General features: G+C 69.6%; 62 protein-coding genes and 1 tRNA gene (1 of these 63 cut by a window edge). 22 read left to right on the forward strand and 41 right to left on the reverse strand.

What is annotated here, in order from left to right; genetic code table 11:
• Positions 1–36: 36 nt before the first annotated feature.
• The 4 genes from rplK to IEY87_RS25315 all read right to left on the reverse strand — a co-directional run bounded on the left by rplK (position 37) and on the right by IEY87_RS25315 (position 1,835).
• Positions 37–468: a 50S ribosomal protein L11 gene (gene rplK / locus IEY87_RS25300; RefSeq protein ID WP_189141257.1), complete on the reverse strand. Its 432-nt coding sequence runs from the start codon at positions 466–468 to the stop codon at positions 37–39.
• Positions 469–585: 117 nt separating this feature from the next.
• Complete coding sequence (gene nusG, locus IEY87_RS25305; RefSeq protein ID WP_189141258.1) at positions 586–1,374, reverse strand: transcription termination/antitermination protein NusG; 789 nt, start codon at positions 1,372–1,374, stop codon at positions 586–588.
• 65 nt (positions 1,375–1,439) lie between these two features.
• On the reverse strand, positions 1,440–1,685 hold the full coding sequence (gene secE, locus IEY87_RS25310; RefSeq protein ID WP_189141259.1) for a preprotein translocase subunit SecE: 246 nt from the start codon (positions 1,683–1,685) through the stop codon (positions 1,440–1,442).
• 77 nt (positions 1,686–1,762) lie between these two features.
• A tRNA-Trp gene (locus tag IEY87_RS25315) sits at positions 1,763–1,835 on the reverse strand.
• 157 nt (positions 1,836–1,992) lie between these two features.
• On the opposite strand from IEY87_RS25315, the gene IEY87_RS25320 reads away from it, so the two are divergent.
• The gene (locus IEY87_RS25320) at positions 1,993–3,201 is read left to right on the forward strand and encodes a pyridoxal phosphate-dependent aminotransferase (protein ID WP_189141260.1); all 1,209 of its coding nucleotides are present in this window, start codon (positions 1,993–1,995) and stop codon (positions 3,199–3,201) included.
• Positions 3,202–3,420: 219 nt separating this feature from the next.
• Here IEY87_RS25320 and IEY87_RS25325 read toward each other — a convergent pair whose 3' ends face one another.
• Positions 3,421–3,900 carry a hypothetical protein gene (locus tag IEY87_RS25325; protein WP_189141261.1) on the reverse strand — a complete coding sequence of 160 codons (480 nt, stop codon included), beginning with the start codon at positions 3,898–3,900 and terminating at the stop codon, positions 3,421–3,423.
• A gap of 121 nt (positions 3,901–4,021) precedes the next feature.
• Between IEY87_RS25325 and IEY87_RS25330 the strand changes: the two genes are divergently transcribed.
• Positions 4,022–5,041 carry an adenosine deaminase gene (locus IEY87_RS25330; protein ID WP_189141262.1) on the forward strand — a complete coding sequence of 340 codons (1,020 nt, stop codon included), beginning with the start codon at positions 4,022–4,024 and terminating at the stop codon, positions 5,039–5,041.
• On the opposite strand, the gene IEY87_RS25335 is transcribed toward IEY87_RS25330, so the two are convergent.
• Both IEY87_RS25335 and IEY87_RS25340 read right to left on the reverse strand, forming a co-directional pair.
• On the reverse strand, positions 5,030–5,827 hold the full coding sequence (locus IEY87_RS25335) for a hypothetical protein (protein ID WP_189141263.1): 798 nt from the start codon (positions 5,825–5,827) through the stop codon (positions 5,030–5,032). The genes IEY87_RS25330 and IEY87_RS25335 overlap by 12 nt on opposite strands.
• Positions 5,814–6,353, reverse strand: a complete 540-nt coding sequence (locus IEY87_RS25340) for an RNA polymerase sigma factor (protein ID WP_189141264.1) — start codon at positions 6,351–6,353, stop codon at positions 5,814–5,816. Before IEY87_RS25340 ends, IEY87_RS25335 begins: the two co-directional genes overlap by 14 nt.
• A gap of 124 nt (positions 6,354–6,477) precedes the next feature.
• Between IEY87_RS25340 and IEY87_RS25345 the strand changes: the two genes are divergently transcribed.
• Entirely contained in the window at positions 6,478–7,215 is a 738-nt protein-coding gene (locus tag IEY87_RS25345) for a class I SAM-dependent methyltransferase (RefSeq protein WP_189141265.1), read from the forward strand.
• On the opposite strand, the gene IEY87_RS25350 is transcribed toward IEY87_RS25345, so the two are convergent.
• From IEY87_RS25350 to IEY87_RS25365, 4 genes are all read right to left on the reverse strand, one after another.
• Positions 7,208–8,092, reverse strand: coding sequence for a carbohydrate ABC transporter permease (locus IEY87_RS25350; RefSeq protein WP_189141266.1), 885 nt, complete (start codon positions 8,090–8,092; stop codon positions 7,208–7,210). The genes IEY87_RS25345 and IEY87_RS25350 overlap by 8 nt on opposite strands.
• Positions 8,092–8,976, reverse strand: coding sequence for a carbohydrate ABC transporter permease (locus IEY87_RS25355; protein WP_189141267.1), 885 nt, complete (start codon positions 8,974–8,976; stop codon positions 8,092–8,094). Before IEY87_RS25355 ends, IEY87_RS25350 begins: the two co-directional genes overlap by 1 nt.
• A 68-nt stretch (positions 8,977–9,044) precedes the next feature.
• Positions 9,045–10,307: an extracellular solute-binding protein gene (locus tag IEY87_RS25360; protein ID WP_189141448.1), complete on the reverse strand. Its 1,263-nt coding sequence runs from the start codon at positions 10,305–10,307 to the stop codon at positions 9,045–9,047.
• 185 nt (positions 10,308–10,492) lie between these two features.
• Entirely contained in the window at positions 10,493–12,355 is a 1,863-nt protein-coding gene (locus IEY87_RS25365; protein WP_189141268.1) for an acyl-CoA dehydrogenase family protein, read from the reverse strand.
• 272 nt (positions 12,356–12,627) lie between these two features.
• Here IEY87_RS25365 and IEY87_RS25370 point away from each other — a divergent pair, with 272 nt between their 5' ends.
• The 6 genes from IEY87_RS25370 to IEY87_RS25395 all read left to right on the forward strand — a co-directional run bounded on the left by IEY87_RS25370 (position 12,628) and on the right by IEY87_RS25395 (position 15,225).
• Positions 12,628–12,774, forward strand: coding sequence for a hypothetical protein (locus IEY87_RS25370; protein ID WP_189141269.1), 147 nt, complete (start codon positions 12,628–12,630; stop codon positions 12,772–12,774).
• 183 nt (positions 12,775–12,957) lie between these two features.
• Entirely contained in the window at positions 12,958–13,362 is a 405-nt protein-coding gene (locus IEY87_RS25375; RefSeq protein WP_189141270.1) for a YbaB/EbfC family nucleoid-associated protein, read from the forward strand.
• The gene (locus IEY87_RS25380) at positions 13,362–13,757 is read left to right on the forward strand and encodes a YbaB/EbfC family nucleoid-associated protein (RefSeq protein ID WP_189141271.1); all 396 of its coding nucleotides are present in this window, start codon (positions 13,362–13,364) and stop codon (positions 13,755–13,757) included. Before IEY87_RS25375 ends, IEY87_RS25380 begins: the two co-directional genes overlap by 1 nt.
• Before the next feature lie 59 nt (positions 13,758–13,816).
• A complete protein-coding gene (locus tag IEY87_RS25385; RefSeq protein WP_189141272.1) occupies positions 13,817–14,122 on the forward strand; it encodes a hypothetical protein in 306 nt (101 codons plus the stop codon).
• On the forward strand, positions 14,113–14,967 hold the full coding sequence (locus IEY87_RS25390; RefSeq protein ID WP_189141273.1) for a hypothetical protein: 855 nt from the start codon (positions 14,113–14,115) through the stop codon (positions 14,965–14,967). Before IEY87_RS25385 ends, IEY87_RS25390 begins: the two co-directional genes overlap by 10 nt.
• Positions 14,968–15,225, forward strand: coding sequence for a hypothetical protein (locus tag IEY87_RS25395; protein ID WP_189141274.1), 258 nt, complete (start codon positions 14,968–14,970; stop codon positions 15,223–15,225).
• A gap of 40 nt (positions 15,226–15,265) precedes the next feature.
• Here the strand turns inward: IEY87_RS25395 and IEY87_RS25400 are convergent, their stop codons facing one another.
• The 4 genes from IEY87_RS25400 to IEY87_RS25415 all read right to left on the reverse strand — a co-directional run bounded on the left by IEY87_RS25400 (position 15,266) and on the right by IEY87_RS25415 (position 18,773).
• Entirely contained in the window at positions 15,266–16,411 is a 1,146-nt protein-coding gene (locus tag IEY87_RS25400; RefSeq protein WP_189141275.1) for an acetyl-CoA C-acetyltransferase, read from the reverse strand.
• A 67-nt stretch (positions 16,412–16,478) separates the two neighbouring features.
• Positions 16,479–17,150 (reverse strand): hypothetical protein, encoded by a 672-nt coding sequence (locus tag IEY87_RS25405; protein ID WP_189141276.1) that lies wholly within the window; start codon positions 17,148–17,150, stop codon positions 16,479–16,481.
• Between the two features lie 13 nt (positions 17,151–17,163).
• Entirely contained in the window at positions 17,164–17,925 is a 762-nt protein-coding gene (locus tag IEY87_RS25410; protein WP_189141277.1) for a class F sortase, read from the reverse strand.
• A 5-nt stretch (positions 17,926–17,930) separates the two neighbouring features.
• The gene (locus IEY87_RS25415) at positions 17,931–18,773 is read right to left on the reverse strand and encodes a hypothetical protein (protein ID WP_229699384.1); all 843 of its coding nucleotides are present in this window, start codon (positions 18,771–18,773) and stop codon (positions 17,931–17,933) included.
• Here IEY87_RS25415 and IEY87_RS45965 point away from each other — a divergent pair.
• Positions 18,763–19,089 carry a hypothetical protein gene (locus tag IEY87_RS45965; protein WP_229699385.1) on the forward strand — a complete coding sequence of 109 codons (327 nt, stop codon included), beginning with the start codon at positions 18,763–18,765 and terminating at the stop codon, positions 19,087–19,089. The two genes, IEY87_RS25415 and IEY87_RS45965, sit on opposite strands and share 11 nt — an antisense overlap.
• A 311-nt stretch (positions 19,090–19,400) precedes the next feature.
• On the opposite strand, the gene IEY87_RS25420 is transcribed toward IEY87_RS45965, so the two are convergent.
• A complete protein-coding gene (locus tag IEY87_RS25420; protein WP_189141279.1) occupies positions 19,401–20,186 on the reverse strand; it encodes a class F sortase in 786 nt (261 codons plus the stop codon).
• Entirely contained in the window at positions 20,183–21,538 is a 1,356-nt protein-coding gene (locus IEY87_RS25425) for a hypothetical protein (RefSeq protein WP_189141280.1), read from the reverse strand. The genes IEY87_RS25420 and IEY87_RS25425 overlap by 4 nt, the downstream gene beginning before the upstream one ends.
• Before the next feature lie 169 nt (positions 21,539–21,707).
• Here IEY87_RS25425 and IEY87_RS25430 point away from each other — a divergent pair, with 169 nt between their 5' ends.
• The 3 genes from IEY87_RS25430 to IEY87_RS25440 are packed head-to-tail and all read left to right on the forward strand — an operon-like array spanning position 21,708 to position 23,453.
• Complete coding sequence (locus IEY87_RS25430) at positions 21,708–22,853, forward strand: acyl-CoA dehydrogenase family protein (RefSeq protein WP_189141281.1); 1,146 nt, start codon at positions 21,708–21,710, stop codon at positions 22,851–22,853.
• Positions 22,854–22,895: 42 nt separating this feature from the next.
• Positions 22,896–23,057 (forward strand): hypothetical protein, encoded by a 162-nt coding sequence (locus IEY87_RS25435; protein WP_189141282.1) that lies wholly within the window; start codon positions 22,896–22,898, stop codon positions 23,055–23,057.
• A gap of 24 nt (positions 23,058–23,081) precedes the next feature.
• On the forward strand, positions 23,082–23,453 hold the full coding sequence (locus IEY87_RS25440; protein ID WP_189141283.1) for a MarR family winged helix-turn-helix transcriptional regulator: 372 nt from the start codon (positions 23,082–23,084) through the stop codon (positions 23,451–23,453).
• 78 nt (positions 23,454–23,531) lie between these two features.
• Here the strand turns inward: IEY87_RS25440 and IEY87_RS25445 are convergent, their stop codons facing one another.
• From IEY87_RS25445 to IEY87_RS45970, 6 genes are all read right to left on the reverse strand, one after another.
• On the reverse strand, positions 23,532–24,308 hold the full coding sequence (locus IEY87_RS25445) for an alpha/beta fold hydrolase (protein WP_189141284.1): 777 nt from the start codon (positions 24,306–24,308) through the stop codon (positions 23,532–23,534).
• Positions 24,309–24,325: 17 nt separating this feature from the next.
• On the reverse strand, positions 24,326–26,545 hold the full coding sequence (locus IEY87_RS25450; RefSeq protein ID WP_189141285.1) for an ATP-binding SpoIIE family protein phosphatase: 2,220 nt from the start codon (positions 26,543–26,545) through the stop codon (positions 24,326–24,328).
• 123 nt (positions 26,546–26,668) lie between these two features.
• A complete protein-coding gene (locus tag IEY87_RS25455) occupies positions 26,669–27,373 on the reverse strand; it encodes an iron-dependent transcriptional repressor DtxR (protein ID WP_189141286.1) in 705 nt (234 codons plus the stop codon).
• A gap of 164 nt (positions 27,374–27,537) precedes the next feature.
• Positions 27,538–28,773, reverse strand: coding sequence for an MFS transporter (locus tag IEY87_RS25460; RefSeq protein WP_189141287.1), 1,236 nt, complete (start codon positions 28,771–28,773; stop codon positions 27,538–27,540).
• 10 nt (positions 28,774–28,783) lie between these two features.
• The gene (gene pdxH / locus IEY87_RS25465; RefSeq protein WP_189141288.1) at positions 28,784–29,437 is read right to left on the reverse strand and encodes a pyridoxamine 5'-phosphate oxidase; all 654 of its coding nucleotides are present in this window, start codon (positions 29,435–29,437) and stop codon (positions 28,784–28,786) included.
• 35 nt (positions 29,438–29,472) lie between these two features.
• The gene (locus IEY87_RS45970) at positions 29,473–29,784 is read right to left on the reverse strand and encodes a hypothetical protein (protein WP_225277688.1); all 312 of its coding nucleotides are present in this window, start codon (positions 29,782–29,784) and stop codon (positions 29,473–29,475) included.
• On the opposite strand from IEY87_RS45970, the gene IEY87_RS25470 reads away from it, so the two are divergent.
• Positions 29,665–30,720, forward strand: coding sequence for a citrate synthase 2 (locus tag IEY87_RS25470; RefSeq protein WP_225277681.1), 1,056 nt, complete (start codon positions 29,665–29,667; stop codon positions 30,718–30,720). The two genes, IEY87_RS45970 and IEY87_RS25470, sit on opposite strands and share 120 nt — an antisense overlap.
• Positions 30,721–30,787: 67 nt before the next feature.
• Here the strand turns inward: IEY87_RS25470 and IEY87_RS25475 are convergent, their stop codons facing one another.
• Entirely contained in the window at positions 30,788–33,430 is a 2,643-nt protein-coding gene (locus IEY87_RS25475; protein ID WP_189141289.1) for a type 1 periplasmic-binding domain-containing protein, read from the reverse strand.
• A 122-nt stretch (positions 33,431–33,552) separates the two neighbouring features.
• Between IEY87_RS25475 and serC the strand changes: the two genes are divergently transcribed.
• Positions 33,553–34,662, forward strand: a complete 1,110-nt coding sequence (gene serC / locus IEY87_RS25480; RefSeq protein WP_189141290.1) for a phosphoserine transaminase — start codon at positions 33,553–33,555, stop codon at positions 34,660–34,662.
• 53 nt (positions 34,663–34,715) lie between these two features.
• On the opposite strand, the gene IEY87_RS25485 is transcribed toward serC, so the two are convergent.
• The 4 genes from IEY87_RS25485 to IEY87_RS25500 all read right to left on the reverse strand — a co-directional run bounded on the left by IEY87_RS25485 (position 34,716) and on the right by IEY87_RS25500 (position 37,440).
• On the reverse strand, positions 34,716–35,339 hold the full coding sequence (locus IEY87_RS25485) for a rhomboid family intramembrane serine protease (protein ID WP_189141291.1): 624 nt from the start codon (positions 35,337–35,339) through the stop codon (positions 34,716–34,718).
• A 118-nt stretch (positions 35,340–35,457) separates the two neighbouring features.
• Entirely contained in the window at positions 35,458–36,222 is a 765-nt protein-coding gene (locus tag IEY87_RS25490; RefSeq protein WP_189141292.1) for a crotonase/enoyl-CoA hydratase family protein, read from the reverse strand.
• A 56-nt stretch (positions 36,223–36,278) separates the two neighbouring features.
• A complete protein-coding gene (locus IEY87_RS25495) occupies positions 36,279–37,052 on the reverse strand; it encodes an SDR family NAD(P)-dependent oxidoreductase (RefSeq protein ID WP_189141293.1) in 774 nt (257 codons plus the stop codon).
• A 49-nt stretch (positions 37,053–37,101) separates the two neighbouring features.
• A complete protein-coding gene (locus tag IEY87_RS25500; RefSeq protein WP_189141294.1) occupies positions 37,102–37,440 on the reverse strand; it encodes an STAS domain-containing protein in 339 nt (112 codons plus the stop codon).
• 73 nt (positions 37,441–37,513) lie between these two features.
• On the opposite strand from IEY87_RS25500, the gene IEY87_RS25505 reads away from it, so the two are divergent.
• A complete protein-coding gene (locus IEY87_RS25505; protein WP_189141295.1) occupies positions 37,514–38,536 on the forward strand; it encodes a potassium channel family protein in 1,023 nt (340 codons plus the stop codon).
• Here the strand turns inward: IEY87_RS25505 and IEY87_RS25510 are convergent.
• The 4 genes from IEY87_RS25510 to IEY87_RS25525 form a co-directional block, all read right to left on the reverse strand.
• A complete protein-coding gene (locus IEY87_RS25510; RefSeq protein WP_189141296.1) occupies positions 38,508–39,266 on the reverse strand; it encodes an energy-coupling factor ABC transporter ATP-binding protein in 759 nt (252 codons plus the stop codon). The genes IEY87_RS25505 and IEY87_RS25510 overlap by 29 nt on opposite strands.
• Entirely contained in the window at positions 39,263–40,018 is a 756-nt protein-coding gene (gene cbiQ / locus IEY87_RS25515) for a cobalt ECF transporter T component CbiQ (RefSeq protein ID WP_189141297.1), read from the reverse strand. Before cbiQ ends, IEY87_RS25510 begins: the two co-directional genes overlap by 4 nt.
• Positions 40,019–40,042: 24 nt before the next feature.
• Entirely contained in the window at positions 40,043–41,053 is a 1,011-nt protein-coding gene (locus IEY87_RS25520) for an energy-coupling factor ABC transporter permease (protein ID WP_189141298.1), read from the reverse strand.
• Positions 41,054–41,125: 72 nt separating this feature from the next.
• On the reverse strand, positions 41,126–42,937 hold the full coding sequence (locus IEY87_RS25525) for a glycosyltransferase family 2 protein (RefSeq protein WP_225277682.1): 1,812 nt from the start codon (positions 42,935–42,937) through the stop codon (positions 41,126–41,128).
• A 368-nt stretch (positions 42,938–43,305) separates the two neighbouring features.
• On the opposite strand from IEY87_RS25525, the gene IEY87_RS25530 reads away from it, so the two are divergent.
• Complete coding sequence (locus IEY87_RS25530) at positions 43,306–43,614, forward strand: P-loop NTPase family protein (protein WP_189141300.1); 309 nt, start codon at positions 43,306–43,308, stop codon at positions 43,612–43,614.
• A 227-nt stretch (positions 43,615–43,841) separates the two neighbouring features.
• Here IEY87_RS25530 and IEY87_RS25535 read toward each other — a convergent pair whose 3' ends face one another.
• Both IEY87_RS25535 and IEY87_RS25540 read right to left on the reverse strand, forming a co-directional pair.
• Complete coding sequence (locus IEY87_RS25535) at positions 43,842–43,979, reverse strand: hypothetical protein (protein WP_189141301.1); 138 nt, start codon at positions 43,977–43,979, stop codon at positions 43,842–43,844.
• A gap of 145 nt (positions 43,980–44,124) precedes the next feature.
• Entirely contained in the window at positions 44,125–44,694 is a 570-nt protein-coding gene (locus IEY87_RS25540) for a CGNR zinc finger domain-containing protein (protein WP_189141302.1), read from the reverse strand.
• Between the two features lie 71 nt (positions 44,695–44,765).
• Between IEY87_RS25540 and IEY87_RS25545 the strand changes: the two genes are divergently transcribed.
• The 3 genes from IEY87_RS25545 to msrA all read left to right on the forward strand — a co-directional run bounded on the left by IEY87_RS25545 (position 44,766) and on the right by msrA (position 47,503).
• Positions 44,766–45,518, forward strand: coding sequence for a class I SAM-dependent methyltransferase (locus IEY87_RS25545; RefSeq protein ID WP_189141303.1), 753 nt, complete (start codon positions 44,766–44,768; stop codon positions 45,516–45,518).
• 20 nt (positions 45,519–45,538) lie between these two features.
• The gene (locus tag IEY87_RS25550) at positions 45,539–46,909 is read left to right on the forward strand and encodes a pyridoxal phosphate-dependent decarboxylase family protein (protein WP_189141304.1); all 1,371 of its coding nucleotides are present in this window, start codon (positions 45,539–45,541) and stop codon (positions 46,907–46,909) included.
• Between the two features lie 81 nt (positions 46,910–46,990).
• Entirely contained in the window at positions 46,991–47,503 is a 513-nt protein-coding gene (gene msrA, locus IEY87_RS25555) for a peptide-methionine (S)-S-oxide reductase MsrA (protein WP_189141305.1), read from the forward strand.
• Between the two features lie 39 nt (positions 47,504–47,542).
• Here msrA and IEY87_RS25560 read toward each other — a convergent pair whose 3' ends face one another.
• The 3 genes from IEY87_RS25560 to IEY87_RS45975 form a co-directional block, all read right to left on the reverse strand.
• Entirely contained in the window at positions 47,543–48,019 is a 477-nt protein-coding gene (locus IEY87_RS25560; protein ID WP_189141306.1) for a hypothetical protein, read from the reverse strand.
• A 145-nt stretch (positions 48,020–48,164) separates the two neighbouring features.
• A complete protein-coding gene (locus IEY87_RS25565; RefSeq protein WP_189141307.1) occupies positions 48,165–48,599 on the reverse strand; it encodes a hypothetical protein in 435 nt (144 codons plus the stop codon).
• A gap of 90 nt (positions 48,600–48,689) precedes the next feature.
• On the reverse strand, positions 48,690–50,165 hold the full coding sequence (locus tag IEY87_RS45975; RefSeq protein ID WP_225277657.1) for a serine/threonine-protein kinase: 1,476 nt from the start codon (positions 50,163–50,165) through the stop codon (positions 48,690–48,692).
• Between the two features lie 296 nt (positions 50,166–50,461).
• Between IEY87_RS45975 and IEY87_RS25575 the strand changes: the two genes are divergently transcribed.
• Positions 50,462–50,857, forward strand: coding sequence for a peptidase inhibitor family I36 protein (locus tag IEY87_RS25575; protein ID WP_189141308.1), 396 nt, complete (start codon positions 50,462–50,464; stop codon positions 50,855–50,857).
• Between the two features lie 161 nt (positions 50,858–51,018).
• On the opposite strand, the gene IEY87_RS25580 is transcribed toward IEY87_RS25575, so the two are convergent.
• From IEY87_RS25580 to IEY87_RS25595, 4 genes are all read right to left on the reverse strand, one after another.
• Positions 51,019–51,156: a hypothetical protein gene (locus tag IEY87_RS25580; protein WP_189141309.1), complete on the reverse strand. Its 138-nt coding sequence runs from the start codon at positions 51,154–51,156 to the stop codon at positions 51,019–51,021.
• A gap of 14 nt (positions 51,157–51,170) precedes the next feature.
• Positions 51,171–51,542: a hypothetical protein gene (locus IEY87_RS25585; RefSeq protein WP_189141310.1), complete on the reverse strand. Its 372-nt coding sequence runs from the start codon at positions 51,540–51,542 to the stop codon at positions 51,171–51,173.
• Positions 51,543–51,952: 410 nt separating this feature from the next.
• Entirely contained in the window at positions 51,953–52,432 is a 480-nt protein-coding gene (locus IEY87_RS25590) for a hypothetical protein (RefSeq protein ID WP_189141311.1), read from the reverse strand.
• A 268-nt stretch (positions 52,433–52,700) separates the two neighbouring features.
• Positions 52,701–53,534 (reverse strand): SDR family NAD(P)-dependent oxidoreductase, encoded by an 834-nt coding sequence (locus tag IEY87_RS25595; protein ID WP_189141312.1) that lies wholly within the window; start codon positions 53,532–53,534, stop codon positions 52,701–52,703.
• A gap of 227 nt (positions 53,535–53,761) precedes the next feature.
• On the opposite strand from IEY87_RS25595, the gene IEY87_RS25600 reads away from it, so the two are divergent.
• Positions 53,762–54,614 carry the 5' portion of a LysR family transcriptional regulator gene (locus IEY87_RS25600; protein WP_189141313.1) on the forward strand. The gene runs 86 nt beyond the window's last position, so the window shows 853 of its 939 coding nt (coding positions 1–853); its start codon is at positions 53,762–53,764; the stop codon falls past the right edge of the window.

Raw genomic sequence — 54,614 nt, forward strand, 5'->3', positions numbered from 1 at the left:
GCCGGAACCGGCCCTCCCACGGTGTCGGGAAAGGTCTTACTCGGCGACGGTGATGCCCATGGACCGGGCGGTGCCGGCGATGATCTTCTCGGCGGCCTCGACCGTGTTGGCGTTGAGGTCCGGCATCTTCGTCTCGGCGATGCTGCGCAGCTGCTCGCGGCTGAGCTTGCCGACCTTGTCCTTGTGCGGGACCGCGCTGCCCTTGTCGAGGCCCAGAGCCTTCTTGATCAGCTCGGGCGCCGGGGGCGTCTTCGTGATGAAGGTGAAGCTGCGGTCTTCGAAAATGGTGATCTCGACGGGGATGATGTTGCCCCGCTGAGCCTCCGTCGCAGCGTTGTACTGCTTGACGAAGTCCATGATGTTGACGCCGTGCGGACCGAGTGCGGTACCGACCGGCGGGGCGGGCGTGGCCTGGCCAGCGGGAAGCTGGACCTTGACCAGAGCCGCGATCTTCTTCTTCGGAGGCATGAGTCCTTCTCCGGGTCCTGATCGTGATGCTGTCCTGACGCGGATGCGCCCGGACATGTCGGAAGGCCGCCCTTCGCGAAAGGCGGCCGGCCGAACGTCTAAGTGTAAGTGATCGTCTTAGATCTTCGAGACCTGGTTGAACGACAGCTCGACCGGGGTCTCCCGTCCGAAGATCGAAACGAGCACCTTGAGCTTCTGCGACTCGGGGCTGATCTCGCTGACCGAGGCCGGCAGGGTGGCGAACGGGCCGTCCATGACGGTGACGGACTCGCCGATCTCGAACTCGACGGTGGGTCCGCTGCTGGTCTTGGCGGCGGCCTTCTTGCTCTCCTCGCTCGGCTCCGGGGCCAGCAGCTTGCCGACCTCGTCGATGCTGAGCGGGCTCGGCTTGTTGGACAGGCCCACGAAGCCGGTCACGCCGGGGGTGTTGCGGACGGCGGCCCAGGACTCGTCGGTCAGCTCCATGCGCACCAGGACATATCCGGGCAGCACGCGCTCCTTGACGGGGACCTTCTTGCCGCTCTTGAACTCCTGGACGGTGTGCGTGGGCACCTCGACCTGGTAGATGAAGTCCTCCATGTTGAGCGAGACGTTCCGGCTCTCGATGTTGGACTTCACCCGGTTCTCGTAACCGGCGTAGGAGTGGATGACGTACCACTCTCCGGGGAGGCCGCGCAGTCCGCGCTTGAACTCCTCGACCGGATCGACTTCCGGCAGGACGTCACCGTCTTCGTCGACGGTGGGAGCGACGTCGGTGGACTCGTCGCCGTCGACCGGAGTCTCGTCGTCGGTCTCGACAACGGCCTCCTCGTCGTGGTCGGCGACGTCCTCGACGGTCTCCTCAGCGGCCTGGAAGGCCTCTTCCGGCTCGCGGGACTCGTCCGCCGGCACTGAAGACTCGGACACGGTGACTCTTCCTCTTTCGTCGTTGAGAATGGCGGCTCCGTCAGGATGCGCCGGCGGCGTCGGGATCAGGCCCCGCCGAAGACGCGCAGGACGACCCAGCCGAAGCCGGCATCCAGCCCATAAACGATCCCGACCATGATCACAACGAATACCAGAACGACCGTGGTGTAGGTGACGAGTTCATTGCGTGTCGGCCAGATGACCTTACGCAGCTCACTGACGATCTGCCGATAGAAGAGGGCGGGAGAAGTGCGCTTCTTCTTCTCACCACTAGGCTTGCCTGCGGTCTCGCCGCGCGTGTCGATCGCCACAGTCCTCACCTGATCTGTCGTATCCAACGCAGTTTTGCGGCGCGCTTACACGCCTAATATTGCGCGGACCGCACTCGCAGGGCACGAGGGACTCGAACCCCCAACCGCCGGTTTTGGAGACCGGTGCGCTACCAATTGCGCCAGTGCCCTATGTCGTCAACCACACTACCCTGATTGACTCACTGCCTGGACCGAACCGCTCACCGACATGCGGCGGCACGACCATGGAAAAGTGTAGGGGTGATTGGCCGCCACGTCGAACCGATACCCGATCGCCCAGGTCACACGCACATGAAAGCATGGAGACATGTCCACCCGTCCCCGTGTCTCCACACGGATCTCCGCGATCTCCGAGTCCGCGACCCTCGCCGTGGACGCCAAGGCGAAGGCGATGAAGGCGGCCGGCCGGCCGGTCATCGGCTTCGGCGCCGGCGAGCCCGACTTCCCGACGCCCGGCTACATCGTCGAGGCGGCCGTCGAAGCGGCGCGCGACCCGCGTTTCCACAAGTACACCCCGGCGGGCGGCCTGCCCGAGCTCAAGAAGGCCATCGCCGCCAAGACACTGCGCGATTCCGGTTATGAGGTCGACGCCTCGCGCGTGCTGGTCACCAACGGCGGCAAGCAGGCCGTCTACGAGACGTTCGCCACGCTGCTCGACCCGGGCGACGAGGTGCTCGTGGTGGCCCCCTACTGGACCACCTACCCCGAGGCGATCAAGCTGGCGGGGGGCGTCCAGGTGGACGTCGTCACCGACGAGAGCACCGGCTACCTGGCGAGCGTCGAGCAGCTGGAGGCCGCGCGCACCGAGCGCACCAAGGTGCTGCTGTTCGTCTCGCCGTCCAACCCGACCGGCGCCGTCTACTCGCGTGAGCAGACCGAGGCGATCGGCCGCTGGGCGGCCGAGCACGAGCTCTGGGTCGTCACCGACGAGATCTACGAGCACCTGACGTACGGCGGCGCGGAGTTCACCAGCATCGCCACCGCCGTCCCCGAGCTCGGCGACCGGGTCGTCATCCTCAACGGCGTGGCCAAGACCTTCGCGATGACGGGCTGGCGGGTCGGCTGGCTGATCGGCCCGGCCGACGTGGTCAAGGCCGCCGCCAACCTGCAGTCCCACGCCACCTCCAACGTCGCGAACGTGTCGCAGATGGCCGCGCTGGCCGCCGTCTCGGGCGACCTGTCGGCGGTGGCCGAGATGCGGGAGGCGTTCGACCGGCGCCGCCAGACGATGGTGCGGATGCTCAACGACATCCCGGGCGTGTTCTGCCCGGAGCCGAAGGGCGCCTTCTACGCCTACCCGGCCGTCAAGGAGCTGATCGGCAAGGAGCTGCGCGGCCGGCGTCCGCAGTCCTCCGCCGAGCTGGCCGAGCTGATCCTGGAGGAGGCGGAGGTGGCGGTCGTTCCCGGGGAGGCGTTCGGCACGCCGGGTTACTTCCGTCTGTCCTACGCCCTGGGCGACGACGACCTGGTCGAAGGCGTCAGCCGCCTGGCCAAGCTGCTGGCCGAGGCGCACTAGTCCGGCACGTCGAGGCGGGCAGCCTGCCCCTGGTCAGACGGCTGCCCGCTCTTCGGCCGAGGCGCCGTACGTGAGATCAGGGGCGCACGCTGGATGAGGGGCCTGTCCGTTGGATGAGGGGCCTGTCCGTTGGATGAGGGGCCTGTCCGTTGGATGAGGGGCTTATCCGGCAGGCGAGGGGCGCCCGTCAGTCGGCTCCGTTAAGCGAGCGGGCGGCCGTTATTCGACGCTTGCGGCGACCTTGGCGATCTGCCCGGCTATGCCCGGGGTTGCGGCGATGTAGACGGCGGTGCCGGGGCGTTCGAGCCACATGAAGTGCCGTACCCCGCCGCGCGTCTGCCAGTGCAGGGCGGGTTTGCCCTGGTGCATGACGAGCCCGGCCCTGGTGACGAGGGAGGCGAACCGCTCGGGTGAGCGCACCCCGCACACCACCCCGACGTACAGCCGCTCGTCGCCCATGTCCCAGATCTGCCCTTTGACCTTGAGGCGTTCGGTGAGCGATCGCACCTGCCGGAACGTCGCCGACTTGGCCGCCCCGTCCGGCATCTCCCTGATCCGGACCGGCACGGTGCCGCAGGCGAAGGACGGGCCCGGCTGGGTGATGGGGGCGTTGCTCGGCCGTACGACGGGGGTCTTCGGCGTGGTGGAGTCGCACGCGGTCAGGCTGAGCACCAGGATCACTGCTGCCAGGCGCCGCATCACTAACACCACTTTCGGGTGGACGTCGGGATCAGGGCCCTCAGTCTCCTACAGCAGGCGAGGGCGAGGCGGCAAGAGCGTACAGGCAGAGGCCGGGCGCGTTGAGTGGCAAAATATGGCGATGGCACGGTCCCTGCACACGCTTCCCAAGGCTCACCTGCACCTGCACTTCACCGGGTCGATGCGGCACGCCACGCTGATCGAGCTCGCCAGGGAGCAGGGCCTGCACCTGCCCGACGCGCTGGAGGAGGACTGGCCGCCCAAGTTGCGGGCGACCGACGAGCGCGGCTGGTTCCGCTTCCAGCGCCTGTACGACATCGCCAGGTCGGTGCTGGGGCGGCCGGAGCATGTCTACCGGCTGCTGCGCGAGACGGCGCGGGACGAGGCGGCGGCGGGCTCGCGGTGGCTGGAGATTCAGGTGGATCCATCCGGTTACGCACACCGGTTCGGCGGGCTGACGGCCACCCTGGAGCTGGTGCTGGACGCGGCGCGGCGGGCCGCGGAGGAGGCGGGGATCGGCATCGCGGTGGTCGTGGCGGCCAACAGGACCAGGCATCCGCTCGACGCGAACACGCTGGCCCGGCTGGCCGCCCAGTACATCGACCAGGGGGTGGTGGGGTTCGGGCTGTCCAACGACGAGCGGCGGGCCCAGGCCCGCGACTTCGAGCGGGCCTTCCGGATCGCCAAACGGGCCGGCCTGCTGGCCGTGCCGCACGGGGGCGAGCTGCTGGGGCCGCGCAGCGTGGCGCAGTGCGTGGACGACCTGGGCGCCGACCGGGTCGGGCACGGGGTGCGCGCGGCGGAGGACCAGCGGCTGATGCAGCGGCTGGCCGACCGGCAGATCTGCTGCGAGGTCTGCCCCACCTCCAACGTGGGGCTCGGGGTGGTGGAGCGGGCTGCCGACGTGCCGCTGCGCAGGCTGTTCGACGCGGGGGTGCCGATCGCGCTCGGGTCGGACGACCCGCTGCTGTTCGGGGCCCGGCTGTTGCGGCAGTACGAGCTGGCGCGGGAGGCGTACGGGTTCAGCGACGCGGAGGTGGCCGAGCTGGCCAGGCAGTCGATCAGGTCGTCGGCCGCGCCCGATTCGGTGCGCAAGGAGCTGATGCACGGCATCGACGCCTGGCTGGCCTCACCCGAGTGAGCGGGCCAGCTCGGCGGCCCGTGCCATCGAGGCGGCGCCCTCCAGCCGGTAGCCGATGGCGCCGCGCTGCCAGATGAGGGTGGGGCCGGCCTGGCGCAGCGGGATCTGGGTGTGGTCCGGCCTGGTGATGTAGCCGACCGGGTGCTCGCCCTGGAGCCACCAGCCGGTGACGCCGTTCACCGCGACGTCCTGCGGGAAGGGCGGGCCGAGGCGTTTGAAGAAGTAGGGGTCCATGCCGCCGTCGAACTGGTCGAGCCGGACACCGCCCGGCCAGAACATCGACACCACCCGGCCGCCGTCGCTCACCGTGGCGCGCCGCGGCGTGCCCAGCGCGGTCAGGGTCCGCACCGGGAAGCGCGCCTGGGCCGCCGCCTGTCCGGGAGGCACGGCGCGCTCGCCGGGCAGCCCGGTGGGAGTGGCCACCGGGGCCGGGGTGCCACTGGTCAGCGTCACCTCGATCCCGGCGAGGCGCAGGATGGTGAGCACGGCCTGCCGGCCCTGGGGGGTGGCGGCGGTCACCGCCAGGATCACGGCCACGACGACCGCGACCACCTTCCACCTGGCCCGCCGCCGCACCGGCCGCGCGCCTTTTGCAGACCGCCCGGACGGGACGTCCGAAGACGCGGCTTCCGTGGGGAGCGGGACGTCCGAGGACACGGCTTCCAGAGGCGGCGCCGCTTCGAGGCGGGCGCGTACGGCTGCGGCCACCTGGTCGGGCGGGGGCGCCGGCACGTCGAGGGATTCGGCCAGGGCGCGCAGCTCGGCCTCAAGGTCATCGGAACTCATCGCGCACCTCCTCCCTCAGCCGGGCCAGGCCGCGGTGGGTCCTGGACTTGACGCTGCCGATCGGGCAGCCGAGCACCTCGGCGGTCTCCGCCTCCGACAGTTGTAAGAAGTACCGGCAGACGACCGCCTCGCGTTCCCGTTCCGGCAGGGTGCGGACCGCCTCCAGCAGCCGGGCGCGCCGGTCGGTGGCCACCGCCGTGCCCTCGGGGTCGTCGCGGGCGGCCGGGTCGGCCGTCGCGCTCAGCCGTACCGAGAGCTGGGATCTGCGGCCGCGCGCCCGGGTCAGGTTGTGCGTCTCGTTGGCCACGATGCGCAGCAGCCACGGCCGGAACGCCGAGTCGCGGCGGAAGGACCGCAGGTTTCTGAAGGCCTTGACGAACGCCTCCTGGACCACATCCTCGGCCTCGTCCCCCGCGCCCAGCATGGCGGCGGTGCGGTGGGCGAGCGCGCTGTAGCGGGCGACCAGCGCCTCGTAGGCGGACAGGTCGCCCTGGAGCGAGCGGCCGATGGCCTCGTCGTCGTCCATGGACGAGTCAGATTCCACCGCATTCCGGAGACGCGCGAAAGGGCGTTTCGTCCATGAGGTGACCTCTCGTTCCTGCCGGGCACTAGACTCGGGCCATTCTCACGAGGCCCTAAGGAACGGGACTATGTCTTCTGGGTATGACCGTGTAGTGCAACCGGCGGCCGGTGACGAGGCCCTGGAGAACCATCTCGGTGGGGACGAGGCCAAGAACTACCGGCAGTACGAGTTCGACATGGTCGCCCCACATGTCGGCCGTTCGATGCTGGAGATCGGCTCGGGCCTCGGCCACTTCGCCGACGAGTTCCTGCCGAGGCTGGACCGGCTGGTCGTGAGCGACTTCGACCCCTACTGCGTGGAGCAGCTCAAGAAGCGGTTCGAGGGTCGCGACGACATCGACGTGCTGCAGTTCGGCCTGCCGACCGAGATCCCGCTGAAGGACAAGGTCGACACGGTCGTGATGATGAACGTCCTGGAGCACATCGAGGACGACGCCGAGGCGCTGCGTTCGCTCGCCAAGGTGACGCTGCCCGGCGGCCGGATCATCATCTGGGTGCCCGGCTACATGCAGCTGTACGGCGACTTCGACCGCAAGGTCGGCCATGTCCAGCGCTACACGCCCAAGACGCTGCGCGCCACGGTCGACAAGGCCGGCCTTGAGGTCGAGGTGCTCAAGCCGATCAACTTCCTGGGCGGCATCGCCTGGTGGGCGGCGGTCCGCCGGGGCGGCGTCGGCTACCCTGACCCGCGCCTGGTCAAGATCTACGACCGCACGGTGGTGCCGGCCACGCGGCTGATCGAGCGGTTCATCCGGCCCCCGTTCGGCCAGACGGTCTTCTGCGTGGCCCGCGTTCCCGCTACTTGATGGATCCGGCCGTGAGGCCGCCGACCACCTTCCGCTCGATGAGGGCGAACAGGATGATCACCGGGATGGTGGCGATCACCGAGCCGGCGAACAGGTTCTGCCAGTCGACCTGATACTGGCCGATGAAGGAGTTGAGTGCCACCGTCAGTGGCTGCTTCTCCGGCGTGGTGGTCAGCGTCAGGGCGACGACGAACTCGTTCCAGGCGGCGATGAACGTGAAGATCAGCGCGGTGATCACGCCAGGCATGGCGAGCGGCAGCGTGATCCTGAACAGCGCGCCGAAGCGGCCGTTGCCGTCGATGAAGGCGGCCTCCTCCAGCTCGCGCGGGATGGAGGCGAAGTAGGCGGTCAGGATCCACACCGCGAACGCCAGGTTGAACCCGCCGTTGACCAGGATCAGCGACCAGATCGAGTCGACGAGCCCGAGCTGCGAGAACTCCCGGTAGATGCCGACCAGCATGGCCGTGGGCTGGAACATCTGGGTGATCAGCACCAGGATCAGGAACATGGTGCGGCCCCGGAAGTTGTGCCGGGCGGCGTAGTAGGCCGCCGGCAGCGCGACCAGCAGCACCAGGACGGTCGAGCCGGCCGCCACCTGGAGGGTGACCATCAGGTTGCCGGCCAGCCCGCTGCTCCAGAAGTCGACCAGATTCGACCACTGCCACTGCGAGGGCAGGATGGTGACGTCGCGCAGGGTCTCCTGGGGACGCAGCGAGGTCAGCACCATCACCACGTACGGGAACAGGAAGATGAAGGCGACCACGTAGGCGGTGGCCGCGACGAGGGTCGTCTTGAGCTTGGGCATGACGCTGGGTCCGCCCGGCGTGGGCCGGGTGTGGACGCGCGGGGGCGCCTGCGGAGCCGTTCCGACTGCCATCACGCCACCGCCCTGTTCCAGCGGGAGATCTTGAGGAAGAGCGCGGTGATCACGAGCACCATTCCGAAGTTGACCACCGACATCGCGGCGGATTCGCCGATGTCGGAGCCCTTGAGGATGAACATGAGGATGGTGGAGGTCGCCGTCGAGTAGCCCGGCTGTCCGTGGGTCATCGCCCAGATGATCGGGAAGCTGTTGAAGACGTTCATCACGTTGATCAGGGCGGCGACGGTGAGCGCGGGCCGGAGCAGCGGCAGGGTGATCGACCAGTACGTACGGATCCAGCTGGCGCCGTCCATCTTGGCGGCCTCGTACACGTCTGTGGGGATTGTCGCCAGTCCGGCCAGCAGTGCGTACGTGGTGAACGGGACGGAGACGAACACGGCCACGAACACCAGCCACGGCATGGCGGTGGAGGCGTCGCCGAGTTGGTCGGCCGAGGCGCCGCCCATCGCGTCGATCAGCCCGAGCTTCAGCCTGATCTGGTTGATCACGCCGACCTCGGGGTCGAGCATCCACTTGAAGACGATCGCCGTCATCAGCACCGAGGCCGCCCACGGCGCGATCAGCGCCCACCGGGCGACCTTGCGGCCGGGGAAGCGCTGGTTGAACAGCTGGGCGAGGGCCAGCGAGATCAGCACGGTGAGCGCGACGACCGCGACCACCCAGATCACGCTGCGGACCATGACGTCCGCGAAGTCCTTCTCGGCGAACAACTTGTCGTAGTTGTCCAGCCCGTTGAAGCCGCGGACGATGCCGACCCGGCTGATCTGCAGGAACGACGACCGGATCATCTCGACGACCGGCCAGAGCACCACGACCGCGATCAGCACGACGGCGGGCCCGACCCAGGCGAGGGGCTCCAGGGCGCGCAACCTTCTCATGAAAAACCTTCCAAGAAGGTACGGCTAGCGCCCCGGCAGGGAGGCGCTAGCCGTACGGACCCCGATGGTCAGCTGGCCTCGGCGGTCTTCTGGAGCTCGCCGAGGACCTTGGCCGGGTCGTCCTTGACGGCGCCGCCGATGATCTGCTTGATCTGCGGGTTCACCTCGGCCCACTTCGGGTCCTGGAAGGGGTAGAAGCTGGCGTTGGGCAGTCCGTCGAGGAACGGCTTGAGCTTCTCGTCACCGGACAGCTTGTCGATGCCGCCCTTGGTGACGGGCAGCAGCTTGTAGGTGTCGCTGATCTTCTGCGCGGCGGTGCCGGTGTAGAAGAAGTCGAAGAACTTCTTGATCTCGGCGGCGTGGCCGTTCTTGTTGAACGCCATGATCCAGTCCATGACGCCGAGGGTGGTGTCGAGCGGGCCCGCCTTGCCGGCGATGGGCGCGACGCCGTAGTCCTTCAGGCCGGCCGCGTCGAAGATCGGGATGGACATCGGTCCACCGTTGACCATGCCGACCTTGCCCGCGCCGAAGTCCTCCCAGACCGTCTTGCGGTCCTTGGTGCCCGGGTTCGGGGTGGTCAGGCCGGCGTCGACGAGGCCCTTGAGGTAGCCGAAGGTCTCGACGTTCTGCGGGGAGTTGATCGCCCACTTGCCGGCGTCGTCCTTGTAGCCGCCGCCGTTGCCGAGCATCCACAGGAACGACTCGGCCTGGGCCTCCTCCTGGCCGAGCGGGAGGCCGAAGGGCTGGCTGACGCCGGCGGCCTTCAGCTTCTCGGCCGCGGCCTTGAGCTCGTCCCAGGTCTTCGGCGGGTCGGTGATCTTCGCCTTGGCGAAGAGCTCCTTGTTGTAGAACAGGGCGCGGGCGGAGGAGACGAACGGGATGCCGTAGCCGGTGCCGTCGACCTTGCCGAACTCGGCGAACTTCTCCAGCATGTCGGCGGAGGTCGCGGGGGACAGCACCTCGTCGACCTTGTACAGGAGCTGGTCGGCGACGAAACCGGAGTAGTCGCCGGTCTGCAGGATGTCGGGCACCTGTCCGTTCTGGACCATGGTGGCGACCTGCGTGTCGATGTCGTTCCAGTTGATGACCTGGACGTCGACCTTGATGTTGGGGTTGGCCGCCTGGAACTCGTCCACGACGCCCTTCCAGAACGTCTCGCCCGAGTTCGGCTTGCCGGGGCCGTCGCCGTAGTCGGCGGCGACCATCTTCAGCGTGACCTGACCGCCGTCGGCGGCCTGGTCGCCGCCCTCGGTGCTGGGCGCGCTGGAGCCGCAACTGGACAGGACCAGCGCGGTTGCCAGGCCGAGAGCGGCGCCGCCCACAAGTCTCATTCTCACCGTAAGTACCGCCTTCTCGTCGGACGGGTCACACTGGTCCGTACCAGTCGCCAGACCCGGCCCAGGGGGATGGGGCCGCGCGAGACATATCTCCACGCGTTGGCGCCAGAGTAAGCCTCTGTTCAGCAGCCGGTCTATACCGGTTGGTCTCGGTTTAACAACACAACCGCAACGCCGGTCTAGACCACTCGTCGCCGTACGTTCTCCCCGCCCTGCGGCGATCCGATCCACGGCCCCTCGATCGACGGGTCGAGCACGCCCTCCTCCAGGAAGGTGTAACGGCCGTCGAGCACATAGCGGGCCAGCCGTACGTCCTGGCTGTCGCTGTTGTCCCAGAGCCGGTCGAACAGCGTGTCCACCCGCCGCCTGGCCTGCCGGCAGAAGGTGTCGGCCAGCTCGTACGGCCTGCGGCCCAGATCGTGGGCGTCCTCCTCGGCCTTCACGCAGACCGCCGTCATCGCGAACAGCTCGGCGCCGATGTCCACGATCCGGCCGAGGAACGACTGCTTGTGCTCCAGCCCGCCCTGCCAGCGCGACATCCCGTAGAAGGTGGCCCGCGCGAGCTTCCTGCTGGTCCGCTCCACGAACCGCAGGTGTGCCGCCAGCGGGCCGAAGGCCGCGTAGGCCGTGGGCAGGTTGCCGGCTCCCGTCACCAGGCCCGGCAGCCAGCGGGCGTAGAAGGCGCCGGCCCGCTTGAGCGCCTGGACGCGTTCCGCACGGGAGGCGTCCGGGTCGATCAGCTCGCCGGCCGCCGACAGGTGCGCGTCCACCGCCTCCCGGGTGATGAGCAGGCGCATGATCTCCGAGGAGCCCTCGAAGATGCGGTTGATCCTGGAGTCGCGCAGCATCTGCTCCGCCGGGACCCCGCGCTCACCGCGCGCGGCCAGCGACTCGGCCGTCTCGAAGCCGCGGCCGCCCCTGATCTGGACGAGCTCGTCGAGCACCTGGTAGGACAGCTCGGAGGCGTACAGCTTGGCCAGCGCGGCCTCGATCCTGATGTCGTTGCGCCGGTCGTCGGCCATCCGCGCGGTCAGCTCGCAGAGCGCCTCCAGGGCGTAGGCGGTGGCCGCGATGAAGGCGATCTTCGTGGCGACGGCCTCGTGCTCGCCGATCTTGCGCCCCCACTGGACGCGGGCGTTGCCCCACTCGCGGGCGATCTTCACGGCCCACTTGGCGCCGCCCGCGCAGGTGGCGGGCAGCGAGAGCCGGCCGGTGTTGAGCGTGGTGAGCGCGATCTTCAGGCCCTGGCCCTCGCGGCCGATCAGGTTCCTGGCCGGCACCCGCACCTGGGAGAACTCCGTCACGCCGTTCTCGATGCCGCGCAGCCCCATGAACGAGTTGCGCCGCCTGACCGTGATGCCGGGCGAGTCCCCCTCGACGACGAAGGCGCTGATCTTCCCGCCCGTCCTGGCCATGACCACCAGCAGGTCGGCGATCACCCCGTTGGTCGTCCACAGCTTGACGCCGTCGATCACGTACTCGTCGCCGTCCCTGACCGCGGTGGTGCTCAGCCGCGCCGGGTCGGAGCCCACGTCGGGCTCGGTGAGCAGGAACGCCGAGATCTCGCCGCGCGCGCACCTCGGCAGGAACTCCCGCTTCTGCTCCTCGGTGCCGAACTGCTTGAGCGGCTGCGGCACCCCGATCGACTGGTGCGCCGACAGCAGCGTGGCCAGCGCCGGGCAGTAGGAGCCGACGAGCATCAGCGCGCGGCAGTAGTACAGGTACGGCAGGCCCAGCCCGCCGTACTCCTGCCCGATCGTGATCCCGAAGGCGCCGAGCCCCGCCAGGCCCTTGACCACCTCGTCGGGCACCTGCGCGGTCCGCTCGATCAGCGCCGGATCGACGTGCCCGTCGAGAAAGCGCCGCAGCGCGATGACGAACTCCTCGCCCCGCTCGGCGGCCTCCTCGGGCACCTCCGGAGCCGGATGCACCAGATCCAGCCGTAGATCGCCGAGGAACAGCTGCTTGCCGAAGCTGGGGCGGGTCCACTCTCGCTCACGGGCCTGCTCGCCGAGCTCCCTTGCCTTGGCGTACTCGCTCATAGCATCCTCCCGCCGACAGTACGCCTGATGAAGATTGCTGTGTACTGCCCGACCGGCGGCGCTTTGCGCCACCTGTGCGCGAATTTAATCGGTTGTGCCGTACGACATCCGCGACCTAGAGTCGGTCACATGCGCCTTTACCAGTGAAGCGCCGCAGGCCGACTCGATCGGCCCGGCCACTCAGCGACACCGCCCAGTCCACGCAGACGCGGCAGCTGAGCTTGCGGACCCGGCCTTCGGCCGCGTCGTGAGTCACGTGAAGGAGCCTTCTCATGCGAGTACGTTCATCCGGCAAGAAGACCAAGCGCAACATCCCTGGCCACCCCGGCCGGGAGTTGCCGCCCATGCCCCGGCAACTGCCGAAGATGCCGCAGCGGCCGATCGCGCCGCCCCGGCGGATTCCGCCCAAGGGCCGATAAGACCACTACCTGGATGGTGGAACCGCGGCGCCCGCCCGCCACGCCATGGGCGAGCCGCGACAGACCGGTGCCCCGGCCCCTCATCAGAGGAGCCGGGGCACCGGCGTTTTGACACCCTTTGGCGACCTTGTGGCAACCTGACGGCCATGAGTTCGCCATCCATCACTGACAGGGGGCTGTGACGTGGCTTCTCCTCCCGACCCCAGCCAAGATCGCCACTACCTGGAGCAGGTCATCGAGCAGACCCGCACGGCCATGCGCGGGCTCCGCCAGGCCAAGCGTCTGATCGGGCAGGTCGAAGGCACGGGTGAAGGCGCTCAGGGAATGATCCGGGCAGCGGCCGACGGGCGCGGCGGGCTCACCGGGATGCGGCTCGATCCACGCGCGCTGCGCCTCGACGTGGCGACGCTCGGCGCCGAGGTCACCCGGGCGATCCAGGCGGCGCAGGACGACGCCGCCCGGCGCACCGCCGAGATCGTGGACGAGGCCGTGGGCGGCGTGGGAGCACTGCCCGAGCCGCTGGACGAGACCTTCGTGCGCGGCCGGGTGGACGCCGCCGCCCGCGACCTCTACTCGGCGGAGCTGTGATGTCCGGGTTCGAGCTGAATCCCCGCGACATCCGCCCGCAGGACGTCGAGCGAGCCGAGGAACAGGCCGAGCGGGTCGAGGCGCTGCTCACCGAGCTCGCCGGGCAGGACGAGCTGCTGGCGGAGATCGTCGGCACGGGCCGCGGCGACGGCGGCCACGTGCACGCGGCCGTGGCCGCCGACGGCCGGGTGCTGAAGGTGGCCATCGAGCCGCGCGCGGTCCGCGAGGGCAGCGAGGCGCTCGCCGACGAGATCGTCCTGACCGTACGGCGCGCCCAGCAGGACGCTCTTCGGCAGGTGGACTCCCTGGTCAGAGAGTCGCTGGCGGAGGCGCTGCCGGGAACGCCCCTCGACCCGGCCGAGCTTCGCGAGCGACTGGGCCGCCTTCTCGATTGACCATCCCTCTTACTCACATGACTCTCTTTGGTCACAACTGACCCGCTATCGTCAGGAAGATGACTACGGGGTTTGAGATGGGCAAGGAGACGCTGCGACAACATGCCTCGCGGATGCGCGGGCACGGAGCGGAGTACGACGCCGCGATCGCACGCCTGCGGGACCGCAGCGGAAAGTGGGGCGACGACGGACTCTTCGCCGCCATCGAGATGGCCTGGGGCGAGGCCCGCGACAGCATGGTGGCGGCCGTGCCCGCCCTGGGCGGCGCGGTCACCGGTGTCGGAGACGGCCTGACCGTGGTCCCCGCCAACGTCGAGGCGGCGGAGCACGCCAGCCGGCTGCCGGAGACCGACCCATGGCCATGATGCTGCCGCCGGAGCTGGACACGACCCTGGAGGCGGCCGGACTCTGGTTCCCCAACATCAACGAGGACGAGATCGATCTCGACGGGGAGGCGGCCCGGATCGTGGAAGCCGGGACGGCACGGGCGAGCACCGGGGCGACCACCGGCGTCCAGGCCGCGCTGTCCGGCTACACCGGCGATTCGGCCACCCAGCTCGCGAGCTACTGGCGGGAGACCGGCACCGACTCCGGCCACCTGGCGCAGGCCGCCACCGCCATGCGGGTGGCGCCGGTGGCGCTGGACGGGCTGGCCACGGTGGTGACGGGCACCAAGGTCGCCGTGGGCACCATCGCGGCGATCGGCACCGTACGGCTGGCCATGGCCCTGCTGAGCGGCGGGCCCTTCGCCGGGCTGTCGGCGACCGCCTCGCTGCTCGCCACCCGGCGCGCGGGGGTGAAGGTCTTCCGGGAAGCCGCGGAGGGCAGCGGCAGGGTGCTGGCGCCCGCGGTCACCAAGCGCATCACCCGCCCTCTGCATGACATTCTGGACAAGTTACGGCCTCCCGGTGGCGGCGGTGGCACTGCCCTGGCGGGCGCGGGGGGTCCGGGGCGGATACCCGTGTCCGGTCTGCGTGACTCCTTCGACCGGTCCCCCGGGATCATGCAGAGTAGGGGCGGCCGTGGCGGCGGACGCGGGCGTACCGAGAGCGAGGCCAACCTCAGCGCCGAGGAGCAGGCGGCGGTGGACGCCAAGGACGCGGGGCAGCCTTACGACCGCAGCGTGTTCAACAGGGCAGCGCAGAAGGAGAAGAAGGCGGAGAAGTTCGCCGGAGACAGGAACGCGCAGAAGCGAGGACGGAAGAAATAGATGGCTGACCGGCTCGAATTCACGACGCGGCACTTCTCGCTGAACAATCCGCGCGGCGAGGAGCAGGGAGATGTGCCCATGCTCCTGCGCAGGCTCGCCAGCACGCTGGAGGAGCTGGGGCGGATTGAGATCCGCGATCTGGTCCTGCACACCGACAGCGACGACGACGGCGATCCCTGGCCGTTCGTGACCGTCTACTACGACCAGGTCCAGCAGGAGGAGCCGCCCGCCGGCAACGGCTACGGCACCCACCTGTGAGGTGAGCGATGCCCCGGCTCCGGCCGGGGCATCGCCGGGGTCAGAGCCGCTCGATGATGGTGACGTTCGCCTGGCCGCCGCCCTCGCACATCGTCTGCAGGCCGTACCTGCCGCCGGTGCGCTCCAGCTCGTGCAGCAGCTTGGTCATCAGGATCGCGCCCGTGCCGCCCAGCGGGTGGCCCAGGGCGATGGCGCCGCCGTTGGGGTTCACCCGGGCGGGGTCGGCGCCGAGCTCCTTCATCCAGGCCAGCGGCACCGGCGCGAACGCCTCGTTGATCTCCGTCACGTCGATGTCGTCGATCGACAGCCCGGCCTTCTTCAGCGCCTTCTGGGTCGCGGGGATGGGCGCGGTGAGCATGTAGACCGGGTCGTCGCCCAGGAGCGCGAGCTGGTGGATGCGGGCGCGCGGGGTGAGCCCGTGGTCCTTGACCGCCTGCTCGGAGGCGATCAGGAGGGCGCCGGAGCCGTCGGAGATCTGCGAGGAGGTGGCGGCGGTGATCTGGCCGCCCTCCTTGAGGGTCTTCAGCGAGGCCAGCTTCTCCAGCGTGGAGTCGGGGCGCGGTCCCTCGTCGTGCTCGACGCCGTTGATGGGCGCGATCTGGTCCTTGAAGTGGCCGTTCGCGATGGCCTTGGCCGCCCGCTGGTGCGACTCGAAGGCGAAGCGCTCCAGTTCGTCCCGCTTGAGCCCCCACTTCTCGCACATCAGCTCCGCGCCGCGGAACTGCGAGATCTCCTGCATGCCGTAGCGCTCGACCCATTTCTCGCCGAACGGGAACGGCATGCCCTTCTCCAGCGCGGCGGTGATCGACGAGCCCATGGGCACGATGCTCATCGACTCCACCCCGGCCGCCACGACCAGGTCCTGCGTGCCGGACAGCACGCCCTGCGCGGCGAAGTGGATCGACTGCTGGGAGGAGCCGCACTGGCGGTCGATGGTGACCCCGGCGGTGGTCTCCGGCAGCCCGGCCGACAGCCAGGCATTGCGCGCGATGTCCATGCTCTGGGGGCCGAATTGCATGACGCATCCCATGATGACGTCCTCGACCGCCGAAGGGTCGACGCCGGTACGGTCGATCAGCGCCTTCAGCGAGTGCGCGGCCAGGTCCGTGGGATGGACGGTGGACAGGCCGCCCTTCTTCCTGCCGACGGGGCTACGGACCGCCCCGACGATGTACGCCTCTGCCACAGTGCCTCCTGTAAACCGAGCAATATTCGGTCCTTACCCAGCAGGGTATAACAGAACGTTGCTCTGCTCACGTCGGCGGCAGCAGATCCTCCGCGCTGTCGACCCGGAACCGCCACCGGTCCACCGCCAGGCCGTTCAGCGACTCCGCCAGCGACAGCGCGAGCGCGCCCAGCTTCGCCTGGTCATCGCCGCGCAGCTCGATCGCGGTCAGCTCGCTCGCGAACGGCAGCAGCTCCTTCGCGGCGGGCGGCTGCCCCTTCTCCGGCACCACCAGCACCCGGATGCCACCGGCGTTGAAGACGAACTCCTCCTCCTGCTCGACCTCACCCTCCAGCAGCTCCAGCAGCTCCTCGGCGGCCGGCCGGGCCGGCAGGACCACCGCGGGCCCTCCCCCGTGCCCGTCGTCGGACGGATCGGTCACCTCGCCCCGGCACACCGCCAGCCCGCCCAGCCGGAACGCCAGCCCTTCGGCCAGATAGCGGTCGAAGTAGTCGAACGGCAGCGGGCCCTCCGCCGCCACCCGGCACGCCCACAGCTTCTCCAGCTCGCCGCCGACCAGCTCCGGCTCCGCCTCGACCGGGGCGTACACCCTGACGTCCGCCGCCACGATGTCGCCACCGTCCTCGCGGGCGTCCGGATCGGCCAGCCGTACCACCCGCAGCAACTCCGCGCGGTCCGGCTTGGCGGGCAGTGCCGCCGTCGGGCCAGTACGCAGTCTCCGCTTCGCCAACCAGCCCATGACGCCTCCGCGATCAGCTTCGATACGAGCTCGTCATCGTCGCGTAGACGATGACGTTGTCCGTGTAGTGCCCGGTCCTGCGGTTGTAGACGCCACCGCAGGTGATCAGGTGGAGCTGGGCGTTGGTCCGGGGACCGTAGACGCGCTCGGTCGGGAACGTCGTCTTGTCCGCCTGCTCGATGCCGCCCACGGTGAACACCGCCGTGATGCCGTCCTGCCGCTTCACCTCGATGGTGTCGCCGTTGCGCATCTCCGGCAAGCGGCTGAAGACGGCACTGCGCGTCCGGGTGTCCTTATGGCCCAGCAGCACGGCGGGGCCGGCCTCGCCCGGCGTGGACATGTTCCGGTACCAGCCCACCAAGTTGTGGTTGTTCGCCGGCGGCACCTGGATCGTCCCGTTCCTGGCCAGCCCGACGGACTTGATCGGCGCGTTGATCCCCAGCCGCTTCACCGAGATCCGCACCGGCGTCGACGGCAGCATCGCCGGCGCCGGCACGATCTCCGGCAGCGGCGGCGGCACGTCCGGCGCCGCCTGGAACATCGCCGGCTCCGGCGGCCCCGTGGCCTGCTTCGGCTGCGCCGACAGCGGCAGCGCCTCCCGGTCGCTGGCCAGGCCGTACTCCTCGGGCGAGCCCAGCACGATCAGCATCCCGGCCACCACGGTCACCACTCCGGCGATCGCGGCCAGCAGCAGGGCCATCCGCAGCACCCTGCCGCCCTGATCCTGCGGCGGCGGCTGGACGGGCGGGCCGCCGTACGGGTAGTGGTTGGCCACCGCGCTCAGCCCTTGGAGATGCTACGGCGACGCAGCAGCAGTCCCCCGGCACCGGCGCCCATGATCAGCACCGACCCGGCCAGCAGGAACATCCGCCCATCAGGCCCGGCGTCCCCACCGGCCCCGGTGTCGGCACCCTTCCTGGGCGTCTCGGACGACCGCTCCGTCGTCTTCTCCGACGTGGGCGTCTCGGTGACGAACTCGGTCTTGGTCTTGGTGGGGGTGGGCGTGCCGGTGGGAGTGCCCGTGGGCGTGTTGCTGGAGGTAGGGGTCGACGTGGCCGTTCCTACGACCAGCGGGTACGTCTTGAGCTCGGTGTCGTTCTGGACCGCGCACTCGATCATCGGCTGGTTGCCGGTCGCCGTGTTCGCTCCGAAGTTGAGCTTGCCCGGCTTGACGGTCGCCGTGCCCGTCGAGGTCGCCGTTGATTTGAGACTCACGGCCGTGGTCGGCAACGGGATGGTCTGACCTGCGGTGATGGTGCCGAGGGTGCCCTCGCCCGTCGCGGAGGTCAGGCCGGTGATACCGGTCATCGTGGTGTAGGCGAAGATCTTCGGGGTCAGGGTCCCGGTGGTAGGTGCCTGCAACTCCTGACCGGTGACATACGTGCCCTTCCAGCCGATCTCGAACTGCTGGTTGGCCCTGGCACTGGTCGGCATGGTCAGCTCGACCTTGATCTGCACGTTCTGTGTCTCGCCGGTAGCGCCGGGCCCCGTGCACTCGTAGTCAACGATGTCGGTCCCGCTGCCGGTGCCGCCGCCTACCTTGACGTCGACCGAAATGCCGGTGGTAGGAGCCACGGAGACGTAGGTGCAATTAGCGGTGTCCTCCCCCACTTTGATCGTCAAGGGCGCCGCTGTCGCGGTGGTCACCGGCGTCAAAGTCACCGTGCCGGCGGCTGAAGGTGCTGTGAGCACGGCCGTCATGTTGGGGGGCGTGAATTCGCCTCCCTGTGCGACCGCTGTCGTGACACTGCCAGTGCCGGTCCCCTTCAGCGGGGTCGGCGTGCCGCCACCCGACACTGTGAGATCGCCGCCGGCGGACGATGTCGTCTGTCCTGTGGTCAGTTGCTTCGCAGCCTTGAGGGCGGAGAACTTCCACGTCACGGTCGCCCTCTTACCGGGCTCCACCGAATCTTGGACCGAAACCGTCGCCTTCACCTGACCTGCGGTCAACGCCGCGCCGCCGGTGCACGTGTAGGTGACTTCCATCGTCTTGTCCGCCGCTACGGCCGCCGACGCCGGGGCCGATAACGCGAAGGCTGATCCAGCGAGGAGGACTAATGTGCTCGCCATCCCGACGGCAGATGTCTTGAGGGCGAGGCGGTGCCTCACCTTGGACGTCAGCACTGTCCTTCTCCGTTTCAGCAACGTTCGCAGCAGGGCGTACTCACGCTTCCAGCCATGAGTCACGGTTAGGTTGAGATCTTACGAACTAATCCTGTCAAACTCCTGTAAAAGTCCAAAACCACCCTGTCAGCCCTTCTTCTTCGACAGGGTCGCGTACACGATGATGTTGTCCGTGTAGCTGTGCGCCGACTTGTTGTAGATGCCGCCGCAGGTGATGAGCCTGAGCTGGGAGTTGGCCGTGTTGCCGTAGACCCGGGCCGTCGGGAACGTCTTCTTGCCCACCTGCTCGATGCCGCTCACCGTGAAGCGGGTGACCTTGCCGTCCGAGCGGTACACGTAGATCTTGTCGCCCTTGGCCAGCTCGCTGAGGCGCTTGAAGACGGCCGCGCCCTTCCTGGTGTTGACGTGGCCGTTGATCACCGAGGGGCCGAGCTCGCCGGGGAGCGGGCTGTGCCGGTACCACCCGGTGAGGTTGGGCTTGCTCAGCGGCGGCGTGCCCAGAACGCCGGTCTTGGACACCGTCACGGCGCCGACCGGGGCGTTCACCTTGATCTTGGGGATCCGGATGCGCAACGGCTTGGCCTTGACCTTGGCGGCCTGGGTCTTGACCGGCGGGATCGGCGCCACGACGGGGGCGGCGGCCAGCGGCGGGGGCGCGTCGAGGCGGGCCGGGGTGAGCGGCACGTTCTTGCCGCCGGGTCCGACGCTCGGCGGCAGCTCGAACGCGCCCGCGTTCTGGAACTCCAGGGTGCTCGGCTGCTCCTGCGCCACCACGGGGGCCCGCACCGAGCCGTCGTCCACCGCCGGGGCGAGCGAGAGCAGCCCCACCATGATGGCGCCCACCCCACCCAGCGAGCCGGCGATCAGCAGCGCCGGCGTGGCCCTGGTCAGCAGCGGCTTCTGTTCGGTCATCGGTTCGTCCCTCCGGCGTGTTCCGCGCGCCGCCGCCGTAGCAGCAACCCTCCGGTGACGCTTCCTGCGAGCATCAGGGTTCCGCCCGCGATCAGCCCGTACGAGCCCGCCCCCGGCTCGGGCGCCTGCCCGGTGTCCACGCCGCCCTTGGGGGTCTTGACGACCTGCGCCTTGGTGGCGGTGGGGCTCGCCGAGGCCGTGGGGGTGGCGGACGTGGTGCTGCCAGGCACCACCACGGTCACGTGGTTCCCCGTGGGGAAGGTGTTGTGCTGCGGGGGCGTGGTGGCCGGGTTCGGGTCGTCCGGGTCGGGATCTGGGTCCGGATCGGGATCGGGATCTGGGTCCGGATCCTCCGAGGGATCGGGGTCATCCGTGGGGTCCGGAGTCCCCCCGCCCACGGTGATCTCGACCGTGCCCGGGTTGTTGGTGATCGTACAGGTGGATCGGTGCTCTGTCGGCGGGTCGATCAACTCACGCGTGTGCAGCTTGAAGGCGTCGAGGTAGATCGGCTTGCCGCTTTCGTCGATGTTTCTGACCCGAAGCGTGTGCTGCCCGTACGGGAGGTCCATGCGCTCCCAGAGGGAGACGTTGCCCTTGATCGAGGCGGTGGGGTTACCGTTGGGGTCGTTGGCCAGGTCAACCTCTGCCGACTTATCATCGTCGATGATCACTCTGGCCCGGCCCGCGCCCGGCATCTCGCGGCCGATGTACTCGAACCCGGTTCCCCGGAACCGGATGATCGCCTCATCCTTGCGGACGCTGCTGGTGTGCACGTCCCGTAGCAAGTCGCCGTACTCGACAGGGGTGCCAGGCTGGAGAACCCAGTTGTGGCGGTAGATCACCCGCGGGTCGTCGTTGTTGACCACGACCTCGCCGGCCGGCGGGACGAAGTCCACGCTCATCGCCAGCGGGGTGAGCTTGATGACGCCGCTCTGGGTCATGTGCGCCTCGGACGACAGGCCCTCGGGGGGCGTCAACGGCAGGTTGGGCTTGAGCGCGCCCTGCTCCTCGCTGCCGTGCGCCTCAAGGGTGCCGTTCCACGCGCCGTCGAGCTTGACGTTGCCGATCAGGGAGACCCGGGCGCCCTCGGCGAAGTAGTCCGGGGACTTGAACCGGGGCGTGCCCACGTGCTCGATCGACCAGCCCAGCTTGAGCATGCCGCCCTGCTGCACCGTGGTCGGAATCTGCACCCGGGCCTTGAGATTGATCGTGGCGTTCCCGGCGATCCCGCCCGTGCAGCTGTAGTCCACGACCAGGCTGAACGTGTCCGCCTCGGCGGGCATCGCGACGAACGAGGCCGACGCCGCCAAGCCGAACGTTGCGGCGATCCACGCCTTGCGCCACCGACTCACGGCAACTCCGATCCAACAGTAAACCGAAGGTAGATCTTAGGGTCGGTAGGCGTACGACAAGTACATCTACCATCACTTGTGATGAACCCGTGTCCGCACCGGAAACCGGGCTAATACGTACGAGTAACAGAATAGTATTCTGCAAGCACGACCCCTGCTTGGAGGCGACATGCGGCGAGACCTGTTCGACGAGGAGCACCTGCTCTACCGCGACACCGTGCGGGAGTTCATGACCCGCGAGGTCGTGCCCCATCACGAGCGGTGGGAGAAGGACGGCATCGTCCCTCGCGAGGTCTGGAAGAAGGCCGGCGAGCTCGGCATGTTCGGCTTCTCGGTGCCCGAGGAGTACGGCGGTGCGGGCATCACGGACTTCCGCTACAACGCCGTGATCCTTGAGGAGATCATGCGGCACGGCGCGTCCGGCCTGGGCTTCTCCCTACACAACGACGTCGTGGCGCCCTACCTGGTGGACCTGACCACCGAGGAGCAGAAGCGCCGGTGGCTGCCCGGCTTCGCCAGCGGCGAGCTGATCACCGCGATCGCGATGACCGAGCCGGGCGCGGGCAGCGACCTGCAGGGGATCAGGACCACGGCGGTCCGCGAGGGCGACCACTACCTCGTCAACGGGCAGAAGACGTTCATCACCAACGGCATCAACGCCGACCTCGTGGTGGTGGTCGTCAAGACCGACCCGGCGGCCGGAGCGAGGGGGACCACGCTGCTGGTGGTCGAGCGCGGGATGGACGGGTACGGCCACGGCCGCAACCTGGACAAGGTCGGCATGAAGGCGCAGGACACGGCCGAGCTGTTCTTCGAGAACGTACGGGTGCCCGTCGCCAACCGGCTCGGCCCGAACGACGGCGAGGGCTTCGTCCACCTGATGCGCAACCTGCCCCAGGAGCGGATGTCGATCGCGGTGGCGGCGGTGGCCGCGGCCGAGACCGTGCTGGAGCAGACGATCGACTACTGCAAGAGCCGTCAGGCCTTCGGCCGCAACCTCGGCTCCTTCCAGAACACCCGGTTCGTCCTGGCGGAGCTCGCCACCGAGACGGAGATCGCCCGCCACTACGTCGACAAGTGCATCCTGGCGCTGAACGCCGGGGAGCTCTCCGCGGTGGACGCGGCCAAGGCCAAGTGGTGGACCACCGAGCTGCAGAACAAGGTCATCGACCGCTGCCTCCAGCTCCACGGCGGCTACGGCTACATGATGGAGTATCCGGTCGCCAAGGCCTGGCTCGACAGCCGGGTGCAGACCATCTACGGCGGCACGACCGAGATCATGAAGGAGATCATCGGCCGGTCCTTCGGCTTCTGAACCACCGCGCGCCCGGCCGTCCGGCGGCGCATACTGGTCAGCATGGACGGCGGCCTGATCCTCCTGGTCTTTCTGGCACTGCTGTTCGCCTGGTGCCTCAACCGCGTGCGCCGGGCGATCCGGCTCGGCCCTGTCGGCTACGTGGGCGTGATGATCGTGTTCATCATCGTCATGCTGCTGCTCTGGGGCCAGACCATGCGCTGACGCAACCGTCGCTAATGTACGTTCATGAACAAGCCGATCGGATATTGGCTCAAGCGCCTCGACATGCTCCTTGAGGAGTCCATGACCAGGACGCTGGCGGAGCACGGCGTGAGCCGGCGCGAATGGCAGGCGCTCAACGTGCTGGCGACGCCCGGCGAGGACCCGCAGGACATGCTGGCGCCGTTCCCCGGCGTCGGCGACGCCGTCGAGGCGCTGGCCGCCAAGGGCTGGGCCGAGGGCGACCACCTCACCGACGAGGGCAAGCGCGCCCAGGCCCGGATCGCCGAGCGGGTGGGCCACTTCAGGCGGCGCGCGGTCGACGGCGTGACCGCGAAGGAGTATCAGGCGACGGTCGCCGTCCTACGGCGAATGGCCACCAACCTGGAAACCGCCTGACCGCCGCTGCCCTCCAGCACCCTGGCGCCGACCCGTGCCGCTGCCCTCCAGCGCCCTGGCCACCGACCCGGAGACCGCCTAACCGCCGCTGCCCTCCAGCAGGACCCTGGCGACCAGGCCGGGATCGTCGCTCATCGGCACGTGCCCACACCCCTTGAGCAGCCTGACCCGCTGCCCCGACCACCTGGCGGCACGCACCGCCTGGCGGCGCGGCAGCAGCCGGTCGTGCTCACCCCAGGCGATCGTGATCGGCGACTTCGGCGGCGCGGGCGGCAGCACGTTGGCGAACGACGCCAGCGTCGGCTCGAACCCGGTGGACTCCGCCAGCGCCCGGGTGGCGGCGATCAGCGCGCTCGGCGTCAGCCTCGCCGGGTGCGCGACCACCACCCCGGCCGCCAGGGCACGGCCCGCCGGGCTCTCGGCCAGCATCGCCGCCCGCTCCGGCGGGATCGACCGGGCCGAGGCCCACATCGCGCGCAGCACCCCCTGGCAGTAGAGCAACTCGGCACGCGACCAAAAACCCGCCGGCGACAGCGCGGTGGCCGTCCGGACCGTGCCGCGCGAGGCCAGCTCCAGGGCGAGGTAGCCGCCCAGCGAGTTGCCCGCCACGTGCGGATCGCGTACGCCGAGCAGCCCGCAGAACCCCTCCACCGCGTCCGCGAGCGACTCGGCGGTGTACGGGACACCGTCGGGCAGCGCCGGCGAGCGGCCGAAGCCGGGCAGGTCGACGGCGATCACCGTCCGCGCGGCCGCCAGCCGGTCCAGCACCGGCAGCCAGCTCTGCCAGTGATGGCCGATGCCGTGGATGAGGATCAGCGGCTCGCCGGCGCCGCGGCGTTCGAAGGCCAGCTCCATGGCCCCGAGTGAATCACTCAGCGGCTACGGGTGGGAATCTCGAACCAGACGGCTTTACCTTCCCTGGTCGGGCGTGAGCCCCACCGCTTGGCCAACTGGTCGACGAGGTAGAGGCCACGGCCGCCCTCGTCGTTCTCGCCCGCGCTGCGGATCCGGGGCAGCCGCAGGTCCTGGTCGAACACCTCGACCCAGACCGACTCCCCGCCCCGGCGCAACCGCAGCGTGAACTCCTTGTCGCCGGCCACCTCGTCCTCGAAGCCCGGCACGTCCCAGGACTCCTCGAACGGCAGCGGCGGCCCCTCGACCACCAGCTCCCGGCGCGGGATGCTCGCCGTGGAGGCGTGCAGCACCACGTTGGTGACCACTTCGGAGACCAGCAGGCAGGCCAGCTCCGCGCGCTCCTCAGGCACATTCCAGTCGGCGAAGGCCTCCGAGGCCATCCGGCGCGCCTCGCCCACCATGATGGGCTGCGCCGGGAAGGTGCGCTCCTCCACGTCCAGCTCATGATCGCTGGAGCGGACGACCAGGATCGCCATGTCGTCGTCGATCTCGCCGGGCACCGCGACCGTCGCCACGTCGGCGATGCGCTCGACCTCGGCGTCGGTCATCTTGGAGAGCTTCTCGCAGAGCACCCCGAGCGTCTCGGCGTCGGTGGGCATCCGGCCGTGGCGGTTGGGGCGGCGGTCGACCAGGCCGTCGGTGTAGAGGAGCAGCGCGGCGCCGGGCGGCAGGGTGCGGGTCTCCTCCTTGTAGACGAGGTCGGCGTGCAGGCCCTTGGCGCGCACGCCCAGCGGCTGCCCGACCTCCTCTATGTCGAGCTCCACGCACTGGCCGTCGGTCAGCAGCAGCGGCGGCGCGTGCCCGGCGTTGGCGAAGGACAGCTGCCGCGACCAGGCGTCGTAGACGAGATATTGGCAGGTCACGATGGGGGGGACGCTCACGTCGGTGCCGCTGTCGTCCCGCTCCGGCGTGGCGATGATGCGCGTCCACTCATCCAGCCTGGCCAGGATGTCGGCGGGCGACTTGTCGTCCTGGGCGAAGGCGCGCAGCGCGGCTCTGAGCTGGCCCATGATGGCCGCCGCCTTGGCGCCCCGGCCCTCCACGTCGCCGATCACGATGCCGACCCGGCCGGCCGAGAGCGGGATCACGTCGTACCAGTCGCCGCCGACCTGGGTCTGGATACCCTGGCCGTGCGAGACGAGCGGCGCGGCGGGGTAGTAGCGGACCGCGATCTGCAGGCCGTCGAGCTGTGGCAGCGCCCTGGGCAGCAGATGCTTCTGGAACGACTCCGCGGTGTGCCGCTCCTCCTCGAACAGCAGCGCGTTGTCGATCGCGAGCGCGACCCGGGTGGCGATGGCCCCCACGAAGTCACGGTCGAAGGCGTCGTAGTGCGGGCTGCGGCGCTCGGTGAGGTTGGACAGCCCGAGGTACATCAGCCCCAGCGTCTCGCCGCGCACGCTGAGCGGGGCGACGATCGCGGAGTTCATGCCGACCTCGCCGCACAGCCGCGCGCTGCCCTCGGACGGGGCGGGGAAGTTGTTGCTGGCGAAGTCGTCGACGAGGATGGTCTCCTGGCGGCGCATCGCCGCCTCGGCGTAGTGGCCGACGGGATAGCGGATCTCCGCGCCCACCGGCTTCCAGGTGCCGGGCGGCGGCTCCCAGCTCTGCACGTGCTGGGAGATCCGGCGGACCAGCCGGTCGCCCTCCATCAGCTCGATGAAGCAGTGGTCGGCGAACTGCGGCACCAGCATCTCGGCGACCCGCTTGAGGGTCTCCTCGACGTAGAGAGAGCCCGCGAGCCGCTCGCCGATGCGCTCCAGCAGGCCGAAGCGGTCCTTCTCGCGCTCGTTGCTGCGCAGCGCCTCCCGGGCGCTGATGACGATCCCGGTCACCGAGCCGGACGGGTGGCGCAGCGGGACGGCCTGGGCCCGGACGTAGACGATCGTGCCGTCGGGGCGCTTGACGTCGACCGTGCCCTCCCACACGCCGCCCTTGAGCACGTGCTTGGCCAGCTCGATCGCCTGCGGGTGGTCCTTCTCCATGATCCCGAGGGACAGGACCGACGCGTCGCGCGCGGACTTGCCCGGCCTGCCGAACAGCTTCTCGGCGAACGGGTTCCAGTAAAGGAGATTGCTGAAGCGGTCCGTCACGACCACGGCCATGTCGGCGTGGTCGAGGACTGACGCGGCAGCGAGCTGGTCGGTCCCGTCCTGGGACAGATCCCCCCAACGCTTCATCCAGGAACCACTCCTCGGGGAGGCGTGCGCGAAAAGCGAACCACGGGCGCTCCTGCAACAGTCTTGGCCGGGGGGGAGTGGGGAGTCTCCCGGATGGGATGCAACCAATCAGCCGCGCGCGCGTCAGCGCCTGGTGACGAAAACGTGCGCGGCAACGTCACGCGGAATCTCCGCGAGAGAGTCGTTCGCGTCACCGTCACCTGTCACCCGCACACCGTCGTCGCTCGTCGCGAGCGTCACCTCGCGTCCGGGTTGTATCCCAACTTGCTTGAGTTTAAGCATCTGAGCGGGATCGCTTTGCACTTGTTCGCTAATTCGCCGGACCACTACGGGAACGGCGTGCGCTCCGGCGAGCTCTGTCATGGCGACCAGCGCGCTCCCGGCGTGCTCGACGGGCTCGGTGGCGCCGAGCTCGGCGAGGCCCGGGATGGGGTTGCCGTGCGGGCAGGCGGTGGGGTTGTTGAGCAGCTTGACCAGGCGCGTCTCAACGGACTCCGACATCACGTGCTCCCAGCGGCACGCCTCGATGTGCACCTCCTCCCACGGAAGCCCGATCACATCGATCAGCAGGCATTCGGCGAGCCGGTGTTTCCGCATGACGCGGGTGGCCAGGGTGCGCCCCAGGTCGGTCATGGACAGGTGGCGGTCACCCTCCACGCGAACGAGTCCGTCCCGCTCCATGCGGGCGACGGTCTGGCTCACGGTGGGGCCGCTCTGCTGCAGGCGCTCGGCGATGCGCGCGCGGAGGGGGACAATGCCCTCCTCCTCGAGCTCGTAAATCGTACGGAGATACATCTCCGTAGTGTCGATCAGGCCGTGTGCGGTCAAGGCTCCTCCCAACTGAATGCTACGCGGTCAGGGCAGAGACTGAGCCCGTCCGCCGCGGGCACAGAAAGTCAGGTGCCAAAGCCTATGGGGAGAACGACCGGCATTGGCAAAAGATGGCAACAACCGTGCGGCCGGGTTCCTTCCCGACCGCCCCCATCCGGCCTTCAGCGTGCCCGGTACGTCCTGAAAGCGGCCACTGACAGGCCGACGATCAGGACCACGACGGCACACGCCAGGCCGCCGCCCACCCAGGCGGTCGTCAGCCCGAACATCGAGGCGGTGGCCCCGGCCCGTACGTCGCCCAGCCGGGGGCCGCCCGCGACCACGACCATGAAGACGCCCTGCATCCGCCCGCGCATCTCGTCGGGCGCGTACAGCTGCAGGATGGACTGCCGCCACACCGAGGAGACCACGTCCGCCGCGCCGCCGACGGCCATGAACAGCAGCACCAGCCACAACTGCTGGGAGAGCCCGGCCGCGGCGACCGCCAGCCCCCACACGGCGATCACGAACGTCAGCGCCAGCCCTTGCCGCTTGACCCGGGTGACCCAGCCGGAGAACAGCCCGCCGACCACCGCGCCGACGGCCATCGAGGCGACCAGCCAGCTCAGCGCGTACAGCGACCCGCCGAAGCGCAGGTCGATCAGCTCCGGGAAGAGCGCTCTGGGCAGCGCGAAGACCATCGCGATGATGTCCACGACGAAGGACATCACCAGCACGGGGGTGGTGAGGATGAACCTCAGCCCTTCGGCCACGGACCGCCAGCCCGGCCTGGAGACCGCCCCCAGCGGCGCCAGCGCGGGCAGTCGCAGGGCCGCGTAGAGGCCGGCGGAGAAGAGCACGGCGTCCACCGCGTAGGCCGCGGCGAAGCCGCCGTGGACGAGCACGACGCCGCCGAGCATCGGCCCGCCGATCGCGCCCAGGCTGTAGACGAGCGAGTTGAGCGCGTTGGCCGAGGGGACCAGCTCGGGGGGCAGCAGCCTCGGGATAATCGCGCCCCTGGTGGAGGAGCTGACGGCGAATCCGGCGGCGCCCAGCGCGACCGTGCCGAGCAGCGCGTACACGTTGGGCGCCCCGAGCAGCGCCTGGAGCAGGATGAGCACGGTGCTCGCCCAGGCCACCAGCGACCCGGCCACGAGCAGTTTGCGCCGATCCACGGCGTCGGCGACCGCGCCACCCCACAGCCCGAACACCACCAGCGGGATGAGGTTGGCCAGACCGAGCATGCCGACCCAGAACGACGAGCCGGTCAGCTCGTAGACCTGCTGGCTGACCGCGACGAAGGTGACCGCCAGGCCGAGGTGCGAGACGGCCTGGCCCGCCCACAGCCGCCGGTAGGCGGGCACGGACAGTGGCCGGGTGTCTACCAGATGCCGTTTAACAAAGTCCCCGAAAGCCATTTGAAGGACATTAAGGGGCAAGTCTCTCCACGGCCCACGCGGGCCCGGTGCGCCGGTAGCGAAGCCTGTCGTGCATCCGGTCGAGCTGCCCCTGCCAGAACTCCATCTCCACCGGCGCCACCAGGAAGCCGCCCCAGAAGTCCGGCACCGGCGGATCCTCCGGCCAGCGCTCCGCCAACTCCTCGTAGCGGGCGTCCAGCTCCTCCCTGGACCGCACGACCGCGGACTGGCGTGAGGCCCAGGCCCCGATGCGGGAGCCGTACGGCCGGGAGGCGAAGTAGGCGGCCGACTCCTCGTGCGGCAGCCGCGACACCGAGCCCTCCACGCGCACCTGGCGGCGCATCGGATGCCACGGGAACAGCAGCGAGGCCCGCGGGTTCTCCGCCAGGTCGCGGCCCTTGCGGGACTCGTAGTTGGTGTAGAAGACGAAGCCGCGTTCGTCGTAGCCCTTCAACAGGACGGTCCTGGCGCTGGGGCGGCCGGCCTTGGAGGCGGTCGCCAGCACCATGGCGTTGGGCTCGGGCAGGCCGGCGGCGAGCGCCTCCCCGAACCACACGGTGAACTGCGCGATCGGATCGGCCGCGACGGCGGCTTCGAGCAGCGGTTCGCCCTCATAGGTGCGGCGGAGCCCCGCCAGCGAGGGCGGGCGCGAGGTGGCATCCACAAGACGGTATTCTCGCGCGCCCGGGGGCAGAACCCTCACACCACCCCCCACCAGCGGTTATGGCCTTTCGGCGGGTCCGGAGGGCGACCACTGGCAGGGAGGGGGTTAAATTGACCCGCCGGTATCTCGACATCAAGGCATTGCCGGAACATGGCAAGAAAGGGAGGCGGCCGAGAATGTCCGACTTCAAACCCGGCCTCGAGGGCGTTGTAGCTTTCGAGACCGAGATCGCGGAACCGGACAAAGAAGGGGGCGCCCTTCGATACCGGGGCGTTGACATCGAGGAGCTGGTCGGCCGTGTCCCCTTCGGGCACGTTTGGGGCCTGCTGGTCGACAACAAGTTCCAACCGGGTCTACCCCCGGCGGAGCCTTACCCCATCCCTGTCCATTCCGGTGACATCCGCGTTGACGTACAGAGCGCGCTCGCCATGCTGGCTCCGGCCTATGGCTTCAAGCCGTTGCTCGACATCAGTGACGAGGAGGCCCGCGACCAGCTCGCACGCGCCTCCGTGATGGCCCTGTCCTTCGTGGCGCAGTCGGCGCGGGGCCTCGGCCTGCCGATGGTGCCCCAGAGCCGCGTCGACGAGGCCAAGACCATCGTCGAACGCTTCATGGTCCGCTGGCGCGGTGAGCCCGACCCCAAGCATGTCAAGGCCATCGACGCTTACTGGACCTCGGCGGCCGAGCACGGCATGAACGCGTCCACGTTCACCGCCCGTGTGATCGCCTCCACCGGCGCCGACGTGGCCGCCGCGCTCTCCGGCGCGGTCGGCGCGATGTCGGGGCCGCTGCACGGCGGGGCCCCTGCCCGCGTGCTGGGCATGATCGAAGGTGTCGAGAAGCTGGGCGACGCCAAGAAGTACGTGCAGAGCGAGCTCGACAAGGGCGTCCGGCTCATGGGCTTCGGTCACCGCGTCTACCGCGCCGAAGACCCGCGGGCCCGGGTGCTCCGCCGCACCGCCAAGGAGCTCGACGCGCCGCGGTACGAGGTCGCGGCGGCGCTGGAGCAGGCGGCGCTCGAGGAGTTGCACGCCCGCAAGCCCGACCGGGTGCTGGCCACCAACGTCGAGTACTGGGCCGCGGTGGTCCTGGACTTCGCCGAGGTGCCCGCGCACATGTTCACGTCGATGTTCACCTGCGCCCGCACGGCCGGTTGGGCCGCGCACATCCTTGAGCAGAAGCTCACGGGCAGGCTGGTGCGTCCCAGCGCCAACTACATCGGCCCGACGTCGCGTGCGCTCAGCGACGTGCCCGGCGCTTCTGAGGTCGTCGGCACCATCTGACACCATCTGAGGCTTCACCCGAACGGCCCGCCGGCCTCCGGCGGGCCGTTCGTCCTTCCCGCCCTGGTCAGCCCTTCTCCTGCGTCCCCGGCAGGGCCGTGTCGGGGAGATCCGCGCACAAGGGGTCGGCCTTGACGGTCTCGTCGGTGTCCAGGAGGCCGCAGCGGATGACGGGCTCGGCATTGCCCTGACGGTTCTGCGCCACCCGGATGAGCGCGACCGCCTTGTCGGCGGGCGCGTGCTGCTCGGTGGCGTTGAAGCCGATCACTCCGCTGGATCCCTCCCAGGCTGCCTCACCTGTCGTACGGGCCAGCCGGTAGAGGATGTCGCCGCGGCTGGGCAGGCCGCCCTCCTGGGTTCCCGCGCCCCGGTAGGCGCTGCCGGCCGCCTGATAGATCACGCTGACCGCGTCGTAGGTGAGGATGAGGTTGTCGTCGGAGTTGTCCGCGTAGTCGCCGTTCAGCAGCTTGCTGATGAATCGGGTCGGCTCGGCGGAGCTCGCCCGCCACAGCGTGCGGTTGGCCAGCGCCAGGTAGTAGACCTCGACCTGCTTCATGGCGGCGATCTCGGCGCCGTGATCGTGCACCACCTTGACCACGTCGTCGCCGGCGATCACCCGCACCTTGCCGCAGGAATTGCCCTCGATGGCCATGAGAAGGTCGCGGAACTCCGAGGCGCGTCCGGAGTAGACGATGACGTCGGGCTTGAGCCGGCAGGCCTTCACCGCGGCGCTGGAGATGCCGCCCGACTCGACGGTGTAGGTGACCCGGTTCTCGACGTGGACCCCCTGCCCGCTCAACGCCGCCTGGAAGTCGTCGGCCAGGTTGCCGGCGTACTGGTCGCCGGGCGAGCCGTCCTCGACGATGACCGCCGACGGCTTGTGCACGCCCGCGAGCAGGCGCTGCTGGGCGAACCTCGCGCCCAGCGCCGCCATCCTGAAGTTGGTCGGGCCCACGTGGAAGTAGTAGGGGGACGGCTCACCCGGGTGGTCCGGCCTGACGGGGTCGCGGATGTAGCCGAACGTGTCGGCCGTCGCCGTGCTCGACACCATCGGGATCTTGGCCAGGTGCAGTTCGTCGATCGCGTCGCTGACGCCCGCGACGCTGCGGGGCAGACCCACCACGCCCATGACGTGCGGCTCCTGCTCGGCCATCGCGGTGATGGACCGCGCCGCCCTGCGGCCATGGGCGAAGTTGTCCCCGGCGTTCGCGATGAGCACCCGGAGCCTGGGCGTGCTGGAGACGTCCTGCTGGTACTGCTTCACCGCCTGGAGCTCTGACACCGCCGCCGCGAGCCGGGTGTCGTCCGCCGTGGTCTTCTTGATGGAGAACTCCCCGAGCACCACGACGCTGACGTACCGGCCGGATTCGATGGCGTAGGCGTTGTTCGCGTCGATCTGCTTGATCAGCTCCTGCACCTCGCCGTCGAACAGGTCGTCCGGGGTGTCGCGGGTCGCGTTCACGACGCCGACGCACTCGGACCCGATCCGTTCGGCCCAGGGCAGCCCGCCGCAGTGCATGACCCGGTCCCACTGGTTCCAGCCGACCAGGCCGATCGGGAGGAGGACCAGCGTCGCGACCAGGAACCAGTAGCCCACCTCCCGGCCGCGGCGCGGCGTCAGCGGCCGGCCCTGCGGCGCGGGCGTATCGGGAGGGGTCTCGGCCCGGATGCTGAGCCGCAGGTCCGGGACGCGCAGCCGGACCGCGGCCCGCCACTGGTCGACCGCCCCGGCGAGCTCGTCGAGCTTCACCGGATCCCCCTGCGGCCTGGCCTCGGCCTCGGGCACCGCCGCCAGCATCACCATGGGCACGAGGAGCCCGGTCTCCCGGGTGGTCTCCTCCATCAGCCGGAGGAACCGCGCGTTGACCCCGTCCGGCCGGCCGACCTCCAGCAGGAGCAGGGCGTATCGGCCCCGGCCCCAGCTCGGCCACGGAGTGATCCACTTCTTGTATGCCTCGCGCAGATCCCGGGCCAGGGCGTGGACCAGCAGCCGCTCGATGTCGGCGTCGCTCGCCCCTGCCAGGCGGAGGGCGTACTGCGGCGTCCGCTCGAACCGCTTGTACGTCAGGTACGGCTGCCTGCCGAACCAGCGGGAGGTGAGCGACCCCCGGATCGACCGCCACCCCTGGACGGCGGTGCCGACGAGGGCCAGCAAGATGCCGAGCGCCAGGGGGATGATGCCCACGAAGTCGGGAACGCCGCCCAGGAAGTAGACCGCCACCGCGCCGACCGGTAACCAGGTCACGAGCGCCCGGCCCACGAAGTCGATCGACACCTTGAGGCTGCTGTAGCCGGCGAGCCGGCTCTTCCGCCACTCCTTGAGCCGCTTCTTGAACTCCTGGTAGCCGGAGTGCGCATGCGGATCGGGCGGCCACGGTCCGCCGCCCTCCGGCGGCAGGTCGCGCTGCTCTCTGGCCCACAGCACGAACTGGGCGAGCGGGAAGCGTGGCGCCGGCAGCAGGGATCCGCCCACCGGCTTGCCGAGCTGGCCGTGCTCCCCCGCCAGCGCCTTCACCAGCTCCAGGACCGAGCCGTGCTCACCCTCGCGGACGTGGGCGTACGGCACGCAGTCCTGGTACGGCTCGGCGAGCATCTCGACGGCGGCGAGCGATCCCTGGCCGCTCACCAGCACCATCGGCAGTGGGGGGTCCGCCCGCCAGAACGCCGGGCGGCGTAGCAGTCGCTCGAGGATGCTGCGTGGGTCGGCCATCCGAATGCTCCTTCGACCGGTCGCATTCTGTGATCTCTCAACGAACGACTCGGGTAAATGGTTCATTTCTCATCATCCGGACCCGGGCTCGGGCGGTTTCCCGAGGTCGCTAACCTGGTGGCGTGGCTGACATCGTGATTCCCGCTGACATCAAGCCCGCCGACGGCCGCTTCGGCTGCGGGCCTTCGAAGGTTCGACCCGAGCAGCTGGCCGCGCTCGCCGCCTCCGGCGCGAGCGTGATGGGCACTTCCCACCGCCAGAAGCCGGTCAAAAGCCTCGTGGGACGCGTACGCTCCGGGCTGGCCGACCTGTTCTCGCTGCCCGAGGGCTACCAGGTCGTGCTCGGCAACGGCGGCACCACCGCCTTCTGGGACATCGCCTCCTTCGGGCTCATCCGTGACCGGTCGCAGCACCTGTCCTTCGGCGAGTTCTCCTCGAAGTTCGCCACGGTGGCCAAGAAGGCCCCCTGGCTGGGCGAGCCGTCCGTGATCACCTCCGAGGTCGGCACCCACCCGCGGGCCGTCGCCGAGGACGGCATCGACGTCTACGCGCTCACCCACAACGAGACCTCCACCGGCGTGGCCATGCCGATCAGCCGGGTGGGCGGCGACGACTCCCTGGTGCTCGTCGACGCCACCTCCGGGGCGGGCGGCCTGCCCGTGGACGTGTCGGAGACCGACGTCTACTACTTCGCCCCGCAGAAGAGCTTCGCCTCCGACGGCGGCCTGTGGATCGCGCTCATGTCGCCGCGCGCCCTGGCCAGGGTCGAGGAGATCGCCGCCGGCGACCGCTACGTGCCGGAGTTCTTCAGCCTGCCGGTGGCCATCGACAACTCCGCCAAGGACCAGACCTACAACACCCCGGCGGTGTCGACCCTGTTCCTGCTGGCCGACCAGCTCGACTGGATGAACGGCAACGGCGGCCTGGCCTGGACCACCTCCCGCACGGCCGACTCCGCCCAGCACCTCTACACCTGGGCCGACAAGTCGTCCTACGCCACCCCGTTCGCCGCGCCCGAGTTCCGCTCGCAGGTGGTCGGCACGATCGACTTCGCCGACAGCGTCGACGCCGCGGCGGTGGCCAAGGTGCTGCGCGCCAACGGCATCGTCGACACCGAGCCCTACCGCAAGCTGGGCCGCAACCAGCTGCGGGTGGCGATGTTCCCGGCCATCGACCCGGCCGACGTCGAGGCCCTGACGGCGTGCGTCGACCACGTGGTCGAGCGCCTCTAGCCCGTCGCACGACGAACCGGCACCGGCGCCGCGCCGGTGCCGGTTCGGTGTTCTCAGTAGACGGGCTTGGCGGTCGGGGACCGGCGCAGCACCCAGGCGGCGATCACGCCGCCGATGAGCCCGAACAGGTGACCCTGCCAGGAGATGCCCGGCTGGTTGGGCAGCACGCCGGCCAGGATGGACCAGTAGGCGATCGCGGTCCCGATGCCGATGACGATGTCCAGCAGGTGCCGGTCGAACAGGCCCCGGGCCACCACATAGCCGAAGTAGCCGAACACCAGCCCGCTGGCGCCCACGGTGAAGACGTTCGGACTGGTGAACCAGGTGCCGACGCCGCCGATGACGATGATCAGGAGGCTGGCGGCGAAGAACTTGCCGAGGCCGCGCAGCCCCGCGAGAAAGCCGAGCACCAGCAGCGGCAGCGAGTTGGCTATCAGGTGCCCGAAGCCCATGTGCATGAAGGGCGCGGTGAAGATGCCCATCAAACCGGCGGGATGCCCGCCGAGGATGCCGTACTCCCGGTCCATGTCGCCCGGCGTGATGTAGTCGAAGATTTCAATGATCCACATGGCGCCGAGCACGGCCACCATCACGAGCAACGCGCTCAGGGCACCCGACAGCAGTGTCCCCGCGCCGCGCTTGGCGGACTCGAACGGGGATCTCGAATAGTCGCTCATCCGCGTCTCCCAAAGAGGTCGTGTCCCTTTACCGTACGTAGGAAGCCGCAGGTCCGTGTAAAAACCCCCTCCCGATCGCGGGAGGGGGTGGTGGTGCGCGGGTGCCGAGGTGCCGGGGCTACTCGCCCTTCCACTGCGGGGCGCGCTTCTCGGCGAAGGCCGCGGCGCCCTCCATGGCGTCCTTCGAGCCGAACACCGGGTTGATGATCGCGGACTGCTTGGCGAACATCTCCTCCAGCGACCAGTCCTGCGACTCGATGATCACCTTCTTGGTCGCGGCGAGGGCGAGCGGCGCGTTGGCGGCGACCTTGCGGGCCAGCTCCAGCGCCCCCTCCAGGGCCGCGCCCGGCTCGGTGACCCGGTTGACCAGGCCCAGCTCGTACAGGCGGGAGGCCGGGTAGTGGTCGCCGGTCAGGGCGAGCTCCATGGCGACGTGGTAGGGGATCCTGCGCGGCAGCCGCATGATGCCGCCCGCGGCGGCCACCAGCCCGCGCTTGGGCTCCGGCAGGCCGAACTTCGCCTCCGCCGAGGCCACGATGAGGTCGCAGGCCAGGGCCAGCTCGAAGCCGCCCGCGAGGGCGTACCCCTCGACGGCGGCGACGATGGGCTTCTTGGGCGGCGCCTCGGTCAGGCCGCCGAAGCCGCGCCCCTTCACCACGGGGAGGTCGCCGGTCAGGAATCCCTTCAGGTCCATCCCGGCGGAGAACGTGCCGCCCGCCCCCGTCAGGACGTACGCCGAAATTTCGGGACGTGCGTCGAGCGCGTCCAGCACCTCCGCGACGCCCCGCGCGACCGCCCCGTTGACCGCGTTACGCGCCTTGGGGCGGTTGATGGTGATCACGGCTACGCCGTCGGACTCCTCGACGAGTACTTCGTCAGACACGAGACCTCACTTCCGGGACCTGGCTGGACTACTTGGGCTGGACTACGTGGGCTGGACTACTTGGGCTGGAAGCGGATGCCGCCGTCGAAGCGGACGACCTCGGCGTTCATGTAGTCGTTCGCGATCAGCGAGGACACCAGGTGGGCGAACTCGTCGGCCCGGCCCATGCGCTTGGGGAAGACCACCGGCGCCACCAGCTTGGCCTTGAACTCCTCGGAGTTCGGCGAGAAGCCGTAGATGGGGGTGTCGATGATGCCGGGGCAGATCGTGTTGACCCGGACTCCGATGGCGGCCAGGTCGCGGGCGGCGGGCACGGTCATGCCCACGATGCCGCCCTTGGAGGCGCTGTAGGCGAGCTGCCCGGTCTGCCCTTCCAGCGCGGCCACGGACGCGGTGTTGATCACCACGCCGCGCTGCCCGTCGGCGTCGGCGGGCTCGGTCTTGGCGATGGCAGCCGCGCCGATGCGCATGAGGTTGAACGTGCCGATCAGGTTGACCTCGATGACCTTGCGGTAGGAGGCCGGGTTGTGCGGCGCCCCGTCGCGGTTGACCGTGCGCTCCGCCCAGCCGATGCCGGCGCTGTTGACCACCACGCGCAGCGGCTTGCCGGTGGCCACGGCGGCGTCCACGGCCGCCTGCACCTGCTCGTCGTCCGACACGTCGGTCTTGGCGAAGACGCCGCCGAGCTCGTCTGCGAGGGCCTTGCCCCGCTCCTCGTTGAGGTCGGCGATGACCACGGTGGCGCCCAGTCGCGCCAGCTCTCGGGCCGTGGCGGCACCGAGGCCGCTGGCACCGCCGGAGATGATTGCTGCAGATCCGTTCACGTCCATAGCACGGACCCTAACCCGCCAACCGAATGAAGTTCTACTCGGGGGCGGGTCAAATTCCGCCTACGGCGCTGTCCACGTCGGAGTAGACCTTGATGCGCCGGTCCAGGCCGGTCGTACGCAGGATCCGGGCCACCGGCGCCTGCGGAGCCGCCAGCGAGACGCCGCCGCCCTCGCTGGTCGCCAGCCGCCAGGCCTCGATCAGCACCGACAGGCCGCTGGAGTCCATGAAGGACAACTGCTGGAGATCGAGGACGAGCCTGGCGCTGTCCTGCTTGATCGCATCGCGCACCTCGTCCCGGAGGAATGGCGCGGTGAACAGGTCAAGCTCTCCCGCAACGGCCACCACCACGGCGTCACCGAGGGCGTGTCGCGCAAGCCGCAGCTTCATTGGCCCCTCCTCGATGAGCCACTGTACTTCGACTTGCCCTGATACCGAGCATGCGCAAACTACGATCAGTCGCATGTACGAGGACGAGACGGCACTCGGTGTCCGCATGCCGTCCGCCCGGCGTGGCCCGCTGCGGGCGGTGCTGCGCAGGATGGCCATCGCGCTGGCGATGCTGCTGGCCATGTTCGCCCTGGTGGCGATGGACCTCGACGGCTACCACGACAACGCCGACGGCGAGGTGTCCCTGCTCGACGCCCTCTACTACGTGACGGTGTCGATCTCGACCACCGGCTATGGGGACATCACCCCGGTCACCCCGGCGGCCAGGCTGGTCAACATCGTGGCCGTCACCCCGCTGCGCATCGCCTTCCTGGTCGTGCTCGTGGGCACGACCCTGGAGGTCCTCACCAAGCGCACCAGGGACGCCATACTGATCGACCGCTGGAGGGCCAGGTTGCACGACCACACCGTGATCATCGGCTACGGCACCAAGGGCCGCGCCGCGAGTCGCACCCTGCTGGAGAACGACCTGCCCAAGGAGTCCATCGTGGTGGTGGACCCCGACCCCGTCGTCATCCAGGAGGCGGCGTCCGACGGTTTCGTCGGCGTCGTCGGCGACGGCACCCGCAGCCATGTGCTCAACCGGGCCAAGATCGGGGACGCCCGCAAGATCATCATCGCCACCCGCCGCGACGACACCACGGCCCTGGTCACGCTCACCGCCCGCAGCCTCAACGCCGGCGCCACGATCGTGGCGGCGGTCCGCGAGGCCGAGAACGACCCCCTGGTACGGCAGAGCGGCGCCGACGTGGTGATCATCTCGGCGGAGGCCGCCGGCCGCATGCTCGGCGTCGCCACCCAGAGCCCGGCGGTGAGCAGCCTGATCGAGGACCTGCTCGCCTACGGCAAGGGGCTGGACGTCTACGAGCGGGCCATCCAGCCGACGGAGGTCGGCAAGCCCCTGGTCCAGGGCGAGGAACTGGTGGTGGCGGTGGTGCGCGACGGGACGTACCTGACCTACACCGACCCCGAGGTCGCGACGCTGCGGGCGAGCGACCGGCTGGTGCTCATACAGTCTCCGCCGCGGCGGGAATAGCGAACCCGTACGGGAGCTCCAGGCGGTGGCGGGCGAGCAGGTCCGCGTCGGCGAGCAGCTCCCGGGTGGGGCCGTCGGCGGCGATCACCCCGTCCGAGAGGATGAGCGAGCGCTCGCACAGCTCCAGCGCGTACGGCAGGTCGTGGGTGACCATGAGCACGGTCACGTCGAGCGAGCGCAGGATCTCGGCCAGTTCCCGGCGGGCCGCCGGGTCCAGGTTGGACGACGGCTCGTCGAGCACCAGGATCTCCGGCCGCATCGCCAGCACGGTCGCCACCGCCACCCTGCGGCGCTGACCGAACGACAGGTGGTGCGGCGGCCGGTCGATGGCCTCCAGCATGCCCACGCGCTCCAGGGCGGCCCTGACGACGCCGTCCAGCTCCTCGCCGCGCAGCCCGGAGTTGGCGGGGCCGAACGCCACGTCATCCCGGACCGTGGGCATGAAGAGCTGGTCGTCGGGGTCCTGGAAGACCAGGCCGACCCGCTGCCTGATCTCCTTGAGCGTGTCCCGGCGCACCGGCGTGCCGGCCACCGCCACGCTGCCGTGCCCGGCGGTGAGGATGCCGTTGAGGTGCATGACCAGGGTGGTCTTGCCGGCGCCGTTGGGGCCGAGCAGCGCGACCCGCTCGCCGCGCCGGATGGCCAGGTCCACGCCGTAGAGGGCCTGGGTCCCGTCGGGGTAGGCGTAGGCGAGCCGGCTGACCTCTAGAGAGAGATGGTGATGCGTCACAGCGAGAGTCCCCACACTGCCAGGGCCGCGAGCGGCAGAGCGAGCGCGGCTCCCCATTGTCCGGCGGATGCCGACATTTTCTGAATTATCGGCATCTGGCCGGTGTAGCCGCGGCTGAGCATCGCGAGATGCACCCGCTCGCCGCGCTCGTACGAACGGATGAACAAGGCCCCGGCCGACCGGGCGATCACCGGAATTTGCCGGAAATTTCGTGCTTCGAAACCTCGGGACTCCCGCGCGATCCGCATCCGCCGCATCTCGTCCAGGATCACGTCCAGATAGCGGAGCATGAACATCGCGATCTGCACCAGCAGGCCCGGCACCCGCAGCCGCTGCGCCCCCAGCAGCACCGCGCGCGGCTCGGAGGTCGTCGCCAGCAGGATCGAGGCGACCACCCCGAGGGTCGCCTTGGCCAGGATGTTCCAGGCCGCCCAGAGGCCGGGCACGCTCAGCGACAGCCCCAGCACCGTGGTCCGCTCCCCCAGCCCGATCACCGGGATGAGAAAGGCGAACAGCACGAACGGCACCTCGATCACCATCCGCCGCGGGATGTGCCCCGGCGGGATGCGGGCCACGGCCGCCACCGCGACCAGGAGCAGGGCGTACACCCCGAAGGCCCAGAACCGCTCGCGCGGCGTGGCCACCACCACGATGGCGAAGCAGAGGACGGCGAGCAGCTTGCACTGCGCCGGCAGCCGGTGGACGGGCGAATCGCCCGGCACATAGAGCCGATGTCCGTGCCCAGCCCCCATCGGCCGCCCCCGCTTCCCGATCGCTCAGACCCGCGTCTTGTCCTTGCTCCGCGCGGCGTAGCCGAGCGCCCCCGCCACCAGCAGCGTCAGCCCGACCCCGATGATCCCCGCGATGCCCACGGGGATCCCGCCCACGTCACCGTAGTCGGCCAGGCTCCAGGTGCCGAACAGGTGGTCGCCCGCCTGGCTCAGGAAGCCCTGCTCCTCCCCCACGGCCTCCAGCCCGTCCGGGTCACCGGAGGCGAAGAAGGACACCACACCCGCCAGCAGCAACGTCAGCCCGAGCGCGCCGAACACGAACGGCCTGCTGCCCACCGAGGGCGCGGGATCGGCCTGCTCCTGCGGCGTGACCGTGCTGGTCCCGTCCGCGCCGCGCAGTTCCAGCGGCCGGGCGATCCCCCGGGCGCCGTACACGAGGTCGGGACGGACGGCGAGCACCGCGCCCACGGTGAGCGCGGTGATCAGCGCCTCGCCGATGCCGATGAGCACGTGCACCCCGCCCATCGCGACGGCGACGGCGGCCAGGTCGATCGGCGCGGTGCCGCCGATCCAGAACAGCGCGGTGAACGCCAGCGCGGAGGCGGGCACCGAGAGCAGCGAGGCGACGAAGGCCGCCACGGTGATCCCGCCCCGGCCGCCGGCCAGGCGGGTGATCAGCCTGAAGACGCCCCAGCCGACCAGCACCGTGACGATGCCCATGAGGAAGATGTTGACGCCCAGCGCGGTGAGCCCGCCGTCGGCGAAGAACAGCGCCTGGACGAGCAGCACCACGGTCATACAGAGCACGCCGGTATAGGGCCCGACGAGGATGGCCGCCAGCGCGCCGCCCAGCAGGTGACCGCTGGTCCCCCCGGCGACCGGGAAGTTCAGCATCTGGACGGCGAAGATGAACGCGGCGACGAGCCCGGCCATGGGCGCGGTCCTGTCGTCGAGCTCGCGCTTGGCCCCGCGCAGGCAGACGGCCACCCCGGCGGCCGCCACCGCCCCTGCCGAGATGGACACGGCCGCGTTGAAGAAGCCATCGGGTACGTGCACGACGATCCTCCGAACCAAGGGTGCGAACGTCCCTACTTTAGGACATCGTCTTGCACTTGCACATAGGTGGCATTAGCGCATGATTCTTCGGAAGACCATCCGCGCGGTGAGCTGCCGCACGACCGTGCTGAGCCGCCCCTTGCCCGAGGTCGCGTACGGGCGCACGCTCCGCAGCACGGTCCCGCCCAGCCAGCGGCGCGGCGCGGCCACCGTCTCGGCGTCCGTCTCGATCCTGAACCTGGCGGGCGGCCCGCCGAGCTCCAGCTCCAGATAGGCGTCCCAGGTGCCGGGGGCGTAGCGGCCCATGGCCTGCCTGGCGACGAAACCGCCACCGGGCAGCGCGATCACCCGCTCGGCCCGCTCGCGCCCGCTGCGCCGCTCGCGCCAGACCAGCCGCCGCACGGCGGAGGCGGGCGGCACGGTCCCGACCACGCTGATCTCCCCGTCGACGACCAGCCGCCGCCCGAACGACCAGCTCGTCCTGGTGATGCGCACCCTGCCGGGCACCCCGACGACGTACCCGCCGACGTCGACGCTGAGGTTGCCGTTCTCCCTGGTGAAGTACGGCAGCACCACCACGCCGTCGAGCAGCCGGGGCGCCGGGCGGGTGAGCCCGTCCTCCCGGTCCGCGCCGAGCCTGCCGGACCTGACGACGCCTTCCAGCTCGATGGTCACCCGCAGGTCCCACACCCCGGAGCCGAGCGCGCCCACGTCGATCCTGGCGGTGAACCGGTCCCCCGCGATCTCCGCCGGCACGACCAGCTCGCGCTCCGGCTCCTGCCGCGAGCGCAGCACCAGGGACACGGACTCGTGCGCGCCGATCCCGGCCAGCGCGGCGACGCCCATCACCACCAGCCGGTCGCCGTCCCAGCGCAGCCCGGTCAGCCGCCGCCGTACGGTCGCGCTCTCGATGTCGGCCAGCCGGACCAGCCGGTCGACGTCGCCGAGCGCGGCCAGCCGCTGCCGGTCGGTGCCGCTCAGCCGCTGGTAGACGCCGGGGGTGAGCCACTGGTCGCAGATGCCGGCCACCGCCTGCGCGATGTCCTTGCGCTTGACGTCCCCCGCGGCCAGGAACGGCGCGCCGAGCTGCGCGAAGGCGTCCAGCTTGAAGTGCCGCAGCAGGAGGTGGTCGCGCAGCGGTCCGGGCGGGATGTGCTCGGCCATGAGCTGGATCGGCCCGCGGATCATGGCGAGCCAGGCGACCGGGTCGCGGCTGTCCGGACGCTGCATGACGCTGCTGCCGTCGGCCCTGGCGACCAGGTGGTAGCAGTCGTAGTCGGCGACCACGGAGATCGTCTCGGCGTGGCAGTAGGCGTGCACGCTGAAGTAGATGTCCTCGCCGACCAGCAGCCCCTCGCGGAACCTGATGTGGTGCCGCTCCAGCAGCTGCCGGCGATACAGCTTGAAGCAGCACAGACTGTTGTAGACAGCGCTGTCGCCCAGCTCCGCGCGCTCCACGCTGCGCTGGAACATCGAGGCCGGAGCCCGCCTGCCATGCCCCACGATCTTGCCGAGCACGATGTCGGAGTCGTTCCTGTCGGCCATCGCGACCAGGCGTTCGAGGGCCTCAGGGCCGAGATGATCGTCGGCGTCGCAGAAGAACACGTAACGCCCGCCGGCGTGGTCGAGGCCGACGTTGCGCGGCCGGCCGGCGCCGAGCCCGCCTTCGACCCGGATGACCCTGACGACACCGCGATGGTAGGTGGCGTAGAGGTCGAGCAGATCGGCACTGCCGTCGGTCGACCCGTCGTCGACGACGATGATCTCCTTGCTGACCCGCTGCACCAGCGCGGAGGTAAGGCATCTGTCCAGGTAGGCCCGGCAGTTGTGAGCGGGAATGATGATGCTCACATCGATCGCGTCGTCGCTGCCGGTTGTCACCATCGCCACTATCAACCCGCCCCTCGGCGTCACAGCGTGCTTGCGGCTCGTATCAGTATGTGACCAGGGGCCAGGGTGGCGTGGGCCGATCGGAGGTCTTGGTACCCCGGCTTTGCCCAGGGCGGTTATTCCGCGCAATCCGCAAAAAAGCCAGGTAAGCCCGCATTCCCCCTGCACCGAATCGGCTTCGGGGGCGTTGTTATCCCCCTGGGGAGAAGAGAACCTCTCCGGGGGAACAGTGCCGTACCCCCCGCCACCGGCGAGTGATCCACAGGAGGGGGTAACGCGTCTACAGTTAGGCAACCTTGACGGTGGAGGTGGCGGGTATGGGATCGGTTCTCCGCACGCGGATGGCAGGAAAAGGATCGGCTGTGCACACTGCTGAGTTCATCGTCTCCTCAGCTCGGCTGGGAGAGCTCTACGAATGTTCGGCGCTGCTCCGCCGTACCAGGTTGCGCGCGGAGGAGATCGTCGACGAGGCGCGCGCGCTGCTCGACGAGGCCGAGCGGCACGGCGACGCGGAGCGGGTGCTGACCCTGACCGATGAGCTGGAGGAGGCCCGCCAGGCCTACGCGAAGGTGCTGAACGCGTACGTCATCATCTGCCGGCGGATCGACGCGGAGCGGCAGGAGATCCTCCAGGCCCAGATCGAGCACGACCGCCTGTCCGGGGTGGCCTGACCGTTCGCCTATCGCTTGTGAACCTCTGGGGCTCCTGAGCCGTCTCTAGGTCAGGGAGGCCCACATGCGCGTCCTTGACGGTCTCGCGGCGAGCGATGTCGACGAGCTCCAACTGGAGCTGCTGTTGATCGTGGCGCTGCACGAAGAGGCGGAACGACTGGCCGCCGAATGAACGGGCTCCAGCTCCCCGGGGCGTCCTGAGGAGCTGGAGCAGGGGCATCCGGCCCTCAGTCGGCGCACCTGGGCAGCACCTCGTCGCCGCCCGGGTCGGCGGCGAGCAGGCGCTCCACGAGCTGGCGCTGCTGCTCCGGAGTGAGCCGCACCGGCCAGACCGCGGGCAACATCATCAGGTCGCCGTTGGGCATCTCGACAAGGTCAACGGGGAATGGTGGGGAGGAGATCACAATGGCGTCATTCTCGCACGTCAGATGCCTCCGCGAGTCTTGTTCGCGTCCTCGCCACGGGCTGGGGCTCCGACAGTTTCCGCAGGCCAGAGCAGCATTTGCCGACTTATAGTGATTTGCTCCGGGCGCGGAACGCCGCGGTCTTGACCCGGTTCTGGCACGGCGTGGAACAGAACCGGCGGGTCCCGTTCCGCGAGACGTCCACGTACACCCGATCGCAGTGCGGCGCCGTGCACACCCCCAGCCGGTCGGCGAACTCGCTGCCCAGCACGAGCGCGAGCCCGGTGGCACAACTCGCCGCCCAGTCCCCGGCCATGGCGCCGCCGGGGCCGTGGAAGTGCAGGTGCCACGGCTCCCCGTCGTGCCGCTGGAGCATCGGCCTGGCGTCGGTCTCCACCAGCAGCGCGTTGATCCGCAGCGCGGCGGTGTCGAGGTCGCCCGCCGCGACCGCCGCGAAGACGGCACGCAGCCGCAGCGCGACCTCGACCAGCTCGGCGGCCTCGGCCTCGGTGGCGGGCCGGTGCTCCGGGTAGCCGACCCGCAACCCCTCGGTGGCGGCCGCGGCGACGTCGGCGGGCGGTGGCGCGGGCCGGCCGCGCCGCTCTCCGGGGGTCAGGCTGTTGACCAGCCCCACGGCCACTTTGATGACCCCATCCGTGTGACTGTTGAAGTCCAATTGACCAGTTACGCCTTCTGCTTTAGTTTGTGACTATCGAAAGTCTAGACGACAGTCACAAGGAGACTTCTGTGCTCACCCACGATGCCGCACTCGACTGGATCGCGCGCTGGGACCGTCAGCAGGAGGGCTACCTGCCCGACCGTGAGGAGCGCTTCACCGCCCTCATCGACGCCGTCGAAGCCCTGGACCGCCCCGACCCGCTGGTCATCGACCTCGGCTGCGGCCCCGGCTCCCTGTCCGCCCGTCTCCTGAGCCGCCTGCCCAAGGCCCGGGTCATCTCCGTGGACGCCGACCCGCTGCTGCTCGGCCTGGGCCGGGCCGCCTACCCGCACCTCACCTTCGTCACCGCCGACCTGCGCACCCCCGGCTGGACGGCCGCGCTCGGCCTCGACCGTCCCGCCGACGCCGCCGTCAGCACCACCGCGCTGCACTGGATCTCGCCGCCCGACCTGGAGAGCATGTACGCCGAACTCGCCACCGCGCTGCGCCCCGGCGGCCTGCTGCTCAACGGCGACCACCTGGACACGGACGACACCGCCCCCGCCCTGGCCCGGCTCGAACGCGCCGTGCACGACAAGCAGACCGAGCGGACCTTCGCCGGCGGCCGGCCCGAGGACTGGCGGGCCTGGTGGGACGCCGTCGCGGCCGACCCCGCCATGGCCGCGCTCAACGCCGCCCGCACCACCGCCGGCGCCGACCACCACGGCTCCGAGTCCCACCTGCTGTCCCAGCACGCCGACGCGCTGCGGGAGGCGGGGTTCAGCGAGATCGGCACCCTCTGGCAGCGTGGCAACAACCGCCTGCTCTGCGCCGTGCGGTAGACGGCTTCTACTGTGGCCCTATGGACTCCCGTCTCGGTGACGATCTCGCCCAGCTCCCGGAACTGATCGACGCGACCGGCGCGTACGCCGTGCGCATCCTGGACGGCCTCGGCGAGCGTCCCGTCGCGCGAGTGCCGGTGCGGCGCGAGCCTCTCCCCCTGCCGGACCCCGGGATCGGGACCCGGGGTGCGCTGGCGGCGTTCGCCGAGCGGTGGGAGCCCGGCTTCTCCGCCAGCGCGGGCTCCCGCTACCTCGGCTTCGTCACCGGCGGCTGCACCCCCGCCGCGCTGACGGGCGACTGGCTGACCGGCGTGCTGGACCAGAACCCGACGTCCGGCCTCGACTCCACCGCCCCCGACCTGGAACGGGAGACGGTCGCCTGGCTGCGCGAGCTGATCGGGCTGCCCGCCGCGCACGAGGGCGCCTTCGTCAGCGGCGCGACCATGTCCAACTTCGCCGGCCTGGCCATCGCCCGCGAATGGCTCGGCGAACAGCGCGGCATCTCCATCGCCGAACAGGGCATCGCGGCCCTCGGGCCGGTGCGCGTCCTGTCCGGAAGGGCGCACTCCAGCGTCGGCAAGGCGCTGTCCATGCTCGGCCTCGGCCGCTCGGCCCTGCACCCGGTGGACGTGCTGCCCGGCCGGGAGGCGGTCGACGTGGCCCGCCTGGACGCGGCGCTCGGCGCCTTGAACGGCGAGCCCGCCATCGTGGTCGCCAACGCCGGGACGGTGAACACCGGCGACTTCGACGACCTGCGCGCCATCGCCGCCCTGCGCGACCGGCACCCCTTCTGGCTGCACGTGGACGCCGCCTTCGGCGCCTTCGCCGCCCTGTCCCCCGGCCACGCCCACCTGCTCGACGGCCTGGCCGAGGCGGACTCCATCTGCGTGGACCTGCACAAATGGCTCAATGTGCCGTACGACAGCGCCGTACAACTCACCCGCCGCCGCGACCTGCAGACGCGCGTCTTCCAGAACGCGGCGGCCTACCTCGGCCCGGTGAACGACGACCTCGTCCACCTGACCCCCGAGAACTCGCGCCGGCTGCGCGCGCTGGCGGCCTGGTTCGCCCTGGCCGCGTACGGCCGCGACGGGCAGGCGGAGATCGTCCGGCGGGACCTCGCACTGGCGGAACTGCTGGGCGAGCGGATCGCCGCGATGCCCGCCTACCGGCTGCTCGCGCCCGTCAGGCTGAACGTCGTCTGCTTCACCGTCGCCGACGATCCCGCCCGCATCGGCCAGGTGGCACAGGCGGTCACGGACTCGGGCGAGGCGTTTTTGACGACGACCACGTACGAAGGGGTGCCGGCGCTGCGCGCGGCCTTCAGCAACTGGCGCACCACGCGAGCCGACGTGGACCGGGTGGCGAAAGCGCTGGAGCGGGCCGCCTGACGCCGGGGTGCGCATCCGGAATATCCGGGCGTCAGGACGCGTTCTCTGCGACCACCTGCCACTGAGAGAGGACGGGACGGCATGACCACGAACCATGAGAAGGCAGTGCTCGCCGGCGGCTGCTTCTGGGGCATGCAGGAGCTGATCCGCGCGCTTCCGGGCGTCGTGACCACCCGCGTCGGATACAGCGGCGGCGACGTCCCCAACGCGACCTACCGCAACCACGGCACCCACGCCGAGTCGATCGAGATCACCTACGACCCCGCCGGGACCGACTACCGGGCCCTCCTGGAGTTCTTCTTCCAGATCCACGACCCGACGACGAAGAACCGCCAGGGCAACGACGTGGGCCTCAGCTACCGTTCGGCCATCTTCTACACCAGCGACGAGCAGAAGCGCGTCGCGGAGGAGACCATCGCGGACGTCGAGGCGTCGGGGCTGTGGCCCGGCAAGGTGGTGACCGAGGTCGCTCCGGCCGGGCCCTTCTGGGAGGCCGAGCCGGAGCACCAGGACTATCTGCAGCACTACCCGACCGGCTACACCTGCCACTTCGTCCGGCCCGGCTGGCGGCTCCCCAAGCGCGCGACCGCCTGACACGTCCGCGTTTCCCCGGCTGTGTCCGCGCTTGCCCGGCTATGCGCGTACGACGCCCTCGTCGGGGACACGGACGAAGGTGGCGCCCGCGGCGACCGCGCGGGCGCCGAGGACGTGCCCGTCGCACATCCTCGTCTCGGTCCCGGCCCGGTCGATGACCTTCCACGTCACCGGCTCCTGGCACGGCTGACCGAGCCGGTCGTGACTCCAGTCGCGGCGGCACACCCGGCAGGTGGAGACGCCGCCGCTGGAGGAGAGCGTGTTGCCGTGCTCGGGGCAGACCCCCCACGACAGACCGCACGGCCGAGCCTGAAGCCTGACCAGCTCAGCCGCCGCCCGCCGCAGCCCCTCCGCACCGCCGGCCAGCGAGTCCGCGGCCTGCCGGGCGACGGCGAGATGCTCGGGTTCGGGCTCCTGGGCTGGGCCGGGGGCGCTGTCGCAGAGCGCCAGAACCTCGGCGGTGAGCGCCTCGGCACGGCTCGCGAGGACGGTCAGGTGCTCGGGAGTGACAGTCATACGAGCTCCCATCTCACACAGGGCCACCGTGAGTACGGCCTGACCTGGACCCTACGTCGTATCCCCCGTAGGCGTTGACAGCCGCGCTCTCGGCGGGCAGGGGCCGTCCCGCACGCTTTTAAACGGCCACTATTTCGGACGGCCACTATGAAATGGCCCCTGACCGACGGCGAGCCCTGATCGTCAGCACCACCATGACGAGTACGGACGCCACGAACAGTGCCACCGATCCGGCCACCAGCGGGTTGACGAAGCCGGGCACCAGTTCGGGGCCGCAGGTCGTGTCATGCAGCGGCCACAGGCTCAGCGACCCACCCTCCGGACCGCGGTGACCGTACGCGTAGAGGTCCGGCCGGGCCAGCCCGCACCGGTCATCGGGGTCCGTCCACGCCCCGAAAGTCGTCGATTTCAGGCCGTACCCATAGGCGGCGAACGCCGCGCACAGCGCCGCGCCCGACAGCGACCACCCCACCCGCCACCGACCCCGCAACGCGAGCACCACGAGCACAAGACCCGCCACAGCCGACACCGGCCAGGCCAGCATCAACAGGAGCAGCACGACAAGGAGGACGAAGTTCACGAGCGTGACCCTATGGGGCGGTCGGGAACAGCTCGGGATCGGTCCTGCGGGCGCTGCCCGATCATCGGCGTTATCGACACCAGGACCGAATCAGCTCAGGCCTTGAGGGCAGAGGAAGGCTTTGATGCTGCCTGGCGCGCGGGCGAGGAGCGCCGACCGGTCGTCCAGTGAGCAGAGGTTACTGCCGATCTCGGCGTCGACGAATCGGGTGCCGTTCCGCATCGCGATCAGGTCGATCCCGCCGACGCTCGGGGAGGCGATCTCGGCCGCCACCCAGGAGCTCGCGCACCGCTTGCGCTGGACCGAGGCGTCCCCCGGCAGGCTGCCGCCGTTCTGGGCGGCGGCCTGCCGGAGTATCACGTTCGCGGACGGGCACGGGACGCCGGTGGCCGAGCGGCGCGCGCTCGGTCGGGCGCTCGGCTTCTTCCTTGTGCCGGGCGTCTCCTCCGGAGTCTCTTTCGCGCGGGGCGTCTCGCTTGCGCTGGGCGTCTCGCTTGCGCTGGGCGTCTCCTCGACGGTCTCGCGCTCCCTCGCCGTCTCGTCTGGGTCCTCGCTCGTGTCCGGCTCCGGGCTCTCGGCGTGCGTGGACGTGGCACGATCGCTCGGGCCCCGAAGGGCCTCCGGCGTCCCTGCCGAGTTCACCATGAACACCGCGCTGACGGCCGCGACCGCCGCCACAACGGCCACGGCCGGCCGCAGCGGCACCGTGGGACGCTTTTCCTGCAGTGTCATGGGGGTCGTGCCGGCCCTCAGCGCGGTGACCCCGGCGAGCAGCCGGTCCGCGGTGGGCCGGGCCTGCCTGGCCTTGGCGAGCGCGCTCCGTACGAGGTCGCGGATGTTCGCGGGCACCCCGGACAGGTCGGGGTCGACGCTCATGACGCGATAGGCCATGACGTCGGGAGCTCCCGTGCCGAACGGCGGGCGTCCCGTCGAGGCGTACGTCATCAGGGCGCCCCAGGCGAAGACGTCGGCGGCCGCGTCCGCCTCGTCGCCCCGGTACTGCTCGGGACTGATCCAACCGGGCGTCCCGATGAGCGCGCCGGTGCCCGTGAGCCCGCTCTCGTCGAGAGCCCGGGCGATGCCGAAGTCCAGCACCTTCGCGCCGGAGGCGGAGAGGATCACGTTTCCGGGTTTGAGGTCGCGGTGCACGATGCCGACCCGGTGGATGTCGGTGAGCGCTTCGGCGATGTCCACGCCGAACGAAAGCAGCTCATCCGGCCGCAGCGGCCCGTTGTCCTGCACGTACGTGCTGAGCGTCGGCCCGGGTACGAACTCGGTGGCCAGCCAGGGAGGCACCGCGGCGGTGTCGGCGGCCAGCACCGAGACCGTACAGCGCCCGCGCACGCGGGACAGCAGATCGACCTCTCGTACGAAACGGGCGTGGAAGTGCGGATCGGCGGCCAACCCCGGATGGATGACCTTGACCGCGACCCGGGCGCCGTCGTCCGCGATGCCCCCGTAGACCACCCCCATGCCGCCGGCGCCCATCCGGCCCACGATCCGGTAGGGGCCGATCTCCTCGCGCTCGTCCATCGCCAGGGGGCCGAAGCCGCCAGGGTCACTCATCGAGGCTCCCGATCGAAGGATCATCGCAACGGCATTGATCCTATTGACCCGTACTTCGGGGCGCCCGCCTTTGAAGCACCAGATGTCCCTTGATGTCCGGTCCATCAGCCTGGCCGGGAAGGCTCCACCTTGCCGCCGACTACCAGATCATCATTGTCCGCAGCGGCCCGTGGATGTCAGCGATCCTCACGACCGAAAGCGGTTCACACCCCATCCTGACCGAAGTGGACGGTCCGATTCAGACCGGTTAATGTGATCTTGGTCGTCTGACCCCGGCGTTCGAAAGAGGAAAAATCTTGAGGAAACTCGCTACGGGCACCCTGCTCGCCACGCTGATTCTGGTCAGCGTCCCAGGCGCACCCGCAGCCCAGGCGGCCAGCGACACCGGCACCTTCTGCCTCTACGAGCACGACGACTTCAAGGGTGGGAAGTGGTGCATCGCAGGCGCCCCTCACAGGGGCTACAAGAGGGACGACAACCTGGGTAACAACTACTGGTCGGGCACGCAACGCAAGGTGAACAACGGCGCCAGCTCGATGAAGAACACCACCCGGTGTTCGATCACGCTCTTCGACGACTACGCCCTAGGCACGGGGCCAACCTACTACGCGCAGATACGCTCCCAGGATGCCGACCTGACGAACAACGGGATGGATAACAAGGCGTCCTCCCTCTACATGAACTGCGACTAACTCACGCGGCGAGCCGAGCCCGGTCCGTTCCCGACGCAAGCAGCGGGATGGGGCCGCCCCCACCCGCCGTCCGTCCGCGGTGATCTCCTCCTCGGTGGCCGGCGGGTTCTCCTTCCCCGTCCTGTCGATGTCCGGAACCCAGGTGGGTTCGCTGCTCGAGGTCACCCGCAATACTCCTCACCCCGGTAGGGCTTGGGCTCCCCGACGGTGGTGAAGTCGCCGGTCGTCCCGCCCGCGGCAAGGTGGTCAGCGGCGTCCTTTCCATACACGGCCTCGACGACATAGATGGAGCGGGCCACGGACCGAAGTTTGTTCACAACCTCCGCGGCGTGCTTGCGGCCGGACTCGTCGCGGTCCGCGACGATAGAGACGTCAGCACCCTGGAAGTACTCTCGCAGATCATGACGACCCGCTCCTCGCGGATGGCCGCGAGAAGCTCGGGCAGGCGATAGGGGACCAGCTTCACCGCGAGCCTGCCGTCGTCACCGTAGAGGCTCCACCGGCGGCCGGACCGCTCGGACGGGTCGGGCCGCCACTGCTGAAAGCCCTGACAGCCGTTGCCCTTGAGGCGGCACCGGGCGACGCCGTACAGGACAGTGCCGTCGTGGTCGCGGTAAAGGTACTCGGCGGCCTTGTCGTGGCCGCACGGCATCCACAGGTCGGCGTTGCCGTTCGGCTTGACCACATTGTCGCTGCCGAGTGACCCCAGCCGTGCCCGCCGCCCACAACGGGCATTTTTCGTAATCTGCGCAGAAGAAGCCCGCAGCCCTGGCACGGTGGACTGGACCGGCGAACTCTCGGACCAGTAAGGGAAGCGTGATATGTGGTAGGTCATTCTAGGCGCGGTAAGTGCTCTCGGCGGCGTCGCTCTGACCCAGTTCTGGCAGGGCGACGAGAGGCTACCGGCCGCTTCTACGAGCATTGCCGGGAAGCCCACGTCGAGTTCTTGAAGGTCGTCAACGGCTACTGGAATGCGACAGCGCACTACCCGACGTACGGCGGGCCAGGCCCCTCCGACCTTGATCCAGACGAGTTCGATTCCCTGTTCAACGCGCTGCTAGTGCGGTGACCGGAAAGGTTCACCGGGTTGCGCATTCAGGGACGCTGGCGCTGAAACCGGCGCCCCGCCTGCATGACCGGCACGACGACGAGCACCGCGACATGCCACCAGAACAGTCCGTCGAGCACCACCTTCAACCAGTCGACGCTCTTTTCCAACTTTGCTGGATTGGACCTCATCGCAGCGATCGCAGCCATGCTGTCGGCGGTGGCATAACTGTCCAGCCATGCCCAGGGATAGCCCAGTCCGCGATGGTAGCCGTACATGCAGCACACGTCCTCGCGCTCCACCAGCATGCTGAGGAATAGCCCGGCAAGCGTCAGCGCCGTGGTAGCCAGCCAGCCGATTCGGCCCACGCGGCGGGCGGTGACAGCGACCCACACCAGCAGCGCGCCGCCCATGCAGAGCGCCGCGCCAAACGCGACATAGTGGGTCTGCGCCCCGGATCCCAACAGCGCCACAGCGCCGACGATGACACTTGCTGCGCCGAAGAGACCCCATGCCCGAAAGTGCATGCCGCTCAGCATGCCAGGTGGCGCGCTGCCAGTGAATTGCCGAGCCGATGAGTATCGGAGCGGACGAACGAACGTGAGAAAGCCGGCCCCATCACATCTGGGCTCGCTTTCAGCGTCAGCGTCCCTGAATGCGCAACCCGGTGAACCTTTCCGGTCACAGCACTAGCCGTGCAGGTCTTCGCCACTGCACGGAACTATCGCGCAGCGGAGAAGGCCAAGAATGAACTGCTCGCCTATGTGGGCGCGAACGGAAGAGAGCAGGGCCTGGTTAACGAGTCACCTTCGATTTGCGGCGTTGGGCTCGACGGTCCGGGTCGAAGACACGATCCATCGTCATGGCGTTTCTGCGCCGGCTCATGAGCCGGCTCGCGATCACGCCAAGCTGATTGGTGCGCCCGTCGATGACGGTCGGACCTGGGTTTCGACGCTCCAGATGGGCCAGAGCGGTGACGACGACATCTTCGGGCGTCCGCATCCTCCCGGAGGTCAACACGCCGGCACCCGTCCCCATCCCCGTGGTGAACTCCGTATCGGTGGCGCCGGGGCAGACGGCGAACGCGGTGAGCCCCGTGCCACGCAGCTCCGTCCAGAGGGACTCGCTGAAGCTCAGCACGAATGCCTTCGCGGCACTGTAAACGGCCATTCTGGGTGAGGGAAAATAGGCGGAGACGCTGGCAACGTTGATGATGAAGCCGTTGGCGGCGCTCAACATGTGAGGCATGAACGCCGCGGTGAGCTGAACCGGCGCCATGACGTCGACGGCGATCTCAGCCGCGAGACGTCCAGGATCCGCGTCGACGAACCGGGCGAACGTGCCGAACCCAGCATTGTTAATCAAACTCGTGACCTCTACGCCTCGGTCAGCGACAGCCTTACGAAGCTCGTTCCCGACATCTGGGTGTGCGAGATCGAAGGCGATCGCCTCGACCCGCACCTTGTGCGTACGGCGTAGCTCGTCCGCCATCGGTGCCAACCGCTCAGCGCGCCGGGCGACGAGCACGAGGTTCGAGCCGCGCGCCGCCAAGGCCGTGGCAAGGGCTGCCCCGATACCGGAGCTCGCCCCGGTGAGGAGCACGGTTTGTGAGCGATAGTCGACAGTCATAAAGCACGACCCTTCAAGGGTGAGGTTTCCTGTGCCGAGTCACATGTGGGCCGCGGAGCGCGATCGCCTGGTCGCCGAGGCGTTCGGCAGTGGACTCGTTACGGCCGGCGATCCGGGCGGCCGGCCTCAGCTGGACGAGATTGAGTCAACAGCGCGGGAAGACAGCCGTCCAAGACCTGATTCGCACCCCGTCATGCAGAAATGACATAACGAGTAGGCTGCGGGATGTGGCCGACAGCGAACCGCATCTCACCGAACCGCGGCCCGTCCCCGACCTGGATCTAAGGCTGGTCCGCTACTTCACGGCCGTCGCCGAGCACCTCAACTACACCCGTGCAGCAGCGGCGCTGCACGTCGCCCAGCCATCGTTGAGCCGCCAGATCCAGCGACTCGAGGACACCCTCGGCGTACGCCTGTTCGAGCGCACCACCCAGGGCAGCAGACTCACCGCCGCCGGCGAAGCCTTCCTCCCCCGGGCGCAGACCCTCCTGCACCAGGCCGACCAGGCGATACGCGCCGCGCGTGGCGCCACGCCACCGCGTACGATCACCATCGGCTACGTCGAGGACCTCATCATCACCCCGGCGGTCCGTGACCTACGCCGCCGCAACCCCGACGCGCTCGTCCGCACTCGCCACCTGGGCTGGCACGAGGCCCGCGCCCTGCCCGACCGCCGGGTCGACGCGCTGGTCATCCGTACGCCGCTCGCGATCCCCGGCGACGACCTCGACATCACCGTCCTGTACGACGAGCCGCGGGTGCTCGTCCTGCCCGCATCCCACCGCCTGGCGGGGAAGGAGACCGTCACCCTGGACGACTTCGCCGACGAACCCATGGTGGCCTGTGCCGGAGCGCCCGCCCCCTGGACCGGTTTCTGGCGACTCGAACCTCGTACGGACCAACGCCCGACTCCCCTGGCCCCGCTGCTCGCCGACACCATCGAAGACAAACTCGAAGTCGTCGCCGACGGCCAGGCTGTCGCCCTCCTGACCGCGAACGACCAGCGCCTGACCGCACGGGACGACCTTGCCACCGTCGCCGTCGAAGGCATCGACCCCTGCCACGTCGTCGTCGCCACCC

The sequence above is a fragment of the Nonomuraea glycinis genome (genome assembly GCF_014646515.1).
Lineage (GTDB): Bacteria > Actinomycetota > Actinomycetes > Streptosporangiales > Streptosporangiaceae > Nonomuraea > Nonomuraea glycinis.

Bases quoted from the DNA above. Each gene is read 5' to 3' on its own strand.
- IEY87_RS25550 (WP_189141304.1), top strand. From the start codon at position 45,539: ATGGACTCCCGTCTCGGTGACGATCTCGCCCAGCTCCCGGAACTGATC.
- IEY87_RS25525 (WP_225277682.1), bottom strand. From the start codon at position 42,937: ATGGTGACAACCGGCAGCGACGACGCGATCGATGTGAGCATCATCATT.
- IEY87_RS25345 (WP_189141265.1), top strand. From the start codon at position 6,478: ATGTCTTCTGGGTATGACCGTGTAGTGCAACCGGCGGCCGGTGACGAG.
- cbiQ (WP_189141297.1), bottom strand. From the start codon at position 40,018: ATGGGGGCTGGGCACGGACATCGGCTCTATGTGCCGGGCGATTCGCCC.
- IEY87_RS25495 (WP_189141293.1), bottom strand. From the start codon at position 37,052: ATGGACGTGAACGGATCTGCAGCAATCATCTCCGGCGGTGCCAGCGGC.
- IEY87_RS25475 (WP_189141289.1), bottom strand. From the start codon at position 33,430: ATGGCCGACCCACGCAGCATCCTCGAGCGACTGCTACGCCGCCCGGCG.
- IEY87_RS25360 (WP_189141448.1), bottom strand. From the start codon at position 10,307: ATGAGACTTGTGGGCGGCGCCGCTCTCGGCCTGGCAACCGCGCTGGTC.
- IEY87_RS25505 (WP_189141295.1), top strand. From the start codon at position 37,514: ATGTACGAGGACGAGACGGCACTCGGTGTCCGCATGCCGTCCGCCCGG.
- IEY87_RS25590 (WP_189141311.1), bottom strand. From the start codon at position 52,432: ATGCACTTTCGGGCATGGGGTCTCTTCGGCGCAGCAAGTGTCATCGTC.
- IEY87_RS25325 (WP_189141261.1), bottom strand. From the start codon at position 3,900: ATGCGGCGCCTGGCAGCAGTGATCCTGGTGCTCAGCCTGACCGCGTGC.
- IEY87_RS25365 (WP_189141268.1), bottom strand. From the start codon at position 12,355: ATGAGCGAGTACGCCAAGGCAAGGGAGCTCGGCGAGCAGGCCCGTGAG.
- IEY87_RS25435 (WP_189141282.1), top strand. From the start codon at position 22,896: ATGGACGGCGGCCTGATCCTCCTGGTCTTTCTGGCACTGCTGTTCGCC.
- IEY87_RS25385 (WP_189141272.1), top strand. From the start codon at position 13,817: ATGACTACGGGGTTTGAGATGGGCAAGGAGACGCTGCGACAACATGCC.
- IEY87_RS25450 (WP_189141285.1), bottom strand. From the start codon at position 26,545: ATGAAGCGTTGGGGGGATCTGTCCCAGGACGGGACCGACCAGCTCGCT.
- IEY87_RS25370 (WP_189141269.1), top strand. From the start codon at position 12,628: ATGCGAGTACGTTCATCCGGCAAGAAGACCAAGCGCAACATCCCTGGC.
- IEY87_RS25320 (WP_189141260.1), top strand. From the start codon at position 1,993: ATGTCCACCCGTCCCCGTGTCTCCACACGGATCTCCGCGATCTCCGAG.
- IEY87_RS25405 (WP_189141276.1), bottom strand. From the start codon at position 17,150: ATGGGCTGGTTGGCGAAGCGGAGACTGCGTACTGGCCCGACGGCGGCA.
- IEY87_RS25595 (WP_189141312.1), bottom strand. From the start codon at position 53,534: ATGACTGTCGACTATCGCTCACAAACCGTGCTCCTCACCGGGGCGAGC.
- IEY87_RS25350 (WP_189141266.1), bottom strand. From the start codon at position 8,092: ATGGCAGTCGGAACGGCTCCGCAGGCGCCCCCGCGCGTCCACACCCGG.
- IEY87_RS25330 (WP_189141262.1), top strand. From the start codon at position 4,022: ATGGCACGGTCCCTGCACACGCTTCCCAAGGCTCACCTGCACCTGCAC.
- IEY87_RS25390 (WP_189141273.1), top strand. From the start codon at position 14,113: ATGGCCATGATGCTGCCGCCGGAGCTGGACACGACCCTGGAGGCGGCC.
- IEY87_RS25445 (WP_189141284.1), bottom strand. From the start codon at position 24,308: ATGGAGCTGGCCTTCGAACGCCGCGGCGCCGGCGAGCCGCTGATCCTC.
- IEY87_RS25430 (WP_189141281.1), top strand. From the start codon at position 21,708: ATGCGGCGAGACCTGTTCGACGAGGAGCACCTGCTCTACCGCGACACC.
- IEY87_RS25340 (WP_189141264.1), bottom strand. From the start codon at position 6,353: ATGGACGACGACGAGGCCATCGGCCGCTCGCTCCAGGGCGACCTGTCC.
- IEY87_RS45975 (WP_225277657.1), bottom strand. From the start codon at position 50,165: ATGAGTGACCCTGGCGGCTTCGGCCCCCTGGCGATGGACGAGCGCGAG.
- IEY87_RS25485 (WP_189141291.1), bottom strand. From the start codon at position 35,339: ATGAGCGACTATTCGAGATCCCCGTTCGAGTCCGCCAAGCGCGGCGCG.
- IEY87_RS25380 (WP_189141271.1), top strand. From the start codon at position 13,362: ATGTCCGGGTTCGAGCTGAATCCCCGCGACATCCGCCCGCAGGACGTC.
- IEY87_RS25460 (WP_189141287.1), bottom strand. From the start codon at position 28,773: ATGGCTTTCGGGGACTTTGTTAAACGGCATCTGGTAGACACCCGGCCA.
- IEY87_RS25440 (WP_189141283.1), top strand. From the start codon at position 23,082: ATGAACAAGCCGATCGGATATTGGCTCAAGCGCCTCGACATGCTCCTT.
- rplK (WP_189141257.1), bottom strand. From the start codon at position 468: ATGCCTCCGAAGAAGAAGATCGCGGCTCTGGTCAAGGTCCAGCTTCCC.
- IEY87_RS25560 (WP_189141306.1), bottom strand. From the start codon at position 48,019: ATGACTGTCACTCCCGAGCACCTGACCGTCCTCGCGAGCCGTGCCGAG.
- IEY87_RS25355 (WP_189141267.1), bottom strand. From the start codon at position 8,976: ATGAGAAGGTTGCGCGCCCTGGAGCCCCTCGCCTGGGTCGGGCCCGCC.
- IEY87_RS25420 (WP_189141279.1), bottom strand. From the start codon at position 20,186: ATGACCGAACAGAAGCCGCTGCTGACCAGGGCCACGCCGGCGCTGCTG.
- msrA (WP_189141305.1), top strand. From the start codon at position 46,991: ATGACCACGAACCATGAGAAGGCAGTGCTCGCCGGCGGCTGCTTCTGG.
- IEY87_RS25335 (WP_189141263.1), bottom strand. From the start codon at position 5,827: ATGAGTTCCGATGACCTTGAGGCCGAGCTGCGCGCCCTGGCCGAATCC.
- IEY87_RS25535 (WP_189141301.1), bottom strand. From the start codon at position 43,979: ATGCCCAACGGCGACCTGATGATGTTGCCCGCGGTCTGGCCGGTGCGG.
- IEY87_RS25500 (WP_189141294.1), bottom strand. From the start codon at position 37,440: ATGAAGCTGCGGCTTGCGCGACACGCCCTCGGTGACGCCGTGGTGGTG.
- IEY87_RS25395 (WP_189141274.1), top strand. From the start codon at position 14,968: ATGGCTGACCGGCTCGAATTCACGACGCGGCACTTCTCGCTGAACAAT.